The sequence below is a fragment of the Myceligenerans salitolerans genome, from assembly GCF_017349295.1.
GTDB lineage: Bacteria > Actinomycetota > Actinomycetes > Actinomycetales > Cellulomonadaceae > Myceligenerans > Myceligenerans salitolerans.
In genome coordinates this window covers 275036-324864 of the sequence record NZ_JAFMPK010000044.1, presented here as the reverse complement: position 1 = coordinate 324864, position 49829 = coordinate 275036, and the positions used below count along the sequence as shown (strand labels likewise).

Annotated in this window: 35 protein-coding genes and 3 riboswitches; of the genes, 17 read left to right on the top strand and 18 right to left on the bottom strand. The window is 70.6% G+C overall.

Going from position 1 to position 49829, the window contains the following annotated elements:
• Positions 1 to 383 precede the first annotated feature (383 nt).
• Together metE and J0911_RS12435 are read right to left on the bottom strand one after the other, a co-directional pair.
• On the bottom strand, positions 384 to 2807 hold the full coding sequence (gene metE, locus J0911_RS12440; protein ID WP_207275747.1) for a 5-methyltetrahydropteroyltriglutamate--homocysteine S-methyltransferase: 2424 nt from the start codon (positions 2805 to 2807) through the stop codon (positions 384 to 386).
• Positions 2801 to 2905, bottom strand: a riboswitch (SAM riboswitch). Its footprint overlaps the gene before it by 7 nt.
• Positions 2906 to 2968: 63 nt before the next feature.
• The gene (locus J0911_RS12435; protein ID WP_207275746.1) at positions 2969 to 3913 is read right to left on the bottom strand and encodes a methylenetetrahydrofolate reductase; all 945 of its coding nucleotides are present in this window, start codon (positions 3911 to 3913) and stop codon (positions 2969 to 2971) included.
• Positions 3914 to 3921: 8 nt separating this feature from the next.
• Positions 3922 to 4022, bottom strand: a riboswitch (SAM riboswitch).
• A gap of 156 nt (positions 4023 to 4178) precedes the next feature.
• Between J0911_RS12435 and J0911_RS12430 the strand changes: the two genes are divergently transcribed.
• The gene (locus tag J0911_RS12430) at positions 4179 to 5363 is read left to right on the top strand and encodes an NYN domain-containing protein (RefSeq protein WP_207275745.1); all 1185 of its coding nucleotides are present in this window, start codon (positions 4179 to 4181) and stop codon (positions 5361 to 5363) included.
• Positions 5364 to 5436: 73 nt separating this feature from the next.
• Positions 5437 to 6078: a lysophospholipid acyltransferase family protein gene (locus J0911_RS12425; protein WP_207275744.1), complete on the top strand. Its 642-nt coding sequence runs from the start codon at positions 5437 to 5439 to the stop codon at positions 6076 to 6078.
• Here J0911_RS12425 and J0911_RS12420 read toward each other — a convergent pair.
• Positions 6053 to 6688: a DNA-3-methyladenine glycosylase I gene (locus J0911_RS12420; RefSeq protein ID WP_207275743.1), complete on the bottom strand. Its 636-nt coding sequence runs from the start codon at positions 6686 to 6688 to the stop codon at positions 6053 to 6055. The genes J0911_RS12425 and J0911_RS12420 overlap by 26 nt on opposite strands.
• 112 nt (positions 6689 to 6800) lie before the next feature.
• Between J0911_RS12420 and J0911_RS12415 the strand changes: the two genes are divergently transcribed.
• The 3 genes from J0911_RS12415 to rlmC all read left to right on the top strand — a co-directional run bounded on the left by J0911_RS12415 (position 6801) and on the right by rlmC (position 9319).
• On the top strand, positions 6801 to 7415 hold the full coding sequence (locus J0911_RS12415) for a DinB family protein (protein WP_207275742.1): 615 nt from the start codon (positions 6801 to 6803) through the stop codon (positions 7413 to 7415).
• 106 nt (positions 7416 to 7521) lie between these two features.
• Positions 7522 to 8037 carry a hypothetical protein gene (locus J0911_RS12410; protein WP_207275741.1) on the top strand — a complete coding sequence of 172 codons (516 nt, stop codon included), beginning with the start codon at positions 7522 to 7524 and terminating at the stop codon, positions 8035 to 8037.
• 25 nt (positions 8038 to 8062) lie between these two features.
• A complete protein-coding gene (gene rlmC / locus J0911_RS12405; protein ID WP_207275740.1) occupies positions 8063 to 9319 on the top strand; it encodes a 23S rRNA (uracil(747)-C(5))-methyltransferase RlmC in 1257 nt (418 codons plus the stop codon).
• On the opposite strand, the gene J0911_RS12400 is transcribed toward rlmC, so the two are convergent.
• From J0911_RS12400 to J0911_RS12385, 4 genes are all read right to left on the bottom strand, one after another.
• A complete protein-coding gene (locus J0911_RS12400; RefSeq protein WP_207275739.1) occupies positions 9278 to 10036 on the bottom strand; it encodes a zf-HC2 domain-containing protein in 759 nt (252 codons plus the stop codon). The genes rlmC and J0911_RS12400 overlap by 42 nt on opposite strands.
• 231 nt (positions 10037 to 10267) lie before the next feature.
• Positions 10268 to 11782, bottom strand: a complete 1515-nt coding sequence (locus J0911_RS20390) for a zf-HC2 domain-containing protein (RefSeq protein ID WP_207275738.1) — start codon at positions 11780 to 11782, stop codon at positions 10268 to 10270.
• Positions 11783 to 11960: 178 nt separating this feature from the next.
• The gene (locus J0911_RS12390) at positions 11961 to 12176 is read right to left on the bottom strand and encodes a hypothetical protein (RefSeq protein WP_207275737.1); all 216 of its coding nucleotides are present in this window, start codon (positions 12174 to 12176) and stop codon (positions 11961 to 11963) included.
• 433 nt (positions 12177 to 12609) lie between these two features.
• Positions 12610 to 13446: an ion transporter gene (locus tag J0911_RS12385; RefSeq protein ID WP_307865061.1), complete on the bottom strand. Its 837-nt coding sequence runs from the start codon at positions 13444 to 13446 to the stop codon at positions 12610 to 12612.
• Between the two features lie 195 nt (positions 13447 to 13641).
• Between J0911_RS12385 and J0911_RS12380 the strand changes: the two genes are divergently transcribed.
• Together J0911_RS12380 and J0911_RS12375 are read left to right on the top strand one after the other, a co-directional pair.
• Positions 13642 to 13905: a GlsB/YeaQ/YmgE family stress response membrane protein gene (locus J0911_RS12380; protein WP_207275735.1), complete on the top strand. Its 264-nt coding sequence runs from the start codon at positions 13642 to 13644 to the stop codon at positions 13903 to 13905.
• Positions 13906 to 14024: 119 nt separating this feature from the next.
• Positions 14025 to 14906 (top strand): hypothetical protein, encoded by an 882-nt coding sequence (locus J0911_RS12375; protein ID WP_207275734.1) that lies wholly within the window; start codon positions 14025 to 14027, stop codon positions 14904 to 14906.
• An 11-nt stretch (positions 14907 to 14917) separates the two neighbouring features.
• On the opposite strand, the gene J0911_RS12370 is transcribed toward J0911_RS12375, so the two are convergent.
• Together J0911_RS12370 and J0911_RS12365 are read right to left on the bottom strand one after the other, a co-directional pair.
• Positions 14918 to 16300 (bottom strand): TrkH family potassium uptake protein, encoded by a 1383-nt coding sequence (locus J0911_RS12370; protein WP_307865060.1) that lies wholly within the window; start codon positions 16298 to 16300, stop codon positions 14918 to 14920.
• Positions 16301 to 16464: 164 nt separating this feature from the next.
• Positions 16465 to 17187, bottom strand: a complete 723-nt coding sequence (locus J0911_RS12365; RefSeq protein WP_207275733.1) for a C40 family peptidase — start codon at positions 17185 to 17187, stop codon at positions 16465 to 16467.
• A gap of 1 nt (position 17188) precedes the next feature.
• Positions 17189 to 17384, bottom strand: a riboswitch (cyclic di-AMP (ydaO/yuaA leader).
• 187 nt (positions 17385 to 17571) lie between these two features.
• Here J0911_RS12365 and J0911_RS12360 point away from each other — a divergent pair.
• Positions 17572 to 18522 carry a hypothetical protein gene (locus tag J0911_RS12360; protein WP_207275732.1) on the top strand — a complete coding sequence of 317 codons (951 nt, stop codon included), beginning with the start codon at positions 17572 to 17574 and terminating at the stop codon, positions 18520 to 18522.
• Between the two features lie 37 nt (positions 18523 to 18559).
• Here J0911_RS12360 and J0911_RS12355 read toward each other — a convergent pair whose 3' ends face one another.
• From J0911_RS12355 to J0911_RS12345, 3 genes are all read right to left on the bottom strand, one after another.
• A complete protein-coding gene (locus tag J0911_RS12355) occupies positions 18560 to 19300 on the bottom strand; it encodes a C40 family peptidase (protein ID WP_307865059.1) in 741 nt (246 codons plus the stop codon).
• A 440-nt stretch (positions 19301 to 19740) separates the two neighbouring features.
• Complete coding sequence (locus J0911_RS12350) at positions 19741 to 20205, bottom strand: hypothetical protein (RefSeq protein ID WP_207275731.1); 465 nt, start codon at positions 20203 to 20205, stop codon at positions 19741 to 19743.
• A gap of 177 nt (positions 20206 to 20382) precedes the next feature.
• Positions 20383 to 20655 carry a hypothetical protein gene (locus tag J0911_RS12345; protein WP_207275730.1) on the bottom strand — a complete coding sequence of 91 codons (273 nt, stop codon included), beginning with the start codon at positions 20653 to 20655 and terminating at the stop codon, positions 20383 to 20385.
• A 245-nt stretch (positions 20656 to 20900) separates the two neighbouring features.
• On the opposite strand from J0911_RS12345, the gene J0911_RS12340 reads away from it, so the two are divergent.
• From J0911_RS12340 to J0911_RS20820, 3 genes are all read left to right on the top strand, one after another.
• On the top strand, positions 20901 to 21761 hold the full coding sequence (locus J0911_RS12340; RefSeq protein ID WP_207275729.1) for a carbonic anhydrase: 861 nt from the start codon (positions 20901 to 20903) through the stop codon (positions 21759 to 21761).
• A 60-nt stretch (positions 21762 to 21821) separates the two neighbouring features.
• On the top strand, positions 21822 to 23666 hold the full coding sequence (nhaA, locus tag J0911_RS12335) for a Na+/H+ antiporter NhaA (protein ID WP_207275728.1): 1845 nt from the start codon (positions 21822 to 21824) through the stop codon (positions 23664 to 23666).
• Between the two features lie 90 nt (positions 23667 to 23756).
• The gene (locus J0911_RS20820) at positions 23757 to 25169 is read left to right on the top strand and encodes a sigma-70 family RNA polymerase sigma factor (RefSeq protein ID WP_207275727.1); all 1413 of its coding nucleotides are present in this window, start codon (positions 23757 to 23759) and stop codon (positions 25167 to 25169) included.
• Positions 25170 to 25187: 18 nt separating this feature from the next.
• Here the strand turns inward: J0911_RS20820 and J0911_RS12325 are convergent, their stop codons facing one another.
• Entirely contained in the window at positions 25188 to 26186 is a 999-nt protein-coding gene (locus J0911_RS12325) for a P-loop NTPase family protein (protein ID WP_207275726.1), read from the bottom strand.
• A 297-nt stretch (positions 26187 to 26483) separates the two neighbouring features.
• Between J0911_RS12325 and J0911_RS20815 the strand changes: the two genes are divergently transcribed.
• Both J0911_RS20815 and J0911_RS12315 read left to right on the top strand, forming a co-directional pair.
• The gene (locus tag J0911_RS20815; RefSeq protein WP_207275725.1) at positions 26484 to 28232 is read left to right on the top strand and encodes an acyltransferase; all 1749 of its coding nucleotides are present in this window, start codon (positions 26484 to 26486) and stop codon (positions 28230 to 28232) included.
• Positions 28229 to 29635 (top strand): polysaccharide deacetylase family protein, encoded by a 1407-nt coding sequence (locus J0911_RS12315; RefSeq protein WP_207275724.1) that lies wholly within the window; start codon positions 28229 to 28231, stop codon positions 29633 to 29635. Before J0911_RS20815 ends, J0911_RS12315 begins: the two co-directional genes overlap by 4 nt.
• 26 nt (positions 29636 to 29661) lie before the next feature.
• Here J0911_RS12315 and J0911_RS12310 read toward each other — a convergent pair whose 3' ends face one another.
• Together J0911_RS12310 and dnaB are read right to left on the bottom strand one after the other, a co-directional pair.
• Positions 29662 to 30894, bottom strand: a complete 1233-nt coding sequence (locus tag J0911_RS12310; RefSeq protein ID WP_207275723.1) for a CE1 family esterase — start codon at positions 30892 to 30894, stop codon at positions 29662 to 29664.
• Between the two features lie 142 nt (positions 30895 to 31036).
• The gene (gene dnaB, locus J0911_RS12305) at positions 31037 to 33385 is read right to left on the bottom strand and encodes a replicative DNA helicase (RefSeq protein WP_207275722.1); all 2349 of its coding nucleotides are present in this window, start codon (positions 33383 to 33385) and stop codon (positions 31037 to 31039) included.
• A gap of 561 nt (positions 33386 to 33946) precedes the next feature.
• On the opposite strand from dnaB, the gene J0911_RS12300 reads away from it, so the two are divergent.
• A complete protein-coding gene (locus J0911_RS12300) occupies positions 33947 to 35239 on the top strand; it encodes an MATE family efflux transporter (protein ID WP_207275786.1) in 1293 nt (430 codons plus the stop codon).
• A gap of 38 nt (positions 35240 to 35277) precedes the next feature.
• Here J0911_RS12300 and J0911_RS21135 read toward each other — a convergent pair whose 3' ends face one another.
• Positions 35278 to 36015, bottom strand: a complete 738-nt coding sequence (locus tag J0911_RS21135; protein ID WP_207275721.1) for a winged helix-turn-helix domain-containing protein — start codon at positions 36013 to 36015, stop codon at positions 35278 to 35280.
• Positions 36016 to 36478: 463 nt separating this feature from the next.
• Between J0911_RS21135 and J0911_RS12290 the strand changes: the two genes are divergently transcribed.
• The gene (locus J0911_RS12290; protein ID WP_242636624.1) at positions 36479 to 40603 is read left to right on the top strand and encodes a carboxypeptidase regulatory-like domain-containing protein; all 4125 of its coding nucleotides are present in this window, start codon (positions 36479 to 36481) and stop codon (positions 40601 to 40603) included.
• 257 nt (positions 40604 to 40860) lie between these two features.
• Positions 40861 to 45006 carry a S8 family serine peptidase gene (locus tag J0911_RS12285; RefSeq protein ID WP_207275720.1) on the top strand — a complete coding sequence of 1382 codons (4146 nt, stop codon included), beginning with the start codon at positions 40861 to 40863 and terminating at the stop codon, positions 45004 to 45006.
• Between the two features lie 96 nt (positions 45007 to 45102).
• On the opposite strand, the gene J0911_RS12280 is transcribed toward J0911_RS12285, so the two are convergent.
• On the bottom strand, positions 45103 to 46197 hold the full coding sequence (locus J0911_RS12280) for an inositol-3-phosphate synthase (RefSeq protein WP_207275719.1): 1095 nt from the start codon (positions 46195 to 46197) through the stop codon (positions 45103 to 45105).
• Positions 46194 to 46874 (bottom strand): helix-turn-helix transcriptional regulator, encoded by a 681-nt coding sequence (locus tag J0911_RS12275; RefSeq protein ID WP_207275718.1) that lies wholly within the window; start codon positions 46872 to 46874, stop codon positions 46194 to 46196. Before J0911_RS12275 ends, J0911_RS12280 begins: the two co-directional genes overlap by 4 nt.
• Positions 46875 to 47195: 321 nt before the next feature.
• Here J0911_RS12275 and J0911_RS12270 point away from each other — a divergent pair, with 321 nt between their 5' ends.
• Entirely contained in the window at positions 47196 to 49829 is a 2634-nt protein-coding gene (locus J0911_RS12270) for a transglycosylase domain-containing protein (protein ID WP_207275717.1), read from the top strand.

Below are 49829 nucleotides of genomic sequence, written 5' to 3'. Positions count from 1 at the left end.
GGTGCCGCGGCCGCGGGAAGCGCGGCGCTCGCGCCCGCGGCTCCCAGGCCGACGACGACGGCCCCGCGGAGCAGACCGCGGCGGTCCATCGTGTGACGGGTGTGTTCCTGCGTGTCCTGAGCGTGCTCGTGTGGGTGGTGCACGGGTCCTCCACGTCGGCGAAGTGGCGAAATGGGCAGGTCAAGCCCGAGTATCGCAATCGCCACGTCGGGACGGCTACATCCCGGCTACATCCCACCTACGTCATACCCTCGACGTGATGGTGAGCCCGCCTGCCGGGCGTAGCGCTCTCCTGGCGGTTCCCGGCCGTGCGGTGCTCCAGCCGCGAGACGCGGTCACGCGGCCCCGGCCACGGGGTCGGCACGTGCCGACCCCGTACCGGCCTACAGGGTCGCCCGGACCTCCCGCGCCGCCGCGACCAGGTTGGTCAGCGATGCCGTCGTCTCCGCGTAGCCACGGGTCTTCAGGCCGCAGTCCGGGTTCACCCACACGAGCCGCGGGTCGATCTCGGCGACGGCGAGCTTCAGCAGATCCGACACCTCACCGTCGGACGGCACACGCGGACTGTGGATGTCCCACACTCCCGGTCCGATCCCGCGTGCGTACCCGGCGGAGGAGAGCCCCGGCACGATCTCCATCCGGGACCGTGCCGCTTCGACGGACGTGACGTCCGCGTCGAGGTCGTCGATCGCCCCGACGATGTCGCCGAACTCCGAATAGCACAGGTGCGTATGGATCTGGGTGGAGGGCGCGGCACCCGACGTCGTCAGCCGGAACGACCGCACCGACCAGTCGAGGTACGCCGGCTGCGCGGCGGCGTCGAGAGGCAGGAGCTCGCGCAGCGCCGCCTCGTCCACCTGGACGATCGCGATGCCCGCCGCCTCCAGGTCGGCGACCTCGTCCCGCAGTGCGAGGGCGACCTGGTTGGCCGTGTCGGCCAGTGGTTGGTCGTCCCGCACGAAGGACCACGCCAGGATCGTCACCGGGCCGGTCAGCATGCCCTTGACGGGCTTGTCGGTGAGTGACGCCGCGTACGTGGCCCACGGCACGGTGATCGGCTGCGGCCTTGACACGTCGCCCCAGAGGATCGGCGGGCGGACGCACCGCGACCCGTACGACTGCACCCAGCCGTGCACCGTCGTGGCGAACCCGGCGAGACGCTCGGCGAAGTACTGCACCATGTCGTTGCGTTCGGGCTCGCCGTGCACCAGCACGTCGAGACCGAGTTCCTCCTGCAGCGCGACGACACGCGCGATCTCGTCACGGATCCGCGACTCGTAGTCGGCGTCGGAGAGATCACCGCGCGTCCAGGCCGCACGGGTCGTGCGGATGTCGGTCGTCTGCGGGAACGAGCCGATGGTCGTGGTCGGCAGGAGCGGCAGGTCGAGCCGCGTGCGCTGTGCGGCAGCGCGGTCGGAGTAGGGCGCGCGCACGAAGTCGGCGTCCGACAGCCGTGTGAGCCGGTCCCGGACGCCGGGGACGACGACGCCGGCCGCCTCCGCTCGGCCCCTGATCGCTGCCGTCGCCTCGGCGAGCTGCGGCTCCACCGCTGTGCGGCCGTCGCGCAGTCCGCGTGCGAGGGTGACGACCTCCCCGACCTTCTGGTCGGCGAAAGCCAGCCACCCGGCCAGTGCCGGGTCGAGACGCGGCTCGTCGCCGACGTCGTGCGGGACGTGCAGCAGGGACGTGGACGTGCTGACGGCGACGGCTCCGGCACCCGTGGTGTCGCGCAGGGACTCCAGCAGGCCGAGCCGAGTGGCGAGGTCGGCCCGCCAGATGTTGTGTCCGTCGATCACGCCGGCGACCAAGGTCTTGGCGGCGAGACCCGGAACGGCGGGCGGCACGGCACCGCGGACCAGGTCCACCGCGACGGCTTCGACGTCGGTGCCGGCCAGCGGTTCCAGACGATCGCCCGTGGCGCGGCGCAGGTCGCCGAACGGCGCGGCGACGAGGAGCTGCGGGCGTTCCGTTCCGGGCGTCGGTGCCGTCAGTGCGTCGTACGCCCGGCGGACGGCGTCGGCCACCGTGTCGAACCCGGCCGGGCCCTGCGGCGTGACCAGATCACTGACGAGCGCGGGCTCGTCCAGCTGGACCCAGGGCGCTCCGGCGGCGGCCAGCGCCGCCAGCAGCGCACGGTAGGCGGCGACGACGTCGTCCAGCCGGCTCAGCGGGGAGAAGTCGTCGGGTGCGCCGTGCTCCGGCTTGCTCAGCAGCAGGTAGGTCACCGGCCCGACGATCACCGGCCGGGTCACGACAGGGATGCCGCCGTCGTCGGGCCGGGCCGCCTCGACGAACTCACGGACGATCCGGTCGTCGGCGAACCCGATCGGCGTCTCCGGTCCGATCTCGGGCACGAGGTAGTGGTAGTTGGTGTCGAACCACTTGGTGAGTTCCAGCGGCGGCTGCTCGGCCGTGCCGCGAGCGAGCGCGAAGTAGGTGTCGCCGGGTACCTCGCGCACCCCGGACCCCGGCGCGGCAGCGTCCTCCGGACGGGCCGGGCCGGCGTTCCGGCGCGCCACCTCACCGAAGCGGGCCGGGACGGCGCCCAACGTGGCGGTGATGTCGAGAACCTGGTCGTAGCGCGAGAACGAGTTCGGGACAGCGCCGGTCCCTGGCTCCAGCCCGAGCTCCACGAGGCGACGTACCGTGGCGAGGCGCAGGTCATGTGACGTCCGCTCCAGCTCGTCGGCCGTGGTCGTACCCGCCCAGTACGACTCCAGAGCCCGCTTGAGCTCACGGCGCCGCCCGATCCGGGGGTAGCCGAGCACCGTGGCGTGAGGGAACTCGGGCAGGGTGTTGTCAGTCATCTCAACTCCATCGCACCTGGCATTGAGCACCGTGCCCCGCGCGGGGGTGGTTGCTGCGGCGTCGTCGAGCCAGGTCTCTCGGCCGCTCTGGATGGGTGTACGTGCCTCCGGGGAGGCGGGAACCTCGGTGTGCGGTCGCGGGGTGGTTGCTCCCGCGCGACTCAGGCCGAGGCGGTCGTGAGACCCACGCCGGACAACAGGTCCAGCGCCGGGCGGTGCTTGTTGAAGGTGTAGACGTGAATGCCGGGCGCGCCCGAGTCGAGGACGGCCTGGGCGAGACGGACCGAGTGCTCGATGCCGCGGTCGTGCTGGGCGTCCACGTCCGGTGACCCGTCGTCGAGCCGCAGGCCGTCGAGTTCCGCGAGGAGCCCCGGGGGCGGCACGACGCCGGTCAGTTCCTGGACGCGACGCAGGCGGCGCGGCTCCGTCGTGGGGATGACCCCCGCGAGGATGGGGATCGTCACCCCGGCCCTCCGGGCCGCCTCGACGAAGCCCGTGTACGACTCCGCCTCGTAGAAGAGCTGGGTGATCGCGAAGGACGCGCCCGCCTCCTGCTTCTCCAGGAGCCGAACCACCTCCTGCTCGCGCGTCGTGCCGGCGTCCGCGTTCCCGTTCGGGAACGTCGCGACGGCGATCGTGAGCGGCTTGGCCGCGCCGCGCAGCGCCGTCGCGGGGCTGGCGGCGCACCGGCGTTCCTCGACGTCGCGCAGCAGGCGCACGAGTTCGACGCTCGAGTGCACACCATCGGCCGGTGGGCGCCAGTCCGGCTGATCCTTGGGCGGATCGCCACGCAGGGCGAGAAAGGTGCGGACGCCCGCGTCGAAGAAGTCGTCGATCACCTCCGACACGTCTTCGCGCGACGCGCCCACGCACGTCAGGTGGGCGACGGGCAGGACCGGGGTGCCTTCCAGGAGCTTGGCCACGACGGCGCGTGCCGTCGCGCGGTCACCGCCTCCCGCTCCGTAGGTCACGGAGACGAAGTCGGGATGCGTCGCGACGAGCCGGTGGGCGGTCTCCCAGAACTTCGGGGCCACGTCGGGCCGACGCGGCGGCATGAGTTCGAACGAGATCGTCGGCCGGCTCGGGTGCGGCGTCTCGACAGCCATAGGTGATGCTCCCATCGCGCCTGGCGTTAGCACCTTGTTCGCTCCGCGTGGAGCGACAGGTTGCTGCGGTGTCCTCGAGCCAGGACTCTCGACCGCTCTGGATGGTGAGCCCTCATGGTCACACATGCCCGCCATGCGATCCATATTCCGCTCACGTGCTGAGACGCAGGCCCCGCTCAGGCGGACGACGCCCTCCGCGTCCGGTATCCGGCGGCGTCGGGCCCTGCACCCGGTGATCTCGACGCCAGCCCGTAGGGTGGTTGTCATGGACAACGAAGAGCGTCTCGCCGTCTTCATCGACTACGAGAACCTGGCGCTCGGCGCTCGGGAGCACCTGGGTGGCATGCAGTTCGACTTCGGGCCGATCGCCGACGCCCTCGCGGTGCGCGGACGTGTCGTGGTGCGCCGTGCCTACGCGGACTGGTCGTACTTCGACGAGGACCGCCGGGCCCTCACCCGCCACCAGGTCGAACTCATCGAGATGCCGCAGCGCATGGGCGCCTCCCGGAAGAACGCCGCGGACATCAAGATGGTGGTCGACACGATCGAGATGGCCTTCGAGCGCGACTACATCTCCACGTTCGTCATGTGCACCGGTGACAGCGACTTCTCGCCGCTGGTCCACAAGCTCCGTGAGCTGAACAAGCGGGTGATCGGGGTGGGCGTCGAACTCTCCACGTCGCGCCTGCTCCCGGCGGCCTGCGACGAGTTCCTCTTCTACGACCGCCTGGAGGGTGTCGACGTTCCCGACGAGGGGCCCACACCCAAGGCCGCGAAGTCCCGAGGCGGCCGACGGCGGTCTGCGGCGGGCGCCCCGGCGAACGTGCCCGCCGACGACGGCGAGAAGCCGGAGCCGGCCGAGACGGGCAAGGCCACCGGCCCGTCGTCGGGCAGGAAGCGGAAGGCGGCCGCGGCGCCCGTTCCCGAGCCCGCCGAACCCGTCGTCACCGATGAGGAAGCCGACGAGCCGGAGGGCGAGCCGCCGACCATGGAGGTGCGGGTCGCCCAGACGCTCAAGGACCTCCAGGCCTCGTCCTCCGACTCGGTGACCGCCTCCATGCTCAAGCGGACGCTCGTCCGCAAGGACCCCACGTTCAGCGAATCCGACTACGGCTTCCGCACCTTCGGCGAGTTCCTGCGCTTTCTGGCGGACCGCGGGTTCGTGGTGCTCTCCGACGGGCCGTCGAAGGGTGATCCCGAGATCTCGCTGCCCGAGGCGGGGGACGCGGACGACGCGTTCAGCCTGTTGCGGTCCGTGGTCCACGGTTCCGGCGGCAGTGCGGCACTGTCCGGGCTCAAGAACGCGGTCCGGAAGCAGCGCCCGGACTTCTCGGAGAAGGCGCTCGGCTACCGCGGGTTCCTGCAGTTCGCGAAGGCGGCGCAGACCTCCGGTGCGGTGGATCTGGTTTGGGATGATGACGCGGACGACTATGTGGTGACGGCACGCTGACGAAGCCTTGGGCTCGTCGTGGCGGTGATGCCCGATTCACCACACGGGTGGGCAGGCGGTGCACAATGTGCGGGTGACGTACCGGGTACTGAAACTCATCGTGTCGATCCTGTCGCTCGTGCTGCTCCGGCCGCGAGTGACCGGGGTCGACAACATCCCTCGCAAGGGCCCGGTCATCTTCGCGAGCAACCATCTGTCGTTCATCGACTCGGTGATCATTCCGATCACCGTGCCGCGGCACGTCACGTTCCTCGCGAAGAAGGAGTACTGGACGGGCAAGGGTCTCAAGGGCGCGCTCTCCCGCTGGTTCTTCACGACGATGGAACACATCCCGGTGGACCGTGACGACCCCCGGGCCGGCCAGCGATCCCTCGAGGACGCGCTCGCCGTCCTCGAGAAGGGCGGTGCGTTCGGGATCTATCCCGAAGGGACACGGTCCCGCGACGGCAAACTGCACAAGGGGCACACGGGTGCCGCTTGGCTGGCCCTCACCGGCAAGGCACTGGTCGTGCCCGTGGGGCTCAAGGGCACCGACAAGGTCAAGCCGATCGGCAAGATGCCTCGGCTCGGACGCGTCGAGGTGCACTTCGGGACGCCGATCGATCCCTCACGGCAGATCGAGGCCGGCACCAAACCGGCCAAGGCACGGCGGGAACTGACGGAGGAGGTCATGACCGCGATCCAGAAGCTCAGCGGTCAGGAGCGGGTGGACTGACGGTGTCCCGGCGAACTGCCGGGCAGGTCGCCAGGTGATCGTCGACGAGCCCGCAGGCCTGCATGGCGGCGTACATCGTCGTCGGCCCGACGAAACGGAAGCCCTCCTTCTTCAGAGCCTTGCTGAGCGCCTTCGACTCCGGCGTCTGGGCCGGCACCTCCGTCCACGCCGCGGGTCGTTCGCGGCCCGCGGCGTCGGGTGCGAACGACCAGAACAACTCGTCGAGGCTGCGACCGTCGGCGTGCAACGCGACGAGTGCCCTGGCGTTCGCCACGGTGGCCTCGATCTTCATGCGATTTCGAATGATGCGGGCATCCGTGAGCAGCCGGTCGATGTCCTGCTCGGTGAAGGCGGCGACCACCACCGGGTCGAAGCCGCGGAAGACCTCCCGGAACGCTGGTCGTTTGCGCAGCACGGTGATCCACGACAGTCCCGACTGGAAGCCCTCCAGCGCGATGCGTTCGAAGAGTTCCGCCTCGCCGTGCACGGGGAGCCCCCATTCCGTGTCGTGGTACGCCTCGTACAGAGGATCCCCGTCGCCGAAGCATCGGGCGCCCGCCGGTCGCGGCGGAGCGTGGGAGCCGGTGGTGTCCGTCGTGGTGTCGGTCATGGGACAACTGTGCACCGGGACACCGACACGTGGTCCTCGTGATCCACGGGTCCGCGTCCGTGATCGTCCGTACCGTGCCGGGGATGTCGGTGTCCGGTGTGATGCTGTTCCCATGAACCAACCCCGCGAAGCCGAGAGCAACGAGGACTTCCAGAAGCGGATCCTCAAGAAGTACCTGCGTTCCGCACGCGAGGCCCTCGTCTGGAAGGTCGAGAACCTGTCCGAACGAGAGGCTCGATGGCCCCGGGTTCCCAGCGGCACGAACCTCGCCGGCCTGATCAAGCACATGGCGAGTGTCGAGGCCGGGTATCTCGGCGATGTCGTCGGCCGGCCGTGGCCCACCCCGGAGGAACTGGTCTCCTTGGAGGCGCTCGAGGAGGACCCGCAGGCCGACTTCTACCTCACCACGGACGAGACCCTCGCCGGGACCCTCGACGTCTATCGCCGTGTATGGGCCTTCACCGAGGAGAACATCGATGTCCTTCCCCTGGACACGCGGGGCACGGTCCCGTGGTGGTCCGACAACACGGATACCACGCTGTTCCGCCTCGTCGTCCACACGCTGGAGGACCTGTCGCGCCACACCGGTCACGCCGACATCCTCCGTGAGCAGCACGACGGCGCGATCGGCCTGAGCCGCGGGAACCTCAACCTCCCGGACCACGACAGGCGTGAGCGCGAGGCGTACGTCGAGAAGCTCAGCACGATCGCGAGCCGGTACCCGTGACCGTCCGGCAAGGACGCCGTCGCGCACGGAGATCGCCTCGTCCGTGCCGGCGTGACCGGCTCGGCTCGTCTGGCGGGGGCGAGTGACAGCCGGAACACTGTGCTGTGTGCACCGCCGACATCGAGCACTTCTGGCCGTCGCGGTGGCGCTCGCCGTGTCGCTGCTGACCATCGGCGTGGTGCGGGGCGTGCAGGAGAACCTGCGGCAGGATCGTTCGGCAGAGGCAGACGATCCGGCTGCGGGCGAGAGCGGGCGAGCTGCGGTCGCATGGCTGGTCCGTGCGGGAGAAGCGGCGCGTGCCGAACTCGGGGAGCGCATCGACGAAGGCCGCGAGGTTGCCAGGACCGCCCGGGCGGCCGATACGGGAGCGTTGCAGGCGCTGAACGAGGCGTTGTCGACCGCCGAGGCGCATCACGTCGCCCCGCCGCCGGTGGTACCGCAGGCGACCCCCACGGCCGGGTCCGTGGCCGCGGCCCGTGCCGAGCTGGAGAGCTGGGTGGCCGACCTGCTGTGGATGTCGGACGAACTCGCACGCAACATCCGCGAGACGGAACGTTCTCACGTCGAGCACCGCCGTGGTGACGGTCCGGACGCCCCGTCGAGCGGCACGAGCGACAGGTAGTCCTGCGGCGCGAGACAATGGACGAGTGCAGTGCCCACACTTCGACGCCGGCCGCTGCCACTCGTGCACCCTTCTGGGCACTCCCTACGCGACGCAGGTCTCGCAGAAGCAGCGACACGTGTCCCGGCTCCTCGAGGGAGCGGGGAACGCGGCCGCCCCGTCGGGTTCCAGCCCGGGGAGCGATGCCGTCCGGATCGACTGGTCACCCCCGGTGACCGGCCCGGAGTCCGGGTTCCGCAACAAGGCGAAGATGGTCGTCAGCGGTACCGTTGACGAACCGGTGCTCGGCATCCTCGACGAGATCGGCCAGGGCGTGGACCTGACGGACTGCGGCCTCTATCCGCCGGCACTCCAGGCCACGTTCTCGCCGCTCAAGGGCTTCATCAGGCGCGCCCGGCTGGAGCCGTACCTGGTATCCGAGCCGGAGCGCGCACGCAGCGGGAAGCGCCGCCGGGACACGGCCGGGCGTGGGGAACTCAAGTACGTGCTGGTCACGATCTCGCCGGAGGCCGAGCTCATGGTCCGGTTCGTCATGCGGTCCACCGAGGCGCTCGCCCGCATTCGCAAGCACCTTCCGTCGCTGCGATCCGCACTCCCGAACCTGGCGGTGGCGACGGTCAACGTCCAGCCCGCACATGCCGCGGTGCTGGAGGGCGATCGGGAGATCGTGCTCACGGACTCCGAGGCGCTGACGATGAGGGTCGGAGGTATTCCCCTGGCCTTGAGGCCGCAGAGTTTCTTCCAGACGAACACCCCGGTGGCCGCGCGACTGTACCGGCAGGCGCGCGAGTGGGTCGACGACGTCGGTCCGGCGAGCCTGTGGGACCTCTACTGCGGGGTCGGCGGTTTCGCGCTGCACTGCGCGACACCGGGCCGATCGATCACCGGCATCGAGCTGAGCCGGGAGGCGGTCGCCGCGGCGACCGCGACCGCGAACACGCTCGGCCTGAGCGACGTGCGGTTCGAGGCAGGCGACGCGCGCGACGTCGTCGGGCGGCTGGCGACGGACGCTCCGGAGATGGTGATCGTCAACCCGCCCCGCCGGGGGATCGGCGCCGTGCTCGCGCGGGCCCTGGACCGCTCCACGGTCGGCCACGTCCTGTACTCCAGCTGCAACGCCACCACGCTCGCCGCCGACCTCGCGCACATGCCCGGCCTCCGTCCGGTCCGCGGCGTCGTGCTGGACATGTTCCCGCAGACCCAGCACTACGAGGTGCTGGTCCTGCTCCGTCGGGAGCGGTCAGCGCGCCACCGCCGGGGACAGGTGCGGGCCGTCCGGTAACGACACCGTGCCGAGCTGGACCACCGGGGGTGCGGCCTGCTGGAGCCAGTAGGACTCGCGGATGTCCGTGAAGGCGCGCGCGCAGGCCGCGCAGTCGACCAGGTGATCCTCGAGTTCACGGCGGCGGCCCGGCAGCAGGCGGTGCCGGATGTAGTCGTGCATGGCGCCTCGGGTGCTCCGGCACACGTCGGGCCCGAGGGTGGTGACGCTCGCGAGTCTGTTCGGGGACTGCGGAAGGCGCCGCCGCACCGAGCGTGGCAGACCGGTCGTGCGCTCGGTGGGTTCGATCGACGGGGGCAGCTGTGTGCGTGCGTGCGTGGGCGCCGCCTCCCCGTGCTCTTCCGGGTGAGCCCCGTGCTCCGACGTGGCGGGCACCGTGGCAGTGGCCGGTGGTGCGACCCCCACGCGCTCCGTGACGGTGGTACCGGAGCCGATCGTCCGGGTCCGGGTCCCCGTCCCGGCACGGGGGTCGGTGTTCCGGCTGTCCGCGACCTCGATCGCCGAGCCTTCGGTGGCGGCGTCGATGGCGGCGTCGTGCCAGAAGTCCACCGGGCGGTCGATGGGGCCGTGTACGGCGATCTCGCGGCAGAGCTGTTCGAGCCCGAAGCTGGCGGCCAGTTCCGGGTCGGCCTCCGGGACCTCCTGTGACACGGCGAACACGACAGCGCGCCGCTGGGCGGCCATCTCGCTCAGACCACTGCTGATCAGCGTGTGCAACCTCGTCCTCCCGATCCGCGAGGCGCCGACACTACCGGTTGGTGGCGTGGCGCCACCGACATGGTGGCACTTCCGTGTACACGCATGGAAGCTTCGTCTGAAATATCGGAGATATCAGTGGGATTTGGTCGACCCAAAGTAGGGTCACATACTTCTCCGTGCTGGCGGCGGTCGCACCAAGGGCCCGGAACCGCCACCGGTTCCGGGCCCTTCTCACGGGGAGCTGGCTTCTCAGTTCTCCTGGGTGTCGCCCTCGTCACCCGCCGGCGCACCGCCGAGGGCGTTGGCCAACTCACCGAAGACCGGCAGGTTCATCAGGTCGCCGATGAGCGGGACGTCCTCCAGGCCACCCAGGACGTTCTCCAGGCCACCGAGGGGCAGCTCGCCCAGCACGTCGCCGAGACCGCCAGGAGCCTCCTCTTCAGGGGCCTCGGGTTCATCGCCGCCCCCGTCGCCCGGGTCGCCACCGTTCCCGTTGTCGCCGCCGTTCCCGTTGTTGCCCTCATTGCCCGGGTCGGCCCCGCCGTTGCCCGGGTTGCCGCCGTCGTTCGCCGGCGGCTGTTCCGGTTCGGGGGCGGCCGCCGGCGGGTCCTCGGGCGCGGGATCCGGCTCGGCCGCCGGTGCGGCCGGGTCTGCCGGGTCGTCCGGCGTGGACCGGTCGAGCGGCGGCGGGAACTCCTCGCGCGGCTGCGGTTCCTCGGCCGGGACGGTTTCAGGGTCCTCCGGCTCCGGCTCGGGATCGGTCTCCGGCTCCGGATCTTCCGTGTCGGCCGGAGGCTCCGCCTCCTCGCCCGCGTCGTCCCCGGTGCCGTCACCACCGCCGGTACTCCCGTCGCCCTCGCCGTCCGAGGCCGATCCCGTGGCTTCGGCCACTGCTTCGGCCTGAGGGTCGGGTTCGGTCGCCATGTAGGCCCACGCGCCACCGGCGAGGGCGAGCGCGGCGAGGACGCTCGCGGCGACGGCCTGTTTCGCCGTCGGCCGCTTCGGCCTCGGAGTCGCCTTCGCGCCCGCCACGGCGGCGGCACCGCTGACCGCCGCCCCGCCGAAGAAGAACGCGACGAGATGCTGGCCGAGCTCACGGAGCATCCACGAGACCTCGCGCACGTCGACGAACGCGCGGGTGCAGTCGGCGCAACCGTCCATGTGCAGTTCGAGGCGCTTCGACCGCCGGGGAAGCAGGCGGCCCTTGAGGTAGTCGTGCATGGCGGCACGCGTCGTGCGGCACTCGGGTTCGTTGACCTTCCGGGCGTGCGCGGCGGCGAACGCGCCGGCAAGCCGTTCCTCGGCGCGGCGCAGGCGCATGGTGACCGCGTGCGGGCGAACTCCGAGGTCGCCGGCGATGTCGGTCACGGCCATGTCGTCCACGTGCCGGTTGAAGAGCAGCTTGCGGTCGTCGTCGTTGAGATCGCTCAGAGCATCGCGCAGCATCGCGACGTCGGCCTCACGCTCTGCGCTCAGCTCCGCGCCGGCCACGGCAGGTGTGATGCCGGCGAGTGCCTCGTCCTCGACCGGCACCGCTCGACCCGCTTCGCGGGTCATCGAGTACGCCTCGTTCAGGGCGGCGCGGCGCCAGTAGGCCGCCGGGTCGGCGATCTCTCCGTCGTTGTTCACGATCCGGATCATCTTCTCGAGGGCCCGGCTCGCCGCCTCGTCGGCGTCGACACCGGGGACGCGCGCGGCGACGGACCGCACCACGTTGGGCCGGTGGATGACCCAGTCGTCGATCTGGACGTCAGTGGTGGTCACCGATGCTCTCCCCCTTCGATGCGTCGCCCGTCGATACCGGAACGCGCGTACATGGTCGCACCGCAACGGCGGGGGAATGCAAGCCCCTTGGCGGGATATATGGTGGCAGGTCGCATTGCATGAGCATGTCTGGGGTCATCCTCGCTGTCCGTGGTGCTGTTCTTGAACTTCTCGTGGTTCATTGCCGATGAAACGCCTCATAGACGGCGTCGATCCCGCGTGGCCCGGTGGTCGCGTCGATGACGGCGAGGGCAACCTCGCAGGCGGCCGCACACAGATCCGAGGCCCCCCACGCGTCCGCCAGCCGATACAGGCTGACCGCGTCGCCATCCGAGTAGGCGCGCAGATATTGCGCACCCAACCGGACGAGCTCGGTGTGTTCGGTGCTTGTCATGTGCCCCTGACGCTCGAGGGGATCGAATGTCACAGCACTCCAGCCATTTTGTCGGGGAGTATTGCTTGTCTGTCTGGGTTTGGGGCGGTTCTGACAGCTGAGTGTGCCCGACATCACCCGGATTCGCCTTCCGAGCCGGTGGTAACCAACTGTGATGCAGATCACACAGTGTGTCGACGGAAGTGCTGTGACATCTGAGCCGCCGGGCCGTCTCTCCACCGACGCGAAGGTTCGGACCGCGCTGGGGGCGGGCCGAGCCAGGTTCGTCCCGGAGCGGGCGGTGATCGGAGTGTGCTGGGAGCACGCCGATCACCGCCCGGCTCCGAACCTCCGGCCGAGCGCCGGATCGAACTGTGCCAGGGGCAGGTCGATCCGGCGCTCGTGTCACGCAGCGCCGCGTGGCCGCACCTGTCCTCGGCCGCGGCGCTCCGCGCTACCTCGCGCCGGCGGCCGGGGCGGCCGCGGGCTCGGCCGCGCCGTTGCCGCGCTCGGCGCGGAGGGCGGCCAGCTCGGCGCGAACCGCCTGGATCTCCGCCATGAGCGCGGCGTTGGAGGCGTCGTCCTCCTTGTCGTGCTCGACCAGTTCTTCCTCGAGACTCTCCATGCCGCTCACGATCACGGCGATGAACAGGTTCAGGACCGCGAAGCTGACCACGAGGATGAACAGCACGAAGAAGAGCCACGCGCCGGGCATCTCGGCCATGACGGTGGCCGCGATATCCGGCCAGGCCTCACCGGTCATGACCTGGAACAAGGTGAAGAGCGTGGTTCCGAGGTGTCCGAAGTGCTCCGGAGCGATGTCCCGGAACAGCTTGGTGGCGATCACCGCCGACACGTACAGGACCAGGACGAGCAGCGCGCCGACCGAGCCCATGCCGGGCACGGCGGCGACCAGACCGTTCACCACTCGCTTCATCGAGGGGACCGCGTTCACGACGCGAAGCGCGCGCAGGATCCGGAGAGCCCGCAGCGCCGAGAGCGAGTGCACCGACGCCGGAACGAGCGCGATGCCCACGACCAGGAGATCGAACACACTCCACGGATCCGTGAAGAACCTGCGGCCGTGGGCGAAGATCCGCAGGGCGAGCTCGACGACGAAGATCCACAGCATCGCGGTGTCGACGTAGCCGAGCCACACGTCGACCGGTCCGCCGTCGACCGACGTCTCGACGCCGAGCACGATCGCGTTGCCGACGATGACCGCGAGGATCCCGCGGGTGAACCAGGTCGCCTCGACGAGCTGCCCCACTCGTTCGCGAATCGCTCGCACGCGTCTCACTCTGCTTCCCTGCTGTCATATCGGTCCTTCGGCCAGCCGAAGCCTAGCGCTCCGACGCTGTCCGGCTCGCCGGTCATGGCGAGATTTGCCCCTCATGCGACGAATCGCCGTACACAGTGGGCGAATACGGCGGTTCAGTGCCAAGGTAGGTGCCGCAACACCTACTCTCACTGGAGGAGCATCACCATGGGTTTCATTCCCTTCCTCATCCTCGGTCTGCTGGCCGGCGTCATCGCGCGGATCATCCTGCCGGGCAAGCAGAAGGGCGGCTTCTGGCTGACCCTGCTGCTGGGTGTCCTGGGCGCGATGCTCGGTGGCTGGCTCGGCGGGCTCATCTTCGACATCTCGTTCGACCAGTTCTGGTCGTGGCAGTCCTGGCTGTTCTCCGTCATCGGCGCGCTGATCGTCATCGGTGTGTTCGAGATGATCTTCAACCGGAAGAGGGACTGACCGGCTGCTGTGGTCGGAGCCGCTGACGTCGGCGTGAGCCGCTGACACGGCGAGGGCCTGGGCCTAGGTTGGGACGCATGCCACCGTGCGTCCCCAGGGCCCGGGCCCTTGCTGTGTCAATGCTGGTCGCGGCCACGCTCCTGTCCGGTTGTGGTGCGGGCGGCCCAGTCGGTGAGCGGCACGGACCGGTGCCCGACGACGTCGCCGGGCACCTGGTCGCCACGCTGCGGCAGGCGCGTCTGGACTACGCCGAACGCGTGGTCGAGATCGAGGTCGCGAACAGCTCGGACACCGACCTCGTTCTTCTCGGAGGGGAACTGGAGAGCGAGAGCTTCGGCGTGTCGACCGAGACCACGACGCGGCCGTTCCGTACCGAGACGCTGGCCGTCGGCGGCCGGCGGGGCTTCTACGTCCGGCTCGGGGAGGCCACCTGCCCGTCCGGGCGCACAGGGCGTACCGGTTCCGCCGCCGAGCTGCGTGCCACGGTCACCGTGGCCGTCGGGAGCCGAAGCGACCACGGCGAACCGACCACGGTCGAGGTGCCGGTCTCGGACTCCGGCGGGCATCTCGCCCGCAACCTCGCGCAGGACTGTGCGGGAGCGGCGGTCGCCTCAGGAGTCACGCTTGCTCAGGGCCCGGCGCTGCGCACCGAGCGTCGTGACGGGGAGACCGTCGCGGTCCTCACTCTCACCGCCGAACCGGTCGCGGGCGGCCCGGACGTCCGGATCACCCGGATCGACGGTTCGACCCTGATCGACCCGGTCGGAGGTGGGGCGTGGCGCGGCAGGGCGTTGGCCGGCCAGGACGAGGGAGTCCTCGAGCTCGCCCTCGTACCGACCCGCTGTGACCATCACGCCGTCTCCGAGGACAAGCGGGGTACGTACCTCCCCGTGCACGCGGACGTGGACGGGATCCCGCAGCATGTCGTCCACGTTCCCATGCCCGACGCCGCGAAGCGCGACCTCTTCGAGTACATCGCCGACTACTGCGCCTGGCCGTGATGCCGGACGACTCAGCCGATGATCGGGGCGCTCTCGGGCATGCGGTACAGCCGCTGTCGGTTGCGCAGCGCCAGGGCGGTGCCCAGGGTGATCGGTCCGAGCCTGCCGACGAACATCAGCGGGACCAGCAGGAGCTGGTTGAACCACGCGAGATCAGCGGTGATACCGGTGGACAGCCCGGTCGTCGTGAACGCGGAGGTCACCTCGAACAGGATCTCGGCGACACTGATGTTCGGCGTCGACGCGGTGATCCACAGGGTGGGCACGACGATGATCGCGATACCCAGCAGCGCGACGGTCAGCGCCTGGCGCTGCGTACCGTGGGAGATCCGGCGGTCGAAGGCGTTGGCGTCGGGCTCGCCGCGCAGCTCCGACCAGATCACGACCGCCAGGACCGCGAAGGTGGTCACCTTGATGCCACCGGCCGTGCCCGCGGAACCGGCACCGATGAACATCAGGATGATCGTGCCGAGCCAGGTCTCGTGATGCATCTGCGAGGTGTCCAGGGAGTTGAAGCCGGCCGTACGTGGCATCACGGCCTGCGTGAACGCCGCGAGAATCTTCTCCCCGACGCCAAGGGGACCCATGGTCGCCGGGTTGTCCCACTCCGCGACCAGGAAGAACAGTGTGGCGCCGACGAGCAGGACGGCCGTCATCCACAACGTGATCCGGGTGTGCACGCTCCACCGGCGCGGCCGCCGGCGGGCGCGGAGCGCGCGCAGGACCTCGGCGATGACAGGCAGGCCGATGCCACCCAGGATGACGGCGGTGCTGATCGGCAGGTTCACCCAGGGATCGCCGACGAAGCCGATGAGGGAGTCGCTGAACAGCGCGAAGCCGGCATTGTTGTAGGCGGAGACCGCGTGGAAGACTCCGTTCCACAAGGCTGCGCCGAACGGCATGTCGTAAGCGATGAGGAACCGTGCGGTGAGGACGAGCGCGCAGGCACCCTCCACCAGGACGGCGATCTTGAGCACCCGGGTCAGGACGCCTCGCACATCCCCGAGCCCGACGCTCCGGGTGGACGCGGCCGCCACCAGCCGAGAGCTCAGGTCGAGGCGCCGCGTGAGCAGGATGCCGAGCAGCGAGGCCAGCGTCATCACGCCGAGTCCGCCGATCTGGATCAGCACGGCGATCACGGCTTCCCCGAAGGCCGACCAGAACACCGGGGTGTCGGTGACGATCAGGCCTGTCACGCACGTGGCCGACGTGGCCGTGAACAGTGCCTCCACCAGCGTCGCGGGCTCACCCTCGGCCGCGACCGGCAGCGAGAGCAGAAGCGTCCCGACGGCGATCGTGGCCAGGAAGCCGAGAGTGACGATCTGCCCCGGGCGGCGTCGCAGCGCCGCCGCACTGCTCACTTCCCGCGCCTGGCGGGACTTGCTGTATCGCACGACCTACGACTCTAGTCCTGCCCGACGGCATCCGGGCGGTGAACCCGGTGTGTGGTCGCCGACGAGGTCGAGCGCCGCGGACCGTCGGACAGAGGAGCCGACGGCGCCGCGGCGCTCGGATGCGGTGTGTGCGTGTCCGGACGTGCTCCGGTCACGTCACGGTGTCAGATGACGCGGATGAAGACGGGGTTGTCCTGCCACATCTCCGTGTAGCGGCCCGGAAGCCCGCTCTGGTACCACTCCATGATCATGCCGTTGCCCGCGTACAGGGCCACGTGTCCGGGGCTCCAGACGATGTCGCCGGGCTGCGGGTCGTAGACCTGGTAACCGGCGTTGAGCATCGCCGACGACGAGTGCGGCAGCTCGATGCCGTACAGGCCGTACACGTACTGGATGAAACCCGAGCAGTCGAAGGCACCCGGGGTCGAACCGCCCCAGACGTATGCGCCCGCGAGGTAGTTGTACGCCGTGTTCGTGATCTGGATGTTGAGCGGCGTGGGCGGGGGCTCCGGGGCCGGCGTCACCTCGACGAGGCCCTCGACCTTGGTGCTTCCGTCGGCGGTGACGGTCGCGCCTTCCACGTCGAGCCGGACGTTGTGGCCGACGGAGACCGTCCCGGCCTGGCTGATGGCCTGACCGGCCGTCTCCTTCAGCGCGTCGAGGTTGAGACCGTCCATCTTCGCGGCGGTCTTGACATCGCTGGAGGCGGGGGCCGCGTGCGAGGTCGTGGCGAACGTCGAGACGAGAACGCCGCCGGCGGCGACGGCCAGCGCGCCACGGCGGGCGACGGTGCCGGCGTTCTCGGAGGCGGTGCGGGCGATGACTGTGAGGGGGGTTGTGGCCTTGCGGTCCGCGCGATGGCGGCCGCGCTGGGTGGCGTGGGTCACCGTGTTCTCCTGTACCGCCTACGAGGTGAGCTGTCGGGTTCGGGTGGGAGATGCTCACCCGGCCGAGCAGATGTGGGGGTTCTGCCCGGCTTCACCCCGAGGACTCCGGCCCTTCGGAACCCCGTGGGCTCCGCCGGTCCGTCGCCCGGAGATGGTTCCCCCGTCCCTGCCACGATCATCCTGGGCACGATGCGGTGGCAGGGCTCGGCGTCCGCTTCGTGACTTCACCCGTTCGGGCGAGGCGAGACTCAAGGTACACACCTTCGGCGAAAAAGTCACGAACGTGTCACGCACAACGTGAAACGGCGGACTATGGCCGTTTTTGCCAGAGATTTCGCCCGCGCCGGCGACGCCTGTCATGCCTGTTCCGCTACGGTGCGCGCCATGGCCAACGGCGCGACCGACACGGTGACCGAAGCAATCACGCCGACCGAGCTCCCCGTGCGCGTCTCGGGATGGTGGATCCTTCCGATCAGCGCCATCGTGTGGTGGGCCGTCGGCTTTCTGCCGTGGATCGTGCACGAGATCTCTCAGGCCCTCGGTGTCCAGTCGGCGTCGGCCGAGGAGATCGACGCGTTCACACCGATACCGCTCGCGGCCGAGGACGCCGTCGCCTCGCTGGTCACGATGAGCGTCATCGGAGGCGTGCTGGCCGGGGCGAGCGCACGACTCGCTCGCCGTCGCGGCGGTGGCGCCGTGGCCGCTGTGTGCGGGACGTCCCTGGCTCTGGCCGCGGCCGGCGCCGGCGCCTGGTGGCAGGTGAACGCCGCCGACGGAGCGGACGACGCGAAGGCTGACGCGTTGCTGGCCATCGCCGTGGGGGGCACGGTCCTCGGCCTGGTCCTCGGACTTCTGGCCGCACTCGCGCCGGCACCGGTGAGAGCCGCGGCGCTTGCCCTTCCTGTCGTGCTCGCGGACGGCTGGCTCTGGGGGTTGTTGCCCGGAGTGGCCCCCGCGCCGCAGGGAACCTGGTGGGTCTTCGCCGTCGCGCTCGGCATCGCGCTCGGGCTGGGAGTGGACCGCAATCCGCTCCAGATGCTCGGCTGGCTCCCGGCAGCAGCCCTCGTGTGGGTGCTCCAGGCCGTCGGCCCCGTACTCGACGCGGTGAGCGGTTACTTCGCTCCGGGAGCGGCACCGCTGTCGATCCCCGCGGTTCTCGATGCGGCCTGGGAGCCGCTACGGGGGACGACGTTCTCGACCGACCAGCATGATCTCGGCGGCTGGGTGGTGGGCCTGCTGCTCGGTGTCGCCGTCGCCGGCCTACGGCTGACTCGTGGGATGGATGACGGCGACGAGGAGGAGTTCGACGAGCTCCGTGCCTTCACGCCGAGGTAGCGGGCCGGGCCGCGACGGCCGGCCCGGCCCGGACCGGTCAGACCACCCGGACGAAGGTCGGGTTGCTCTGCCACATGGCGCGGTAGCTCAGGGGGGTGCCGTAGCTGACGGCCTCGACCACCATGCCGCCACCGGCGTAGATCGCGATGTGGCCGGGTGTCCAGACGAGGTCGCCGGGCCGCGCCTCGGCCGCGGACACCACCATGCCGGAGCTGCGCAAGGCGGACGACGAGTGCGGGAGCGAGACGCCCACCTGCGCGAAGGCGTACTTCACGAGCCCGGAGCAGTCGAAGCCGCCAGGGGACTCGCCGCCGTAGACGTACGGCGTGCCGACGAACTGCATCGCGATCGACACTGCGCGCGCGCCGATCGAGCCGTCGGAGACGGGAGCGGCCGTTCCTGTCGCGGCGGCCGCGGGCGCGGGCTCGGGCCGGGGCTCCGGCTCCGGCTCGGGCTCCGGTGCCGGCTTCACCTTGACCACCGTGGTCGCGATGTCCAGGCGGGCATCGGGCGCCACCCTCACTGCCGGCGCCGTCTCGATGTGCGTACGTGAGGCGTTCAGGGCCTCGAGATCCAGTCCCGTGACGCGCTCGTAGCGGGCGTTGCCCTCAGGAGCAGCGGACGCCGTGCTCGACAGCGTCGTCGCGATGATCCCCGATGTCGCCGCGACGAGAGCGCCCTTGCGGGCTGCGTCCGCCGCGGTCTTCGACAGTGCAGTAAGCGGGGTATTGGGAGTGTGGTCGGCGCGGTGTCGACCGCACCTGACGTTGGTACTCACCAGTGGTTCTCCGAATCGCACCTAGGGTCTCCGGGCGCCGTGCTCAAGCTCGTTCACGACCGCCCGTGGCTGCGTCGTCCTATGACGCAACGGACTCGACGCTAGGTGAAGAAATCGTGCTTGTCTCGACCAGGCATGTGGTGACGCGGAATAACTTGACAAGGTCGGCCCTGTAACTTTTCGACCGGGGTCGACACGCAGGTGAGATCGGACCTTTTCCGCGAGTCACCCGGACGCAGGGCTGACCGACCCCTCTGCTTTGCCCGGCCGTACCGGCGTGTCGCCACAATTTTGTCTGGTATGCGCTGGAGGTCGCGAAAATCGTCTCCGGCGTCCGCGGTGGGCAGCCCGCTCCGGGGAGCCGTGCGCGGACTCGGACAGCGCGGACTCGGGCAGGGACGTCGCGGAGGTACGTCGCGGAGGTACGTCGGACGAGCCGGTCAGGGCAGGACATCCTTGATGTCTGCCAGAAGCGGCTTGAGCAACGTGGTGCGGCGTGTGCGCACGACGTGCTCCGTCACTGTCGCGACACGCTCCAGGAGCGCGAGCGACGTGGTCAGGCGCGGATCCGGGGCCGGCCGGGGCACGTGGTTGCCGGTGTCCGACAGCGTGCGGGACCACTGCTGGGCGGCTCCCGTCAGCATGGACGCGAGATCGTCGCGTTCGACGGGGCGTGCCGACATGGCATAGGCGATCGCGGCACGGTGCAGTTTGTTGCGTGCCTCTCCCACTCGGCGGCCTTCGCGGGCCTTCTCGAAGAACCCGCCGGCGCTCGCCCGGGCGAGAACGGGCTGCAGTTCCGGCGCGTTCTCGATGACGATCGGGCGCGGGTCCAACGGCACCTCGTACCGAAGCCCGGCGGGCACGTCGGTACCGGTCAAGGACAGCTCTGGGGCGGTCGTCATGGTTCTTTCCTGTTCTCGTGCACTCGATAATGCCCGTCGACAGGGGTCTATCAAGGAGCGCGTCCGCTCGCCCGCCGGCGCGCCGCGGACGCATCCCTGCCTCATGATCGTGCGTTGGGCGCAATCGAGCGTCGGCGCAGGTAGGAATGGTGTGAGCGCCGCGGCACGGTCCCGCCCTCAGGCGTCCGCGCCGGGCATGTCATCGGCCGTGGCGGGGTCGGGCCGGCGCGATGCGGCGAGGATCGTCTCACGCAGCATGGCGAGCGCGGCGTCCACGGCCGCCTCGCACCAGATGTCGGCGGGCCGATCGACGGCGCCGTCCGCGACGATGCGGGCGCAGAGGATCGCGAGCCCGCGGCTCGTGGCGACCTCCGGGTCGACGAGCGGTACGCGGCGCCTGACCGTGTGCACGACGGCGCGGCGGTGGGCGGCCCAGGAAACGGTGTCCATCAGGTTTGTCGTCATGCAGCCCAGACGCACGAAGCCCGCGGATGTCACAGCACTTCGGGAAAACGGCCGGAGTCAGGCGCGCCGTGCGCCTGCGCCCCGGAGCCGCGCCGTGCGCCTGGGCCCCGGCTGCCCCGGGCTCGAGCGGGTGAATTCTGGTAGTACTGCGTGTGGCGACTCGCCATGATGCCGGCCAGGCGGCCGGCCCCCCGGCCGTGTCGCCGGTCGCCCTCGAGAAACGGAACCCGATGTCTGTTCCTGCGCGCGCATTCACGCCCGCCGTCCTGCTCCTCGCCGTCGCCGGTCTGACGAGCTGCGGTGGCGTGCCGGTCTCCTCGCCGCCGGCCCCGGCGAACACGGTGGAGAGACCGCAGGAGCCCGCACCCGAACCCGGCGCGGACCGGGTGCACTGGGCTTACGACGGCGACGACGGCCCCACCCACTGGGGCGAGCTCTCCGACGACTTCGCGCTGTGCGCCGACGGCTCTCACCAGTCCCCCGTCGACCTGCCGGCGCGGGTACCGCACGGGGGAGGCCGGACGGACGTGCAGGTGGGGGACGCGGAGGGGGCGGTCGCGGATACCGGCCACACGTTCCAGCTCACCGTCAACGACGGCGACGGCGACGGCGACGGCGACGGCGCCGGCACGAGTGTGATCCACGACCAGGTGACGTACGACCTCGTCCAGATGCACTACCACGTGCCGTCGGAGCACACCGTCGCGGGCGACCCCGCCGACGTCGAGTTCCACTTCGTGCACCGGAGTCCGGACGGCGGTGTGCTCGTCCTCGGCCTTCTGGCCGAGAAGGGTGACAAGACCCCCGCCGTACAGCCCTTCATCGACGCCGTCCGGGCGGACGAGCAGACCGAGACGGACCTCGACCTCTCACGGATGCTGCCCGGCGAGTCGCCGGCCTACTCCTACGAGGGCAGCCTGACCACGCCGCCGTGCACCGAAGGCGTGCAGTGGCTGGTGCTCCAGGAGCGGATCACCCTCTCGTCCGGCCAGCTCGCGGTCCTGACTCGCGCCGAGGACCACAACGCCCGCTCGACCCACCCGCTGGGGGACCGTGAGGTCGACGGAACCGACCTGAGATTCGGCGACTGACCGCACTCGGCACGCCGGACCGCGACGGCGGACGCCGGTGCGATCTCCTACCCTCGCACCATGGACGACGCGCACCGGACGCGGTGGACCCGCCGCACCCTCGACTGGCTCCGCACGGAGGTGGGCAGCGCGCTGCTGCTCGTCGGTGTCGTCCTCGTGGCCCTGGCCTGGGCGAACTCGCCGTTCTCCGGCGCCTACGAGCACCTGTGGGAACTTCCGGTCCACGTGGACGCCGGCGACCTGCGCTTCGACATGGACCTGCATCACTGGGTCAACGACGGACTCATGGTCCTGTTCTTCTTCGTCGTGGGCCTCGAGGTGCGCCAGGAACTCGCCGTCGGAGCCCTCCGGCAGCGCAACCGCCGCCTCGTCCCGCTCGTCGCCGGTGCCCTCGGTGTCCTCACGCCCGCTGCCGTCTACCTCGTGATCGCGGGTCGTGACGCCCCCACGGGCTGGGGCGTCGTCATCGGCACCGACACCGCGTTCCTGCTCGGCGTCCTCGCGCTCGTCGGGCCCGCGATGTCCAACCAGTTGCGCATCTTCCTGCTCACCCTGTCCGTCGTCGACGACTTCATCGCCGTCACCGTGATCGGCACGGTCTACTCCGACGACGTCCGGCCCGGACCCCTCGTCCTCGCCGCCGCCTGCCTCCTCGCCCTGTGGCTGCTCGGCCGGGCCCGCGAGTGGCGCAGCACTCCCTACGTCCTGGTCGTGGTCGTGCTCTGGGGTGCCACGGTGCAGGCCGGGGTCCATCCGTCCCTCGCCGGGATGCTCGCCGGGCTCCTCGTTCCCGCGGCCAGCCCCGAACGCGAGGACGTCGTCCGTGCCAAACACCTGTTCCGCTCCTACTGGCAGTCGCCCAACGCCGGCGTCGCGCGCGTCGTCGGCCTCGGGCTGGCGCGGTCCATCTCCGTCAACCACCGCCTCCACGAGCAGCTCCGCACGCCCGTGTCCCTCGTCGTCGTCCCCGTCTTCGCGTTCGCCAACGCCGGCATCGACCTGCGCGGCGGCGCCCTCGGCGAAGCCTTCGGCTCCACCGTTCTGTGGGGGGTCGTGGCCGGGCTCGTCGCCGGCAAGCTCGTGGGCATCAGCCTCGGCGCATGGGCCGCCGTCCGTGCCGGGCTCGGCGAACTGCCCGACGGCGTCGGACCCGGCAGCGTCGTCGGAGGTGCCGCACTGTCCGGCATCGGTTTCACCGTCTCCCTCCTCATCGCCGACCTCGCCTTCGAGGACGAGGCCGACACCCAGGCAGCCGCCATCGGCGTTCTCGTCGCCATGGTGCTCTCCTCGCTCGTCGGCGCGTTCGCCTTCCGTGTCGCGCGAGTGCGTTTCGGCGAACACAGCGCCGACCTGCCCGTCACCCTCACGCCCGACGTCGACGTCGAGCGCGACCACCTGCGCGGCCCTGCCGGAGCTCCGTACACGGTCGTCGAGTACCTCGACTTCCAGTGCCCCTTCTGCGCGCGTGCCACCGGGATGGGACAGGACCTCGCCGACCACTTCGGCGATCAGATCCGGTACGTCGTCCGCCATCTTCCTCTGGAGGACGTCCATCCCCAGGCCTTCGGCGCGGCGCTCGCGGCGGAGGCCGCACACCGCCAGGGTGCCTTCTGGGAGATGCACGACGTCCTCTTCGCGAACCAGGCCCGGCTCGAACCCGACGATCTTCGTGGCTACGCGCTCGAGCTCGGCCTGGACGTCGAGCGCTTCGACCGCGACATGGCCGACGAGACGTTGGCCGAACGGGTCCGCGCGCACGCCGAGAGCGCACGGGCGAGCGGTGCCCAGGGCACGCCGACCTTCTTCCTCAACGGCGTCCGGAACCAGGGGTCCCACGACGCCCGGACGCTCATCGCCGCGCTGGAGGAGTCGCTGCCGGAGGCGGCGGTCCGACGGCGGTCCTGAGCCCCTGGACGGTCGTACCCGCCTGGCCGTAGTGTTCCACGCGATCAGGACAGCTCATCGAGGTGCCAGGGGGGCCCGCAGATGGCCGAGGTGACCAGCTCCACCCGGTCCGACGAGACGCTGCTCGCCGACCTCCGGGCCGGCCAGGTCCACGCGTTCGCCGAGCTCTACCGCCGTTACCACCGCACTGCCGTCGGCGTCGCGCGGCGTGTGGTCGGCAGCGGGCCCACGGTCGACGACGTCGTCGCCGAGTCGTTCGCCTCTCTCCTGGCCGTCGTGCGCGGCGGGGGAGGCCCGTCGGCCAACGTCCGCTCGTACCTGCTGACGACCGTGCGCAACACGGCGATCGGGTTCGTGCGCGCACAGGAGCGCGCGGTCCCCGCCGAGGTCGAGGTGGTCGACAGGCCGCACCACGACACCGACAGGCTGGGTACGGCGGACGACGCCCGCCGGATCCGGCGGGCCTTCGCCGCGCTGCCGCCACGCTGGCGCCGGGTTCTCTGGTACGTGGACGTCCACGAGCTGCCGCCCGCCCAGGCCGGCCCGCTGCTCGGGGTGTCACCGAACGCTGCCTCGTCGCTGGTCCGCAGGGCACGCGAGCGACTCCGGCGTGAGTACCTGCAGGCGCATCAGGACCGGGTGGCTCCCGGGTGCGAGGACTACGCCCCGCACCTGGCGCGGTACGTCGAGGAGTCGCTGGCGGTCCCCGTGCACCATCGCATCGAGGCGCACGTGCTGGCATGTGCGCCGTGCGCGGCCGTCGTCGAGCAGATGCGCGACCTCAGGCGTCGCATGCGCGCGGTGCTGCTTCCGTTCGGCCTGCCGCTCGCGGCGGCGGCGGACCGCGGCGCGGGGGCTCGCGGTACCGACGGGCCGGTAGCTGGAGGAGTGTTCCCGGGCGGTTCGCTGCCGGGTGCGGGACCGCGTGGGATGCGCGCCCTGGGCCGGCGGTGGTGGTGGGCACGGCCGCGCGACGTGCGACGTGCCGCTCTCCACGGTGCCACGGTCGCCGCGGTGTGCCTCCTCACGCTGTCGGCGGTCGCCGCGTCGGACCTCGCGAGGGACGACACCGCCGCGGACTCGGGCGGCGGCACGGATCTCGCGCTGGAACTCCTCCTCGCGTGGCCCTGGCAACCGATGCCGCCACCGGCCGAGCCACGTCCCGAACCGACGGCGACTCCGAGCCCCACGTCGTCGCGCCCGGTGCCCGTCCCTACGCCGGCTCCCTCGCCGGGGCCGACCTCGAGGACGGTTCCGGTACCGACGCCGGCGTCGACACCGGCGAGGACATCCGAACAGGAGCCGACGCCGGCGGCGACGCGGACGTCCGAGCCCACACCACCCGTGGCGAGCCCGGCGCCGCCGCCACCGGTCTCGAGCCCGGCGCCGGCTCCCTCGCCGTCGGCTCCCACCCCGAGCCCGAGCCCGACGCCGAGCCCGAGCCCGACGCCACCCTTCCTGGAGATCGTGGTCGACGGCGTTCCTGTGCTGCGGCTGTCGTAGGTGTGCGCGACGCGACGGCTACGAGGCCCGGCGCAGGCCGACGTCGTGGACGTGCGCGTAGCCGAGCAGCGCACGGCGCAGGTGCGGCTCCACGGCCAGGTCCTCGCCGGCCGGGTCCTCGAGGACGACACCGGCGTCCACGAGCCGGTCGAGGAAGACCTCGGGGACCGTGGAGAGCAGACCGGTCGCCTCCAGCTCGTGCCACGTGAACCGGTGGGACAGACTCGCCTCGACCAGCACCGCGAGAGCTTCGTCGGGCAGGGCGTCGCGCAGGAAGGCGGCGCGATGTGCCGCCGCGGCGGCCGCCACGAGTTCGTCGGGGACGGCGGCGTCCGCGGGGCTCGTCCGGCGCAGTTCGTCGAGCGCGGGGTAGACCATCGCGGGCCAGCCCGCCGTGGCCGTGACGAGCAGGTCCGCCTGCGAGTCGCTGAGAGGCACCCCGAGTGATGCCGCCGCGGTCTTCGCCTCGTACGCCGAGACGCTCAGGTCTCGCGGGTTCAGCTCGACGGGGGCGGCCGTGGAGGAGTCCGGTCCGCGCAGCGGCATCGCGGTGAGCGCGACGACGCGGCTTCTGCGCAGCGGCCGCGCCACCCGGTCCAGAAAGCTCAGTGCCGCCTCCGACGCCGGGCCCAGCCGGTCGACGACGAGCACCGTCTCACGGGCGTCGAGCACGGTGGCGATGTCCTTCGGCGTCCAGCCCCGGGCCGGAGCCGGAGCCGCGGGCTCACCGGTCATGAACATCAGCCCCGCGCGGACGGCCGCTGCGAGCATCTCGCCGTCGATCGACTCGCTCTCACGCAGCTCCACCCGGACCACCGCCGTCCCGTCCCGGACGAGTCGCCGGGTCCACAGCGTCACGGCCGTGCGGCGGCCGGTTCCGCGCGGACCGCGCAGCAGAACCATGCCCGTCGTCGTCGCGCGCAGTGCGTCATCGAGCGATCTCTCGATCGCCGGCCGGCGCAGTGCGGCCGGTGCGGTATGGGGCTGGTGTGCCTCGACACACGAACGACTGCTCACTCTGCCTCCTCTGGTCGAACGACACGTCGGGGCGCCTCGGGCCCGCTTGGGGGAGGCGTTCCGATCACACGCATAGGACGGTGGGCCGGCACCGACGTGTCGCGTGACCTGCGTCACATACGGGTCGTGGTCCGGCCGGAGCGCCGGGCGGCGGGCGGACCTCGTGCCACCGGGGTGTCGCCCGGCTTGCTCGGGACGGGCGTGGGCGTGCGGCCCGGTCACCGGCCTGCCTCGCGCAGGTTGAAGCAGCGCACGTACTGCCGCAGACTCGTCGGACGGTTCGTGTGAAGGAGAGCAATGGCCGAGCACAACGTGGCGGGCACGATCGGGCAGACGTTCGGCCGTTCGGACCTCGACTACACCCCTTGGGAGTTCTGGGACCGTGCCGGGGAGGCCGACAAGGTGCGGCAGCACGCGCTCCAGGAGGTCCTGGCCGCCGAGCGAGGGTTCGTCCTCGGCGAGCGGTGCTTCGTGTCGGAACTCGCCTCGGTGACGAACGAGACGCTCGAACTGGGCGACCGCACCTACGTGGCGGCGGGCGCCTACCTGTCCGGGACGTTGCGCGCCGGACGGGACTGCACCATCAACCCGTACACGGTGGTACGCGGCGAGGTTCGCCTGGGGGACGCGGTCCGCATCGGCGCTCACACGTCCCTGCTCGGGTTCAACCACACGATGGACGACCCGGACCTCGAGATCCACCAGCAGCCGCTCACCACCAAGGGCATCGCGATCGGCGACGACGTCTGGGTCGGTTCGCACGTGGTCGTCCTGGACGGCGTGACGGTCGGTGACAAGGCGGTGCTCGCGGCCGGGGCTGTCGTGACGAAGGACGTGCCGGCCGGTGCGGTCGTCGGCGGTAACCCCGCGCGCGTCATCAAGTGGCGGACGGGGCCGGACCGTCCGTCGCGGCGGCGGACCGACGACCTGGCCGGTGCGGTGGCCGGCTTCGCCGCCGCGGCTCGCGAGCAGGCGGAAGTGGTACTTGACCGGTACCGGAACGACGTCGGCGGACTGTTCACGAACCGTCCGGGAGCCGCACCGACCGTGCGGGCGCAGTGCGACGCGGTCGAGATCGCCGATCTGCTGCTCGGTGGTCCGCCCCCGTGGCAGCACGCCACGGACCTCGCCGAGGTGCTCCGCTCGTGGCAGGACCCGGCCACCGGCCTGGTGGGCGAACTCGGCGACGACCGGCGTCCCGTCCCGCCCGAGGCGACGATCCTGGACCCGTCCACCGGGTACCACGTCCTGTGCGTGGGCTACGCGCTCGACCTGCTCGGATCTCGGTTCGCGCACCCCCTCGCCGTCTTCGCCGACGCTTCCGCGGCCGACGTCGTGGCCGGCCTGGAGGGCCAGGACTGGGACACCGGTGCGTGGGCCGCCGGGCACTGGGTCGACGGACTCGCGACCGCACTGCACTGGAATACGCGCCTGGGGGTGGTGAACGGCCGGGGCACGGTCGAGGCGCTGTTCGGATGGCTGTTGAGGAACGCCGACCCCGGAACGGGGATGTGGGGCCGTGCCGGAGAGCCAGAAGGGCTGCTGCAGGTCGTGAACGGCTACTACCGGGCGACGCGTGGCACGTTCGCGCAGTACGGGCTCCCCGTGCCCTACGCCGAGCGCGTCGTGGACACCGTCCTGGCGCACTCGCGTGACGTCCGGTACTTCGCTCCGGCGCGGCAGAACGCCTGCAACGTGCTCGACGTCGCCCACCCGCTGTGGCTCACCCGGACGTCCGGATATCGCGGCGAGGACGTCGCCGCTCTCGCACGGCGGCTCCTGTCCGACGCGCTGAGCCACTGGACCCCGGGCCAGGGATTCGGCTTCCAGGCGCCTGACCCGACGACGTCGTCCGTCTCCGCGACAGCCCCGAGCCTGCAGGGAACGGAGATGTGGCTCGCCGTCGTCTGGCTGCTCGCGGACCTCGCGGGCCTGTCCGACCAGCTCGGCTATCGGCCCCGTGGCATCCACCGGCCCGAGCCGGCCGCCGCTTCCTGGCCGGGACCGGATCCTCGCCGACCGGGCGTCACGGGTGCTGGGGGATGAGCACGGCGTCACCGGCCGCCCAGCCGCCACCGGCGCACCACCGGCGCGCACGGTGGTGGTACGTCGGCGGAGCGGTGGTCCTTCTCGTCGCGGCCACCGCCGTCGTCGGCGGGATCCTCGAGCACCGGGCCTGGGAGGAGGCGGTGGCCGACTACGACGCGGAGGTCGCCCGCGTCACCGACGAGGCAGAGGGCTCGAGGGCCCGGGCCGAGGGCGCCTACGAGAAGAGCCTCGACGCGCTGGAGGACACGCTCGAGGACGGTCGTCGCACCTACGCCGACAGCGAGGGGCAGGTGGCCGACCCTGCTGTCCGGGAGCCGCTCGCCGACGCTCTCGACCACGCCAGGCAGCTGCGCGCCGCGGACGTGGTGTACCCGTCCGCCACGCGCGTCGTGGAGGAGGTCGTCCGACCCAACCCCTTCTTTCCCGAGACGCTCCCGGAGGTGCGGGTGGACGTGGTCGACGGATCGAACCCGGCACCCGCCGAGCTCGACGACGCGGCCGCCGGCGTGGCCGAGGCGACGGTCGCCGTCGCCGACGCCCACCGCCAGTGGGCCTTCGACGAGCTGCGGAGCGCCACCACCGAAGGACGGGACGCCCTCGCCGACCTGCGTCCCCAGGTCGGCGAGGGTGCACTCGAGAGGCTCGGCGACGCCGTCACCGATGCGGAGGAGATCCTCGATGCCGGGCCCGAGGCCGTGGACCCCGGTGCGGCCGTCCCGCTCCGGGACCGTGTGCTCGGGACGACGCACTCGCTGTGGTCCGCCCGGCTGGCACGGATCCACGAAGAGCGTCGTGCCGCCGCCCGCGCCGACGGCGTCGACTGTCGCGTGGCCAGGTGCGTCGCGCTGACCTTCGACGACGGCCCTGTCGCGGACACCCGGCGACTGCTCCGGATCCTCGCGCGGAAGGATGCGCCCGCCACCTTCTTCATGGTGGGCGACAACGCCGCGGAGCGGCCCGAGATCGTGCGCGCCGTCGCCGACGGCGGGCACCTCGTGGCGAACCACTCCTGGAGCCACCCGCAGCTCACGAGTCTCGACGACGCGGCAGTGCGCGAACAGCTCAGGAGCACCCAGGACGCGATCTTCGAGGCGACCGGGTCCACCCCGTTCCTCCTGCGCCCGCCCTACGGCGACGTCGACGGCCGGGTGCGGTCGCTGGCGACCCGCACCGGCCTCGACGTCGTCCTGTGGAGCCTCGACACGGAGGACTGGCGTACCCGGGACGCGCAGGAGACACGCCGTCGCGTGCGAGCGCAGGTGGAAGCAGGCAGCAACATCCTGATGCACGACATCCATCCGTCCACCGTGGACGCCGTCCCCGAGATCGTCGACGACCTCCGCGAGGAGGGCTACGTCCTGGTCACGGCCGATCTGCTCGTTTCCGAAGCCGACGGATAAGCGCTCGCGTCGTCACGGACAGCACCTCACGAACTCGTGCACGTCAGCGGCGACGCCGGTGGCGTGCCGCTGCCGAGCAGGCCGAAGGTCGTGCCGCCCCCGGCCGGGAGCGTGCCGTTCCAGTCCGCGTTCCGCACGGTGACGATGTCGCCCTGCGAGGTCATCGAGCCGTTCCACACCTGGTCCACGGTTCCGCCGGACAACGGCCAGCTGACGCTCCACGAGGTCGACGGCGATCCGGTCTCGACGGTCACTTCGCCCTGGTATCCCCCGGGCCAGGAGTTCACCGTGCGATATGTCGCCGTGCAGTCGCCGGCCGGGGGCGGGGTCGTGGTCGGGTCGGACGTCGGTGTCGGGGAGGGGGACGGTGTCGTCGACGTCAGGGACGTGAAGAACCGCCAGATCTCCCCGGGCACCCACGACTGCTGCTGTCCGCCGTCTCGTGCGTCCCACTGATGTCCGCTGTCGGAGGCGATCCACACGACCGGGAAGCCGTCACGGCAGGTGTAGGTGGTCTTGACGTGGGTACCGCTGCCAGGTGCGGGTTCGGGCGCCTGCTGCGCCTGGCACCCGTTGGTCTGCAGGAAGCGGTCCCTCAGGGCGCGCCCCTGCGAGATGTTCAGCACGTCGTCGACGACACCGTGCGAACCGAGGTAGGCGATCGGCTGAGTACCTCCGGCGCACCCGGACAACTGAGCGCCGTTGAGGACGGCGACCGCCCGGAACACGTCGGCGCGAGCGCATGCGAGGGCGTTGCTCATCCCGCCGCCATAACTGAACCCCGTCGCGAACCGCTGGGTCGTGTCGATGCAGAGTGCGTCTTCGACGGTTCGCAGCACGTCGTCGACGAACGCGACGTCCTGGCCGTTGGTGTTCGGCCAGGCGTTGTCGATGCCCTGAGGCGCGACGAACACCGTGCTGCCCTCGGCGAGCGGCTCGAGGCCGTAGAAGTTCTGGTTGACCACGTCCTGCGAGGTGCCGTGCCACCAGTGCAGTCCTACGACGAGGCGGTAGGGGTGGTTCGGGTCGTACCCCGTGGGCACGTCCAGGCGGAACGTGCGGGATCGGCCGCCGCTCATGATGGTGTGGTTGCCGGTGGACAGCCCAGCGGACCGGCCGCAGCCGGCGGTCCCGTCGAGCGCGGCGGCGTCCTGTTCGGGTGCCGCCCAGCTCGGTGCGGTCAGGCCGCCGAGGGCGAGCAGGGCGGCGAGCGCCGCCGGCACGAGCCGACGCCCTCCGGACGTGGTGAGGTGTCGCATGGTGTCACTCCCTTCAGCGCGGTCCCCGGCGACGTCGCCGGGAACGGATCCGCGGACGACGCCCACGGATCGCGCCAATGTATCGATAAATCCGAGTCGTGGACCGAGTACTAATCGGTTCGCGACGGTGGAGGCCGGCGCCTCACACCTGCATGTCGACGAAGCGCTGGTAGTGCCCTTGGAAGGCCACCGTGATGACGTCCGTGGGACCGTTTCGGTGTTTCGCGACGATCAGGTCCGCCTCGCCGGCCCGGGGAGACTCCTTCTCGTAGGCGTCCTCGCGGTGAAGCAGGATCACCACGTCCGCGTCCTGCTCGATGCTTCCGGATTCACGCAGGTCCGACATCTGCGGTTTCTTGTCGCCGCGCTGCTCCGGGCCTCGGTTCAGCTGGGAGATCGCGATGACCGGGACCTCGAGCTCCTTCGCGAGGAGCTTGAGTGCTCGGGAGAACTCGGAGACCTCCTGCTGCCGCGACTCGACGCGCTTGCCCGACGTCATGAGCTGGAGGTAGTCGATCACGACGAGCTTGAGATCGTGCCGCTGCTTGAGCCGCCGGCACTTGGCCCGGATCTCCATGAGCGACATGTTCGGCGAGTCGTCGATGAACAGCGGCGCGTCCGAGATCTTGCCCATCGTGGCGGCCAGCTTCTGCCAGTCGCCGTCGTCCATCTTGCCCGACCGCATGCGCGTCAGCGGCACCCGCGCCTCGCTCGCGAGCAGACGCATGGTGATCTCGTTCCGGCTCATCTCGAGCGAGAAGATCACGGCGGCCTGGTTGTGATGGATGGCCGCGTGGCCGGCGACGTTGATGCCGAGCACCGAGTTGTGCGTCGGCACCATCGAGCGACCCGAAAGGTACAGGTGCGTGGGGTGCTCCACCTCGACGCACCGTACGGGAACGGACTCGACCGGCCGGACGTCGACGATGAACCGCGAGGTGAGCTCGGCTGTCGGGGGGCGCTGCCGCTCCTTGTGCAGGAGCCGCTTCCGCTCCAGCCGGAAGACGTCGTCGTGTGCCGTGAAAGTGATCGTGCACGCCGTGGACGATGCGGTGGCGCCGTCTCCGGCGATCCGCTCGGACCAGCTCGTCCGGTAGCCGAGGGAGAGGATCAACTCACGTATACCCAGCGCGAGCCGATGGTTCGTCACGGTGATCCGGACGTCGCCCTGCGGGTCGACCGTCCCGCCGGAGTCGAGGAGACCCGCGAGCAGTTCGCGCCGCTGGGACTGGCCGGCTCGTAGGTACACGGTGGGAACGTGCTCGTCCTGGAGCACTCCCAGTGCGCGCAGCCGCCCGCCCGCGGTGCCGTTGGTGTCGTGGCCGTCCTGGCAGCCCTCGATCCGCGCGGCGATCTCCGGGTCGGCGGAGGTGAACTCGGCACGTCGTGAGGTCCCGTCGCCCAGCCAGACCCCGAGGGCGTAGGGGTGGACGGGGAGATCGACGTCCGGAAGAGTGATCGGTCGCGCCGTGGCGATCGAGTGGTTCGCGCGACGGTCGGCGGTGTCACAGCGGACGGTGGAGGCGATCTGTTCGGTGGTGCGGACGGCGGATCCGGGCGTCTGACCGGACCTCACCGTGCGGCGCTGTGCGTGGGTGCTCGTCACCCACTGATGCTGGGCGTCGGCGACGATCACCGTGCCGTCGTCGAACTCGACCTCGTAACAGGGGCGGCCCGTCATCACCTCGGTCGCCGCGACGACCTTCGTCGGCGTCCCGTCGGCCGCGATCAGCTCGTCGCCCACGGACACCTCGCCCATCGTGGTCCAGCCCGACGGTGTCGGCAGCGGCGTGTCCAGCGCCAGCGCCTTTCCCACCGCCGGCCGGGCTGCCACGACGATCATCTGGCCCGCGTGCAGGCCGTTCGTCAGGCGGTCGAAGTCCGAGTAGCCCGTCGGCACCCCGACCATGCCCTCCCCCCGGCCCTGGGCGGCGTCGATCTCGTCGAACGTGGGGCCGATGATCTCGGAGAGGGGCAGGTAGTCCTCGCTCGCCCGGCGCTCCGTCACCGCGTAGACCTCGGCCTGGGCGTTGTTCACGACGTCGTCGACCTCGCCGCCGTCCGTCGAGTAACCCATCTGCACGATGCGCGTACCCGCCTCCACGAGACGTCGAAGGATCGCACGCTCGCGCACGATCTTCGCGTAGTAGCCGGCGTTGGCCGCGGTGGGCACGCTGGCCATGAGGTCGTGCAGGTAGGGGGCGCCGCCGACACGTGCCAGCTCACCGCGACGGTTCAGCTCGGCGACGACGGTGATGGCGTCCGCCGGTTCCCCACGTCCGTACAGGTCGATGATCGCGTCGTAGATCTGCTCGTGCGCGGGGCGGTAGAAGTCGTTGCCGCGAATCTGCTCGATGACGTCGGCGATGGCGTCCTTCGAGAGCAGCATGCCGCCGAGCACACTCATCTCCGCCGCGACGTCCTGCGGCGGAGTGCGGTCGAGTCCCGGTCCGGGCCCGGAATAGCCTGCCTCGAGCTCGTCGATCGACATCCGGGCCTCCTCTCTCGTCTCGCCGCGTCCGGCCTGTCACGGTTCAGCTGACCGCCTGCTGAACATCCCGTCCGGGGCGTTGGCTCCAGTTGTACCCCGGGACACTGACACGGCCGAGCGACCCGCCGCAACGCGACCTGTGGACACGCCTGTGGATATCGGTGTGGAAAAGTGGTCCCGGGCTGTGTACACCGGTGGACAACCCTGTGGACAACTGTGGACAACGCCTGTGCATAACGCTGATTAACCCCCGATGACCTGCATAAACACCGCCCCCAGCCTGTGGAGGAAGAAAAGTTGGGCGAGTCTCGTCACGCCGCGCCGACACCTGGCGACAACACTCCCGACGCCGGGAGTTCAGACACCACGGCTCCCCATGGGCCATCCGACGGAACGTTATCCACAGGCACGCCCGCATCCGGGGCCCGTCGTCGTACGCCCGCATCCCGCCGTCACGCCCCCGACGACGTCGCGGCCGGCCACCGAGCCCGCCGCGCCGGCGGGGAACGCGACGAGGACGGACCGGCCGGTGACCACGGCCGCCGCCGGCTCGACCGGGAGATCCTCGCCCTCGCCCTGCCGGCGTTCGGAGCCCTGATCGCCGAGCCGTTGTTCGTCCTGGCCGACTCCGCGATCGTCGGGCACCTGGGCACCGCCCAGCTCGCCGGACTCAGCCTCGCGTCCAACGTGCTGCTCACCCTCGTCGGTCTGTGCGTCTTCCTCGCCTACACGACCACCGCCCAGGTGGCGCGCCTCACCGGCGCGGGCCGCGGACGTGAGGCCCTGCAGGCCGGCGTCGACGGCATCTGGCTCGCGATCGGGCTCGGCGCCGTCCTCGCCGCAGCCCTGGTCGTGGCAGCCGACTGGACCGTGTTCGCCCTGGGCGGCCGCGACGACGTCGCCCGTCATGCCGTCACATACCTCACCTGGGCGGCACCCGGCCTCGTCGGGATGCTCATGGTGAACGCCGCCACGGGCGTCCTGCGCGGTCTGAGGGACACCAGGACCCCGCTGGTCGTCGCGTCGGCCGGTGCCGTCACCAACATGGTTCTCAACGTCGTGCTCGTGTACGGCGCGGGCCTCGGTATCGCGGGTTCGGCACTCGGGACCGTGATCACCCAGTTCGGCATGGCGGCCGTGTTCGGTCTCATCGTGGTGCGTGGCGGCCGGGCGCACGGCGCGAGCCTCCGCCCGCACGCCCACGGCATCCTCGCCGGTGCCCGTGCGGGGGCGCCCCTGGTGGTCCGCACGCTCAGCCTGCGTGCGGCGATTCTCCTCACCGTCTACGTGGCGACCGGGCTCGGCGCGGTGGCGCTCGCGGCGCACCAGGTGGTCAGCAGCATGTGGGGCCTGGCCGCGTTCGCGCTCGACGCGCTGGCCATCGCCTCGCAGGCGCTCGTCGGGCACGGTCTGGGTGCCGGTGACGTCTCGCGCGTTCGCGCCGTCCTGCGCCGCTGCCTGCGCTGGGGCGTCGGCGCGGGTGCGGCGATCGGTCTCGCCATGGCGGCCGGGGGCTGGTGGATCGCGCCGTTGTTCTCCTCCGACGACGACGTGCGCGTGGCCGCCGCGCTCGGGCTGGCCGTCTGCGGGGTGACGATGCCGATGGCAGGTTGGGTGTTCGTGCTCGACGGCGTGCTCATCGGTGCCGGCGACGGACGTTACCTGGCGTGGGTCGGGATGGCCACACTGGTCGCGTACGTGCCCGCCGCGCTGGCCGTGCATGCGTGGGCGCCCGACGGCGCCGCCGGACTGGCCTGGTTGTGGGCCGCGTTCGCCGGGGTGTTCATGGCGGCGCGAGCCCTGACCACCGGTCTGAGGGCACGCGGAAACCGCTGGATGATCACGGGGGCGTGACGCCACCGCGCCCACCTTCATGCCTCACCGGCGAGTTCCTATTCCGGGACGCGCAGTCGGTAGCCCACTCCGCGGACCGAGGCGACCTCCAGGCCGCGCACACGCGGGAGACGCCGGCGAAGTCGCTTGATCGCCGAGGTCACCGCGTCGGCGTCGCCGAGATACTGGGTGCCCCACACCTGCGCCGTCAGCTCGGCGAACGTCCACACCCGGCCCGGCTGGGACGCGAGCGTCGCCAGGAGATCGAACTCCTGGGCCGACAGATGCACTTCCCGGCCCTGGACCTGAACCTCGCGGGCGGCGAGGTCCAGCCGGAGCGGGCCGTGTGTGATCGGCCCGGTCCGCGCCGGGGGCACGGCGGGGAAAGCCCCGCTCAGTGTGGGAACGGCTCCCGTGACGACAGGGATCTGGCCGGTGTGCGCCGCACCTGCGAGAGGTGCCGGCCCGCCGGTCGCGTCCGTCCCTCCCACCGCCGAGAACGACGCCGAGAGCTTTTCCAGCGGCGTTCGGCCTCGACGCGGGCCGCGCTGCGGGAAGGCGAGCACTCGGCCGCCGTCCGACGCCGCGGGCGGGTCCGTCTCGGGTTCCGTCGACGATGTGTGGTGGTCGGCTGTCGCGTGGGGCGACAGCAGCTTGACTGCGCTGTCACCATCCGGCACGACGAGCACGGCGTGCCGACCGCCGAGCGCGTGTACCACCTGAGCGACGATCTCGGGGGGAAGGCCGACGCAGACGATGTAGGCGTCACTGCCAGGGCGAGGTGCGATGCGTGTCACGGTGGCCTCTCTGGGATGCGGCCGATGGTCTCGTGGTGCGGTCGTTCACTCGGGCCTGACGGCGTGGCGCGTCGTTGCGCCGGCCGGGGCCCCGTCGAGTTCGGGGGCAGGGATTTGGGCCATTGTGTCGTTTCCTGGCCCCTCGGATCGTTCTCTACCGTTAATTCCGTGTTTCAGTATGCCTCGGAGTAATGCGGTCGTGTCGCTTTTACGCCATTCGCTGAGCGGAGGGAGCAAATTCACCCGCTCGGAGCGGGTGAATTTCACGTCCAACCCTTGACGGCGGCGCCTGACCCGCGTCCGACCGGATGTTGACCTCGAACTGACCCTTCCTCGACCTGGAGTCGCCGTCACCTCGTCCTTGTTGCCCAAAGCATCAGCGGCGACCGTGGTGACCGGCCCGTAACCGCGGGCCGACATGTGTCTCCGTCACCGGGCGGAGGCGCCGAACCATGGAGGCTCCATGCACCGTCGCAGAATTGCGCGGCGCGCGACCACTGCCGTCACCGCGGCAATCGCGCTCCTCGCAACTTCAGCCGTGACCGCCGCGCCCGCGGCGTTCGCACACCAGCAAGGCACCGATCTGACCGCCGCCGTCGCCGGCGACCCGGAGAAGAAGTTCACCTCCGCCGCGCGCGAGCAGCTGCGGTCGGAGAAGACCGCAGCGTTCTGGATCGAGTTCACCGACCGGGCAGATCTCGAACCCGCCAAGGACATCGCCGACTGGGCCGAACGCGGCCGGTACGTCGTCGACACCCTGCAGGAGACCTCCGAGGCCGCCCAGGCCGACGTCATCAAGCAGCTCGAGGCTGCCGGTGTCGACTACGAGTCCTACTGGATCAACAACTCCATCTACGTCGAGGACGGCACGCTCGCCCTGGCCGACCGGGTCGCGGCGAGCGGCGCCGTCGAGGGCATCCACGAGCAGTTCGAGATGCTCGAGATCGCGCCGGTGAAGACGGAACCGGCGAACGAGAAGCTCACCACCGCCGTGGAGTGGGGCGTCAGCGAGATCAACGCTCCCGAGGTGTGGGACCTGGGCTTCACGGGCGCGGGCATCACGGTGGCGAGCTTCGACACCGGCGTCGACGGGAGCCACCCGGCCCTCGCGGACAAGTACCGCGGCATGGGGGCGGACGGCAGCATCGACGACGACTACAACTGGTTCGACGTCCCGGGCGGTTGCGGGGGAAGCCCGTGCGACACGCAGGGTCACGGCACGCACACCACCGGCACCATGGTGGGTGACGACGGCGCCGGCAACCAGGTCGGCGTCGCGCCGGACGCGACGTGGATCGCGGCCAACTGCATCGACAACGCCGGCTGCACGCGCGACGACTATCTCGCCGACGCGCAGTGGTTCCTCGCCCCGACCCGCGCGGACGGCAGCGATCCGGACCCGGCCATGCGCCCGCACGTCATCAACAACTCGTGGGGCATCCCGCCCGGCGCACCCGATCCGTACGGCTGGATGCGTGACGAGACCCTGGCGTGGGACGCGGCGGGCATCTTCGGCGCGTGGGCCGCGGGTAACGAGGGATCGGCGTGCGAGACGGCACGGTTCCCCGGCGAGTACGAGAACACCTACGCCGTGGGTGCCTACGACGTGAACGGCAACATCGCGAGCTTCTCGTCGCGCGGTCCGGGGGAGAACGGTGTGACCACGCCGAACATCGCCGCGCCGGGCGTCAACGTGCGCTCGTCCGTTCCGGGTGGCGGATACTCGAACTCCAGCGGCACCTCGATGGCGACCCCGCACCTCGCGGGCGCCGTCGCGCTGCTGTGGAGCGCCGCGCCGGCCCTCGTCGGTGACATCGAGGGCACCAAGGCGGTCCTGAACCAGACCGCCATCGACACCGAGGACCTGCAGTGCGGCGGCACGGCCGGGGAGAACCACGTCTGGGGCGAGGGCAAGCTCGACATCGCCGCGGCGATCGACGCCGCCCCGACCGCGGGCACCGGAACCGTCGAGGGCACCGTGACCGACGCGGCCGACGCGCCGATCGCCGGTGCGACCGTGCTGCTCGACGGGGAGCGCGACCGCACCGTCACCACCGGTGAGGACGGCGCCTTCAGCGCGACCGTCGTCGCGGGCGACTACGACGTGTCGGCGTCGGCTTTCGGCTACCTGGACTCCACCTCGGAGCCGGTGACGGTGGCCGAGGACGAGACCGTCACCGTCCCGATCACGCTGGAGGCCGCTCCGCGGCACAGCGTGTCGGGTGTGGTGACGTTCGCCGACGGCGGTCCGGTGGCGGGTGCCCCGGTGAGCCTGGGCAGCCACTTCGACGACGTCACGACCGCGGAGGACGGCTCGTTCGCGTTCGCCGACGTGCCGGAGGGCACGTACCCGCTCTCGGTGACCATGGGCGGCTGCGCCTCGTCGTTCGCGGAGGACGTCGTCGTCGACGGCGACCTGGAGGTGCCCGTGACGATCGAGGCACTGGTCGACGAGCGCGGCTACTCCTGCTCGGTGTCGACCGGTGAGTACCTGCAGGGCGACACGGACACGGGCCTCTCCGGAGACGACGGCTCCACCACCGTGTCGCTGCCGTTCGACTTCACCTTCTACGGCGAGTCCTACGACACCGCACACGTCACCACCAACGGCCACGTGAACTTCCTGGCCGCCACGACGGCCTACTCGAACGTGTCGATCCCGGCCACGTCCGTGCCCAACGCCGCGATCTACCCGTTCTGGGACGACCTCTACTTCGTTTCGGGCGAGTCGGGTCTCTACGAGGGCACCACCACCGTGGACGGCACGGACGCGTACGTGCTGGAGTTCCGGGACGTCGCTCTCTACGGCGACCGGGACGCCCGGCTCGACTTCTCCGTCACCCTGCTCGCGGACGGCGACATCGTCCTCGGGTACGGCGAGCTCGCCGGTGGCGGGGACACCGCCGCGGGGTCCTCGGCGACGGTCGGGATCGAGGACGAGGCCGGCGCCGTCGGCCTCGAGTACTCGTACAACTCGGCGGCGCTGTCCGAGGGGTTGTCCGTCACGTACGACGCGCCGCCGCTGGCGACCCTGTCGGGCATCGTGAAGGACCACAACACCAAGGACCCGGTCGCCGGAGCGACGGTCACCATGACCGGCGCGGACGGTTCGGCCGACACGCTCACGACGGGTGACGACGGCAGGTACTCGGCGGTCGTGGCGCTGGGGCAGTACGACCTCGAGTTCTCCGCCGACGACTACGTCACCGTCGACAAGCGGGTGACGCTGGCGGAGGACGGCGAGGCGAAGAGCCGCAACGCCCAGCTCAAGGCGGGCCTGCTCACCGTCGACAAGGAGGCCGTCTCCGTCACCAAGCGGCTCGGGGGTGCCCCGGCCACGCGTGGCTTCGTGGTGGCCAACGAGGGCTCGGCACCTGCCGACCTCTCCGTCGGAACCGCCGGCGGCGACTTCGACATGCTCGGTCTCGGCGGCGGCTCGGCCGGGGTGATCAACCACGTCGAGGGTGAGGCCACCGAGCTCGACTCGCAGGAGCCGGGCGTCTCGATCGGGGGCTCCCGTGGCTCCCGCGGTGGGCTGAGCACGTCGTCGCTCGACGCCGGTGTCTCGGCCTTCCCCGCGGTCTCGGTCCCGCAGGCGGAGACCACCATCACGCACTCGACGTCGCAGGAGGTCGTGGCGCTCAACTCCGCGTCGTGCGGGAACGCGTTCGGCACCTCGGAGAACAGCTTCCTGCGGACGTTCACACTGAGCGACTTCGGTATCGACGGCTCGTTCGCCGTGTCGGAGGTGTCGTTCGGCATCGAGGAGGCGACGGCACAGACCCTGACCGTCAACCTCTACCAGCTGGTCGGCGACGACTTCGTCTACGCGAACCTGGAGCAGCTGGGCTCCGCGCAGGTCGACATCGAGGCGCAGACCCTGTCCATGGTCAGCGTCCCGGTCGAGGGGGAGATCTCGGGCGGCACCCTCGTCGTGGAGGTCGTCACGCCGAACCTCCAGGACACCGGCGGTGTGTTCTACATCGGATCGAACGGGGACGGGCAGACGGCGCCGTCGTACCTCAAGGCGGACGACTGCGGGATCGCCGAGCCGGCGGCGACCGACTCGATCGGCTGGCCGGACATGCACATCGTGATGAACGTGTCCGGCAGCACCGGCGGTGCCGGTGGCGGCGACGCGGCCTGGCTCGACGCCCAGCCGGGCTCGGTCACGCTCGATCCGGGTGAGTCCGTCCGGATCGTCGCGACCATCGACCCGCGTGCGGTCGACCAGCCGGGGACCTACACCGCCGACGTGGTGCTGGGGGCCGACACGCCGTACGCCGAGCCGACCGTGGCGGCGACGCTGACGGCGAACCCGCCGGGGAACTGGGGCAAGATCACCGGCACCGTCGCCGACGGCGCGGGGACGCCGCTCGACGGCGCCACGGTGCACCTCGACGGCCTCGAGAAGGACGTCACGCTCGTCACCGGCGGCGACGGCACCTACGAGTACTGGATGGGGGTGTCCAACAACGCTCTCACCATGATCGTCGCCAAGGACGGGTACGTGCCACAGGTCAGGACCGGCACGATCGTCCGCGGTCAGACCGTCACCTACGACTTCGCGCTCGACGCGCTCGTCTAGTGTGACCTGACCCTACGGGCAACCTTTCGGCCCGGTCGTACGTCCTGTGGACGGACGGCCGGGCCGTTGCCGTACGTGCTTCGGCGGGCCGAGTCCTGGCCGGTACTGGCCCTGTTCGAGCTATATGTGAAGATTAATCCACAAGGCGCTGACTTTCCTTGCCGGTCACCCCGAAGTGGGCCACGGTGTGATCCAACCGTTATCCAACGGTTGCCGTCGCGCCCGTGGTCCACGGGCGCCAGATCGCAGGAGGCTCCATGCGACGTCGCACCATGCCCGGAAGGAGAGCCGCCGCCGCCCTGGCGACAGCGCTCTCCTTCGTGGCCGCCTCGGCGGTGAGTGCCGCCCCGGCGCTCGCCGGCCAGCCGGCCGGGTTGCCGAGCACCGCCGGCGCAGTCACCCACGAGCGAACCACCGACGACGCGGCGGGTTCGGCCGCCGGGACGAACAAACTCACCGAGACCCTCCGCAGCCGCCTCGGCACCGGGAGGTCCGGTGAGTTCTGGATTCGCTTCGAGCAGACCGCCGACCTCGAGCGCGCGAGCACCATCACCGACTGGGGCGCGCGCGGCAGGTACGTCTACGAGGAGCTGACCGCGTCCGCCAAGCGGTCGCAGGCCGACGTCGTCGCGGAACTGCGCTCGGCCGGTGCCCGGTACGAGTCCTACTGGATCAACAACTCGATCCTGGTGACCGACGGCGACCTGGAGCTCGCCACGCGGCTCGCCGCCGAGCCCGAGGTGGCCTCGGTGCACGAACGCGTCGCCGTCCGGCCGATCGATCCCGTCGAGCGGCGGTCCACGGGCGACGTCGATGCGGCGTCCGTCGAGTGGGGCGTCGAGGCGATCAACGCTCCGGCGGCATGGGACCGGGGTTTCACGGGCGAGGGCATCACCGTGGCCACCGTCGACTCCGGTGCCGACCTGGAGCACCCGGCCCTGGCCGACCATTACCGTGGGGCGGCCGGCGAGGGCGCCGTCGACCACGACTACAACTGGTTCGACGCATCGGGCAGGTGCGGGGGCGAGCCGTGCGACAGCGCCGGTCACGGTACCCACGTGATGGGCACGATGGTCGGGGACGACGGCGCCGAGAACCAGATCGGCGTCGCGCCAGGTGCGGAGTGGATCGCGGCCAACGGCTGCGACACCTGCTCCGATGCCGACCTGCTCGCGTCCGGCCAGTGGATCCTCGCGCCGACCCGCGCGGACGGCAGCCAGGCGAACCCCGCGCTGCGGCCGCACGTCGTGAACAACTCCTGGGGTTCCCAGCTCCCGGGAGACATCAACGACTTCTTCGCCGACGAGGTCGCGGCCTGGGAGGCCGCGGGAATCTTCGGCGTCTGGGCAGCGGGGAACGAGGGAGAGGCCGGCTGCCAGAGCGTTTCCTCGCCGGGTGCCAACGTCGCCACCTACTCCGTGGGCGCCACGACCTCCGACGGCGAGATCGCCGCGTTCTCGTCACGCGGTCCCGGAGAGGCGGGCATCGTCCAGCCGGACATCGCGGCGCCCGGCCAGGACGTCCGCTCCTCGGTCCCGGGTGGTGGCTACGAGATCGCGTCGGGCACCTCGATGGCGGCGCCGCACGTCACGGGTGCCGTGGCGGTGCTGTGGTCGGCGGTGCCGAGCCTCATCGGTGACATCCCTGCCACCAGGGACCTGCTCGACGCCTCGGCCGTCGACCACGCCGACGACGAGTGCGGCGGCACACCGGACGACAACAACGTCTACGGCGAAGGCGATCTCGACGTCCTGGCGCTGGTCGAGGCGGCAGGTGAGGAGGAGCGCGGTCACATCGAGGGAACCGTCACCGACGCCGACGGCGAGCCGGTCGACGGCGCCACCGTCACCGTCGGAGACCGCTCCACCGCGACCGACGCCTCCGGGACGTTCCGCATCCTGCTCCCGGCCGGCACGTACGACCTCGTGGTCGAGGCGTTCGGCTTCGTCGCCGCCACCGCCGAGGACTTCGAGGTGTCCGACGGCGGGACCGCCACCGCCGACGTCGTTCTCGAGCGCGCGCCGGTGACCACCATGACCGGCACCGTCACTGACGGTTCCGGGCACGGCTGGCCGCTCGGCGCGAAGGTACGGATCGCCGAGGCTCCCGCGAGCTACTCGGCGTGGAGCGACCCGTTCACCGGCGAGTACACGCTGGAGGTGCCGGCGAACGCGACGCACACCGTGGTCGTCGAGCCCACGGTCGCGGGCTATGCGACGGCGCGTGCGCCCGTGGAGGTGCCCGCCGGGCCCGTGGTGCACGACGTCGCCGCACAGGTCACCGCGGCGTGCGTCGCACCCGGGTACGAGTTCGGTGGCGCGGGCATCCCGGTCGAGGAGTTCGAGACCGGCGAGGTGCCCGAGGGCTGGACCGTGGAGGACCTCGCCGGTACCGGCGAGGTGTGGACGTTCGACGACGCCTTCGGCTACGGCAACATGACCGGGGGCGAGGGGTTGTTCGCCGAGGTCAACAGTGACGCCTACGGCCCGGACGGGCACCAGGACACGACCCTGACGACAGCACCGCTGGACTTCTCGGGGATGTCCGCGCCCGCGCTGACGTTCGACCAGGCATTCGACACGTTCGGCGAGTACGCCGACGTCGACCTGTCCGTGGACGGCGGCGAGACGTGGCAGACGGTGCTGCACCAGACGGCGCCGGCACAGGGCCCGATGCGGGTCGACCTGTCGGCCGCCGGAGGGGACGGTGACGCGCTGGTCCGTTTCCACCTCGGCGACGCCTTCTTCGGCTTCTGGTGGCAGATCGACAACGTCGGGTTCGGTGAGTGCCTCCCGGTCGAGGGCGGACTGGTCTCCGGCCACGTCACCGACCGGAACACGGGTGACGGCGTGGTCGGCGCGACCGTGGCCGACACCGAGTTCCCGGACGCGGGCGTGGAGACGACGGACCCCGCCAACACCCACGTGCGCCCCGGCTACTACTCGCTGTTCGCTCCCGCGGGTGACCGGACCGTCTCCGTGGAGGGCCGCGGCTATGTCTCGGACGACTCCCCGGTGCGGGTCACCGCGGACGAGATCACTCGGCACGACGTCGACCTCGCGGCGCCGCGGCTCGCCGTGACGCCGGACCAGGTGTCCGACGAGATGGTGCTCGGCGGGACGGGCTTCGGCCGGTTCACCGTGACGAACGAAGGCACGGCGTCCGCCGAGGTGGAGGTGTATCCCGGGTCGTCCGACTTCGAGATCCTGTCGTCCGGTGCTTCCGGCGGCGTGATCAAGGGCGTCGAGCGGACTGCGACTGAGGTCGGCACCGCGCCCGCGCCGTCGTCGGACGGGCCGGACGCGGCGAACCGGACGGCGTCGTCGCGCATGGGGCCGTCGGACGCAGGAGCCGAGCGCTACACGCGGAACGAGCAGGGCGGAAAGGCCGTGACGCCCGAGCCGACGCCGGCCCTGCTCGCCGGTGAGGGAACGACGATCACGCACTCCTCCTCCCAGGAGATCGTGCTGGGCAACTCGGTGGCGTGCGTGGGTGCGGCGACGCAGGTGCTGCGCACCTTCACGCTGGAGGACTTCGGCATCGGCGGGGAGTTCGCCGTGACGAACGTGTCCTTCGGCGTCGAGAGCGCGGATCCGGGCACCGAGGTGACCGTCAACCTGTACACGCTGGACGGCGAGCTGCTCTACGAGAACATGGAGCTCCTCGGCTCGGCCACGGCGGAGCTGGAGGACGCGGAGCTCACGCTCGTCGACGTGCCCGTCGAGGGAACGGCGCCCGCGGGCAGCACTCTCGTGGTCGAGGTGGCCGTGCCGGACGGGCCGCTGTTCTTCGTCGGCTCGAACACGGAGCCGGAGACGGCACCCACCTATCTCGCGAGCGAGACGTGCGGGAACCCCGAGCCCGCGGAGGTCGCGGACCTCGGCTTCCCCGACATGCACGCGGTCATGAACGTCACCGGCGAGACGTCGGTCGACGTGCCGTGGCTCGACGTGCAGCCACCGGTGTTCTCGCTCGAGCCGGGCGAGTCGGCCACGATCCAGGTCGCGATGGACAGCACGCGGGTCGACCAGCCGGGTACGTACGAGTCGGCGGTGGTCGCGAACGGCTCGACGCCGTACACGGCACCGCGGGTGAACGTGTCGATGTCGGTGAAGCCGCCCAAGAACTGGGGCAAGATCACCGGCACGGTCACGGGCCGGCCCTGTGAGGGCGATCCGGCGCCGCTGGAGGGAGCCTTCGTGAAGCTCGACGGTTCGGAGTACGACGTCACACTGGTGACCGGACCCGACGGTGGCTACGCCCGCTGGATGGGGGTGTCGAACAACAAGCTCACACTGCTCAGCTCGGCAGACGGCTACCTGCCGGAGATGAAGTCCGGCGTGCGGATCATCAAGGGCAGGACGGTGGTCCACGACTTCACCCTGACGGAGTACTGCGGCTAGAGACCCGCGCCGCCCGGGCGCGACCATGCCGTCCTGGTCGACAGGAGCGTTGTCATCGACCAGGACGGCATGGTCGGCGGTACGGGTGCGGGACGGTCAGGCCGTCTCGTCGCCGCGGATCCACGCCTCCAGGCGGGCGCGCCCCTCGGTGTCCTCGCGCTGCTCGGGCGGTGACTTCATGAAGTACGTCGACGCCGGGTGCACGGGGCCCCCGTGGCCGCGGTCCTTCGCGATCTTCGCGCAGCGCACCGCGTCGATGATGATTCCCGCCGAGTTCGGTGAGTCCCACACCTCGAGCTTGTACTCCAGGTTCAACGGGACCTCGCCGAACGCGCGTCCTTCCAGGCGCACGTAGGCCCACTTGCGGTCGTCGAGCCAGGCGACGTAGTCGGACGGCCCGATGTGCACGTTGCGGTCGTCCTTCACGCCGGCGAGCGGCCCGTCCGACAGGTTCGACGTGACGGACTGGGTCTTCGAGACCTTCTTCGACTCCAGCCGCTCACGCTGCAGCATGTTCTTGAAGTCCATGTTGCCGCCCACGTTGAGCTGGTACGTGCGGTCCAGGACGACTCCGCGGTCCTCGAACAGCTTCGCCAGGACGCGATGCGTGATGGTGGCTCCCACCTGCGACTTGATGTCGTCACCGACGATCGGCACACCCGCCGCCTCGAACTTCGCGGCCCATTCCGGGTCGGAGGCGATGAACACCGGCAGCGCGTTGACGAACGCGACACCCGCGTCGATGGCGCACTGCGCGTAGAACTTGTCGGCCTCCTCGGACCCGACCGGCAGGTAGGACACGAGAACGTCCACCCGGGCCTCGCGCAGGGCGGCGACGACGTCGACGGGCTCCGCGTCGGCCTCGTCGATCGTGTCGCGGTAGTAGGTGCCGAGACCGTCGAGCGTGGGGCCCCGCTGCACGGTCACCCCGAGCGGCGGCACGTCGGCGATCTTGATCGTGTTGTTCTCCGACGCCGTGATCGCCTCGGCGAGATCGAAGCCCACCTTCTTCGCGTCGACGTCGAACGCCGCCACGAACTCGAGGTCGCGTACGTGGTAGTCGCCGAGCTGGACGTGCATGAGGCCCGGGACCTTGTCCTGTGGATCGGCGTCCTTGTAGTAGTGCACGCCCTGGATCAGTGACGACGCACAGTTCCCTACGCCGACCACCGCGACGCGGATGGAAGTCATCCTCGCTCCTTACTCTGAGGTGTGTTCCCTGGGGTCTTGGGGCGGACGCCGCCGGCGGATTCCACCCGGCCGCGTTCCGTGCGGATCAGCCGGTCGATCCAGTTGACCTCGTGCTCCACCTTCTCCTGCCCGAAACGCTGGAGCTCACGGGTGTATTCGTCCGCGCGGTTCCGGCTGCGGGCCGCGGCGTCGCGGACCGCCTCGAGCTGTTCGGCGAGGCGGGTGCGGCGCCCTTCGAGGATGCGCAGGCGGGTCTCGGCGTCCGTCTGCCCGAACAGCGCGAACCGCACGTCGAAGTTCTCGTCCTCCCACGCGGCCGGCCCGGCGTGGGTCAGGAGGGTGTGCAGGTGCTCCTTGCCGTCCGCCGTGAGCTCGTAGACGATGCGTCCGCGCCGGCCGAGCGCGGGTTTCGCGGCCTTCGTGCCGCGAGCGGACCTCGGCCGCCCGCCGGTCCGTGCGACGTCGGCGTCGGACGACGGCCGCTGGTCGTCTCCGACAGCGGTGATCAGACCACGCTGGACGAGCCTTCGCAGGGCGGGGTACAGGCTGCCGTACGACAGGGCGCGGAAGGTGCCCAGCGCGAGCCCGAGCCGTTTGCGCAGTTCGTAGCCGTGCAGCGGCGCCTCGTTCAGGAGACCGAGCACAGCGATCTCCAGCACCTCCGAGCGGCTACGCATGTCTGCCTCCCGTCACGTGGTGTTCATCCCCGGTTGGTTGCGCCCGACCTATCGAGTCGATACATCGCGAGGATAGGCACGCGCCGTCGTCGGGCGCAACGGATCGGCGCCTCGATGTGACGAAAGAGTGAAGACGCGGGACGGGGGCTGCGGGAGGCGTGGGGGAACTGCGTCGCTCTGCGTGTGATTCCACGCGCATCGTTGCAGCGCGCCGAGGAGGTGCCTCTATTGTGTCCGGTGGTTCGATGTGCCCTCGACCGTGCGGTTCCCCAGACCCCGTTCGGGCACCGGCCCCCACCGAACGAGAGGAAGAGGCAGGACGTGGCTACTTGGAGTGCCCCGCAGATCCCGCCGTTCCGCCCGCGTGCGCGTACCACCTTCTGGAACTACCCACGGCCGTACCGCACGGGCTGGAAGGCGTGGCTGCCGTCATGGCGGTTCGTCGTCGGCGTGATGCTGGCCGGCGCGTCGGTCGTGGCCGGCGTACTGATGGCCGCCTGGACGAGCATCACCATTCCGGCCGAGCTCGACAACATGGAGACCACGACCGTCCGGTACGCCGGGGACGGGGGCAAGCTCGGGGAGTTCCGCGGCGACGAGGACCGCAAGATCGTCACCGTGGACGAACTGCCCGTCTGGGTCGCGAACGCGGCGGTGGCCTCCGAGGACCGTGGCTTCTATGCCGACAACAACCTGGGCATCAGCCCGAGCGGCATCGCCCGGGCCGCGATCACCGGTGTCGGCGGCGGCTCCACGCTGACGCAGCAATACGTCGAGCAGGCCTACACCAGCTGGAACCCGAATCCCACGTACGTCGACAAGTTCGAAGAGATGATCCTGGCGATGAAGATCCGGCAGGATCCTGAGACGTATCCGCCCGAGGAGATTCTCGGGGAGTACCTGAACCGGATCTATCTCGGCAGGAGCTCGTACGGCATCGAGACGGCGGCGCAGGCCTACTACGGGAAGTCGGCGGAGGACCTGACACCGTCGCAGGCGGCATTCCTCGCCGGGATCATCCCGTCCCCGAACGCCTACGACGACACCGAGTGGGGCCACGACTGGGCCGAGGGCCGCTGGGAGCGCACGCTCTACTTCATGCACGAGGACGGCTACATCGACGACGAGCAGTACGACGAAGCCGTCGCGGGCGGATTCCCGAAGCCGCAGAAGCACCAGCAGTCCTCGGCGTACTCGGGGCCGAAGGGCTACATCCTCAAGGAGGTCGAGCGCGAGCTGCAGGCGAACGGGTTCAACCTCGAGGACCTTTACCAGGACGGGCTCGTGGTGCACACCACGATCGACAAGAAGCTGCAGAAGGCGGCGAACGAGACCGCCAAGCTGCCCAAGGACGCCAACACGCCCTTGACGAGGTCCGCGCTCGTCTCGATGGACCCGAAGACCGGCGCGATCCGCGCGATGTACGGCGGGCCCGACAAGTCCGACCCCGCTTACGACCTGAACGCCGCGACGGACAACTGGCAGCAGGGCGGCTCGACGAACAAGCCGTTCACCCTGATCGCAGCCCTCGACCAGGGCATCTCCCTCGGCACCCAGTTCAACGGTGACGAGCCGCAGACGTTCGACTACTACACCAAGAAGAACCCTGAGACCGGCCTCGAGGAACCGGCCGAGGTGACCAACTTCGACAGCAAGGACTTCGGGAACATCGACCTGGTGGAGGCGACGGCGAACTCGGTCAACACCGTGTACGTCCAGCTCAACAACGAGGTCACGCCCCAGGCGACGCAGGAGGTCGCCAAGAAGCTCGGTCTCGACGTCGAGGGTTCGATCGCGTACCGGAAGAACCCCGAGAACCCCGGTGAGACGACGAGCCAGATGTCGAACGTGCTCGGTACGTCCTACGTCTACACGGTCGACCTGGCGCGCGCGTACGCGACGATCGCGAACCAGGGAGTGCGGACCACGCCGCACCTGGTCGACAAGGTGGTCAACCCGGACACGGGCGAGGTCGTCTACCAGTCCGAGGTCACCGAGGAGCGGGTGTTCGACGAGGAGGTCATGGCCGGCGCCACCTACGCCATGTCCCAGGTGGTCGACGACGAGGCCGGTTCCGGGCACTATGCCCGCCAGTACATCCCGGAACGCCCTCTCGCCGGGAAGACCGGCACGTCGAACGACAACTACGCGGCGTGGTTCGCGGGCTTCACGCCGCAGCTCGTCACCGTGGTGAACGTCTACCAGTACGACCCGCAGGGGCGTGACGGCAAGGGCGAGTTCCAGCAGGTCACGCCGTTCGGCGGGTTCGCCCAGATGACCGGTGGTACGTGGCCCGTCCAGGCGTGGACGTCGTTCATGGTCCGGGCGACCGACGGGATGCCGGTCGAGGAGTTCCCCGAGTACGAGTACGAGGAGCCGGAGCCATCCCATTCGCCGACCCCGACCGGCCAGGCGGAGACCGTCGTGGTTCCGACCGGCCTCATGGGCAGCACCTGGGGCGAGGCGCGCGGGGTGCTGACGGGCGCCGGGCTGAACGCGCAGCCGCAGGAGGTGGAGAGCGAGCTGCCGCCGGATACGGTGGTCGCCGTCCAGAACGAGGGCCAGGAGGTTCCGCGGGGCTCGACGATCGTGGTCCAGATCTCCGGCGGACCGGGCCAGAACGTGTCCGCGGTGCCGGGCGTCGTCGGCATGCAGCAGCGGGACGCGGAGCACGAACTGAGACAAGCCGGATTCGGTGTCGATGTCCAGGTCCAGCCGTCGGAGCAGGCCGAGGGGACCGTGCTCCAGCAGAACCCCGGACCCGGCTCGCAGGCGCAACGAGGGTCGACGGTGACGATCTGGGTCTCCGACGGCTCGCTCGACGACCCGACGGACGGCGCGACGTGTGGCGTGTTCGGGAATCAGCCGTGCGACGAACCGACCGGCGAACCCACCGGCGGTGCGAGCGAGGAACCCGGGCCGGGCGGCGGGAACAACGGCAACGGCAACGGCTGA

Excerpts from the sequence above, each read along its gene's own strand:
- metE (WP_207275747.1), bottom strand. The coding sequence starts at position 2,807 with ATGACTGACAACACCCTGCCCGAGTTCCCTCACGCCACGGTGCTCGGC.
- J0911_RS12435 (WP_207275746.1), bottom strand. The coding sequence starts at position 3,913 with ATGGCTGTCGAGACGCCGCACCCGAGCCGGCCGACGATCTCGTTCGAA.
- J0911_RS12430 (WP_207275745.1), top strand. The coding sequence starts at position 4,179 with ATGGACAACGAAGAGCGTCTCGCCGTCTTCATCGACTACGAGAACCTG.
- J0911_RS12420 (WP_207275743.1), bottom strand. The coding sequence starts at position 6,688 with ATGACCGACACCACGACGGACACCACCGGCTCCCACGCTCCGCCGCGA.
- J0911_RS12415 (WP_207275742.1), top strand. The coding sequence starts at position 6,801 with ATGAACCAACCCCGCGAAGCCGAGAGCAACGAGGACTTCCAGAAGCGG.
- J0911_RS12390 (WP_207275737.1), bottom strand. The coding sequence starts at position 12,176 with ATGACAAGCACCGAACACACCGAGCTCGTCCGGTTGGGTGCGCAATAT.
- J0911_RS12380 (WP_207275735.1), top strand. The coding sequence starts at position 13,642 with ATGGGTTTCATTCCCTTCCTCATCCTCGGTCTGCTGGCCGGCGTCATC.
- J0911_RS12375 (WP_207275734.1), top strand. The coding sequence starts at position 14,025 with ATGCTGGTCGCGGCCACGCTCCTGTCCGGTTGTGGTGCGGGCGGCCCA.
- J0911_RS12360 (WP_207275732.1), top strand. The coding sequence starts at position 17,572 with ATGGCCAACGGCGCGACCGACACGGTGACCGAAGCAATCACGCCGACC.
- J0911_RS12350 (WP_207275731.1), bottom strand. The coding sequence starts at position 20,205 with ATGACGACCGCCCCAGAGCTGTCCTTGACCGGTACCGACGTGCCCGCC.
- J0911_RS12345 (WP_207275730.1), bottom strand. The coding sequence starts at position 20,655 with ATGGACACCGTTTCCTGGGCCGCCCACCGCCGCGCCGTCGTGCACACG.
- J0911_RS12340 (WP_207275729.1), top strand. The coding sequence starts at position 20,901 with ATGTCTGTTCCTGCGCGCGCATTCACGCCCGCCGTCCTGCTCCTCGCC.
- nhaA (WP_207275728.1), top strand. The coding sequence starts at position 21,822 with ATGGACGACGCGCACCGGACGCGGTGGACCCGCCGCACCCTCGACTGG.
- J0911_RS20815 (WP_207275725.1), top strand. The coding sequence starts at position 26,484 with ATGGCCGAGCACAACGTGGCGGGCACGATCGGGCAGACGTTCGGCCGT.
- J0911_RS12315 (WP_207275724.1), top strand. The coding sequence starts at position 28,229 with ATGAGCACGGCGTCACCGGCCGCCCAGCCGCCACCGGCGCACCACCGG.
- J0911_RS12310 (WP_207275723.1), bottom strand. The coding sequence starts at position 30,894 with ATGCGACACCTCACCACGTCCGGAGGGCGTCGGCTCGTGCCGGCGGCG.
- dnaB (WP_207275722.1), bottom strand. The coding sequence starts at position 33,385 with ATGTCGATCGACGAGCTCGAGGCAGGCTATTCCGGGCCCGGACCGGGA.
- J0911_RS12290 (WP_242636624.1), top strand. The coding sequence starts at position 36,479 with ATGCACCGTCGCAGAATTGCGCGGCGCGCGACCACTGCCGTCACCGCG.
- J0911_RS12285 (WP_207275720.1), top strand. The coding sequence starts at position 40,861 with ATGCGACGTCGCACCATGCCCGGAAGGAGAGCCGCCGCCGCCCTGGCG.
- J0911_RS12280 (WP_207275719.1), bottom strand. The coding sequence starts at position 46,197 with ATGACTTCCATCCGCGTCGCGGTGGTCGGCGTAGGGAACTGTGCGTCG.
- J0911_RS12275 (WP_207275718.1), bottom strand. The coding sequence starts at position 46,874 with ATGCGTAGCCGCTCGGAGGTGCTGGAGATCGCTGTGCTCGGTCTCCTG.